Below are 57,671 nucleotides of genomic sequence, written 5' to 3'. Positions count from 1 at the left end.
GGCGGTCGCGAAATCGGCTACCTGTTCGGCCAGTACAAGCGGCTGACCAACACGTACGAGTCGGGCGTCCTCACCGGCAAGGGCATCACCTGGGGCGGATCGCAGGTTCGCACCGAGGCCACCGGCTACGGCGTCGCGTACTTCGTCGCCGAAATGCTCAAGGCGAAGGGTGAAGGCCTCGAAGGCAAGAACGTCGTGATCTCCGGATCCGGCAACGTCGCCATCTACGCCATCCAGAAGATCCACCAGCTCGGCGGCGTCGCAATCGCATGCTCGGATTCCTCGGGATACATCGTGGACAAGAAGGGCATCGACCTCGACCTCCTCAAGGAGATCAAGGAAGTTCGCCGCGGCCGCATCAGCGAGTACGCAGACGCCGTTCCGCACGCCGAGTTCATCGCCGACGGGTCCATCTGGGACGTGCCGTGCGACGTCGCACTCCCCTGCGCGACTCAGAACGAACTCGACGAAGATGCCGCAAAGACCTTGATCGCCAACGGCGTTCAGGCCGTTGCCGAAGGCGCGAACATGCCCACCACCCCCGGCGGCATCCAACTCTTCCGTGACGCGAACGTGGCCTTCGCCCCCGGCAAGGCAGCCAACGCCGGTGGCGTTGCAACCTCTGCTCTCGAAATGCAGCAGAACGCTTCGCGTGATTCCTGGAGCTTCGAGTACACCGACGAGCGCCTTGCCGGAATCATGCGCGGTATCCACAAGCGCACCATCAACACCGCTGCCGAGTACGGCAAGCCGGGCGACTACGTTCACGGCGCCAATATCGCCGGCTTCGTGAAGGTCGCCGACGCCATGATTTCGCTGGGCGTCATCTAGAGATTTCGCAACACAGACGGCAGCACAGAAAAGGGTGCCTCCACCCTGAACCGGTCCCCCTACGTCGGACTGGTCGAATCAACACCTAGGCCTCGAGGGCCCTGGGTCCGCGACAGCGTCGGACCCAGGGCCCTCGACCATGATCTGAGCAAATCGCCCGCGACGTACCCGCAGGCGACGGCAATGATCCCAGACGGAACTCGTGGTGTCCTCCGAATCCGTTTCCGCTCTGACGTCGGAAAACATCGTAAATGGACGATTGTTTAGTTCGGCGACGCGTGGGGCATATGGACTTATCTTCACATTTGTCCATTTCACAGTTGGACATTCGTTCATGTGGTAGAAATCACAACGCCTGGCGCAATTCGATCCGCAGATTTCAGCGGCGAGTATGCCCCCGAACAAGGCCTCAGCGTGTACCCCGCTTCGTAACGCGCCGAGCCTCCGGGTGCCTGTGCCGCGCGACGCATCTGTCTAGAGGAGGCCACCCATGTCCCCAGCGCTGCTGAACAACCCGGGACCGCTCATGCTGGGAGGCAAGCCCGCCTCCACAGCGGTCAATGACGTCATCCCACTGGCAAGCGATCTCGTAGATCACTTGTCCCGCGCCAACCCGACGTTGACTTCCCTCCAAACGGAGGCAGTACGTCGGGAGTTGATCGCGGTAATCGTGCAGGGGCTTCAAGTAGGGATCCAGCTATTGGATCACCGCAAACTCCCCACCGACCAAGACCTGGACGGCATTCACACCATGACCGTCCAACAAGCACTGAAAGGCGTGCCACTCAGCGCAATTCTCAGCCTGACGAACGAGGGCATCAGCACTTTTCGCACCCTCATCCTCAGTCGAGCCGACGCCGGGGACTCCGCCAATCTCGGCGATCTCAACGAGTTCTTGTTTGCACTGGCACAGCGGCTTCACTCGTTCATCTCGATCAGCTATCTCGCGGCTCTTCCGGCCGGTTCCCAACTCGGCGAATACTCCGCCGGCGCCCTCGTGAAAGCCATGCTCGACGGCGACGATCCCACCCAACTCGCGCTCCAGATGGGCATTGAACTCGCACCCCGCTATCTCGTCCTACGACTGATGGTGAACCTGCCGCCCACGCGAACAGGAGCCCGCAACGGCACGCACCAGCGCATACAGGCCTATCGCGATCTCACGGTGGTTCAGGCAAAGATCGCGGCCCACTTCGGCTCGGCACTGCTCGAAGCGCCTGCACCGCAACGCGGTCTGGTCCTGATCGAGGGCACTCCCGACTGGAAATCGGTGTGCGAGGTCATCCAAAATGCGCGCGCGACGGTCGGCGTGGAGATCACGGCCATCGGTGAGAGTGCCGCCGTCGGAGACATCGCCGCCGCCCAGGCAACAACACATGAATTGGCGCAACTCGTGCGGCGCCTGAGACTGCCGGCGCGGTCATACCGGATGGAGGACCTCGCGCTCGAGTACCAACTGACGCGGAGCGGCGCGGGCCGCGACAGCTTGATCAACCTACTCAAGCCACTCCACGGCAATCCGGAACTGTTGCAGACACTGTCCATACATCTCGCGAACGGCCAGCACCGCCAGCGCACCGCGTCGGCACTGGGCCTGCACACGAACACCGTCGACAACCGGATCAAGCGCATCGCCGCCCTGACTGGATTGGATCCGGCTCTACCCTCTGAGCTGCTCAAACTGCGCGCTGCGATGATCTCGCTTTCTTTCGCCAGCACTGATGTGGACAACCGTCCAGCGAAAGTGTGAACACTCACACCCTCGCTATTAGCTCTCCACGAATGGTGGCCTCGACCCCACTTTTCCGCACCGAGCCGGGCTATAAAAGTGTGGTGCGAATCACCGCGCAAACCAGTAACAATTAAGGGGAACCACATGATCAACGGCCAGGACAACGCTCTCCTCGGTGCCTTCTTCGACACCATCCTGCAGCTCTTCAACGCGGGCAGCACCGGCACGGGCTCGACGGATGGCGGCGGCGTCTCCTAGGACGAATCGCGGGCCCTGTGCGAGATTCTCTCGCACGGGGCCCGCTCCAAGCCGCCTGACACTGTGAGGGCGGTGACCACGGTGACCACCATGTCGCCATCGCTGAAACCAGGAGCCAGCACATGATCGCCGCACCAACCACAGGCGCTTTGGCCGTCGTCTTGAACACCGTCCTTCAGATGTTCAACGCGGGCAGCAGCTTCCTCTACACCGACAACTCTCCGATCGGCGGCGGCGGCGAAACTCCCACGACGCCTGCTCCCTGATCGACTTACCCGCTCGCACCACAAACGTCGCGGCGCAGACAGGAATCACCGTGATAAACCCGCACACCCAGGGCAGCCTGGTTATCGACTTCGGCTCACTCTCCAGGGCACTCGGCTTCGGCAACGGCTCGATCGTATCGCTCGGCAGCACCGGAAGTGCCTGAAAAAGCCGTCCTGACTACGTCGACGATCCCGTCGCCGCTCACATTCTCACCACATCTCGAAACAGAAAGCAGGTCTCCCTGTGCCTACAATCCCGCTCACCGGCGACCCCATCGTCATCAATATCATCGTCCAGCTACTGAGCGCGGGCAGCAGCAACGCGCTCGCTTTGGGCGGGGTCGGCAGCAGCGGGCTCGGTAGCACCGGGCTCGGCAGCTTCGACTCGGCGAGTCTCGGGAGCGCTGCATAGCATCTCCCACTGATGAGTGGCTGATTCACCGCCATTGATCGGTATGCAGTCCATGAAACCGACGTTGCCCTCCGCCACAAAGGACGGAGGGCAACGTCGTCGGTCACGCCGAACGGATACGGCGCAATCGGATCAACGCCAGTCTTCAGGCGGATCGGTGTCGTCGTGTTCGATAGTCACGGATTCCGAACGATCGTCAGCCGCAGCTTTTTTCGCCGCTTCTCGCATCTCGATACCGTCGGACACCCAGTCACCGATCTCGCGCGTCACGTCTCGAACTGCCCCGGCGATGATCATCGCGATGGAGCCGACGTGGTTGGCTGCACTTTCCGTCAACTCCTGGACGGTGTCCTTGCGGCGTTCGAATTTCCCGACCATCAAAGTGTGCCTCTCAGGCTGCTGTTCGCTGGCGCTCGACGATAACACCGGGAGGGGTCTTCGACTTGACCAAACCGGGCGGCAGAGCGAGCTTGAAGATCTTGCCCCACACCGAACCGATCTGCTTGAAGAACCCACCGGTGTTGTACGGCAAACCGTACTTCACACACAATTCTTTCACCTCGGGAGCCAGTTCCGGATAACGATGCGCAGGCAAGTCCGGGAACAGGTGGTGCTCGATCTGGTGCGAGAGGTTGCCGGACATGATGTGGAAGAGCGGGCTTCCCTCGATGTTGGCGCTGCCGAGCATCTGACGCACGTACCACTGCCCGCGAGTCTCGTCGGCCGTCTCGTCCTCGGTGAAGCTCTGGACGCCGGTGGGGAAATGGCCACAGAAGATGATCGAGTAGGTCCACACGTTTCGCACCAGGTTGGCGGTGACGTTGCCCGCCAGAGTGGTCACGAACAGCGGTCCCGTGAGAACCGGGAAGATGACGTAGTCCTTGAGGACCTGCTTGCCTGCCTTGTTCCACCAACCCTTGAGTAACGGCTTGACGTCGTGCCACTTGCGTTTACCTTGGATGACGTTCTCGATCTCGAGGTCGTGCATCATCACGCCCCACTCGAAGAGCACCATCAAGGCAAAAGCCCAGACCGGATTACCGAGGTAATAGGGGTTCCACTTCTGCGCGTCGTCGATACGCAGGATGCCGTATCCGATGTCGCGGTCTTTGCCGAGAATGTTGGTGTACGTGTGGTGCATGTAGTTGTGCGAGTGGCGCCACTGGTCGGCCGGGCACACCGTATCCCATTCGAAGACTTCGGAATTGAGCCCGGGTTCACGCATCCAGTCGTATTGACCGTGCATGACGTTGTGGCCGATCTCCATGTTGTCGAGAATCTTCGACACACTCAATGCACCGACGGCCGCGAGCCATACCGGGGGGAGGAAGCCGAGGTACATCAAGCCGCGACCCGCGACCTCGAAACCACGCTGCGCCTTGATGATCTTGTAGATGTACTCCCGATCCTCAGCACCGAGTGAGGCGACGGTGCGATCACGCAGTGCGTCCAACTCGCGGCCGATCTCCTCGACCTGCTCGTACGTCAGGACAACAGGAGCGTCGTTCTTCGCATCGGAACCGTTGCCGAGGAAAGGGAGGGTGGGAAGTGAAAGTCCAAACATGTCGGTCTCCAGACAGTCGTGAGGAAAATGGGACTTCAGATGTCGACGGTGACGTCGCCGACGGGAGCGCTGACGCAGAGCTGGATCTTCTTGTCCGGCTCGTCGTCGGTCTCACCGGTGCGCACGTTGCGGGTACGACCCGCCTTCTTGACGGAGGTGCAGGAGAAGCAGATTCCCATCCGGCATCCGTATTCGGGATTGAGGCCCGCAGCTTCTGCTTGTTCGAGCAGTGTTTCGCCGGAGTTCTCGGCCGCCACTCCACTTTTGGTGAATGACACCTCGCCGCCGGCCTCACCTGGCTCGGCCACCGCGGGTGCGAACTCCTCGGTATGGAGTAAGTGTTCGACGTCGACCTCACGGAACACCTCGCGCACTCCCCGCATCAGTCCGGGAGGCCCACAGAGATAAGCCTGGGCGTCGACCGTTTCCGGATCAGCGATCCACGGGGCCACCGCGTCGAGGTGCCCACGGTCGAAGAAACCTTCGAGATCACCTCCACCGCTTTCGGTGTACACGAGTACCAGTTTCACGTTCGAGTTCTGCTCTGCGATCGTTTTCAGGGCGCGCGTGTAAGCCACGTCAGCATCGGTGTTCGCGTAGTGCACGAACACGATCTCGCCCGAATGCTCCTCGTCCACGAGCGTCCGCAGCATCGACATCACCGGGGTGATTCCACTGCCACCACTGATCAACAACACCCGACGCGGGCGGTCGACCGGGAGGGAAAACACCCCGTCTGCCTGCGAAAGACTGACTACAAGTCCCGGCGCAGCGTTGGCGTACAGATACTGCGATACCAATCCACCCGGATGAGCCTTCACGGTCAGCTCGATCAGCCCGTTGCGCGTGGACGCGCCGCCGGCCGGCGAGTAGCACCGAGTGTGACGAATACCGTCGATCACCACGCCCAACTGCACGAACTGGCCCGCCTGAAATCCGCGCCACTGGCGAGTCGGACGCAGCGTCAGCGTGACGGAGTCTGCGGTCGGATAGTCGACGGAAACAACCTGTGCGCGAATGTCACGAACGGTCGCCATCGGGTTTATCAGCTCGAGGTAGCGATCGATCTGATGTGGAGCGGCCATGGCTTCGATCAGTCCCACCAAGGACAGTCCGCGCCGAGCTGTGGGCTTCGGTGTCGTGTTCTCAGGAGCAGATGCGATTGTCATGACCCTCCTCGTGTTTCGATTTTCGGGTAAATCGTTTGCCGGGCTAGCTTCCCTCGACTGCGTGAATTCAGTGTACAAATGTTCACCGAAGATAGTGTGACAGGTGCACACAAGTACATGTCAACAAGAATGTGACCCGAGTTACACGAGTTGCCGAAAGGGGCCGGGATGCCTGTACCTACACTCGACGTCGTGACGAAGGCCGGACCGGTGAGCCCAGAGAACAGGGAACCCGACAACAGGGAACCGGAAAGTCGTGCCGCCAAAAAGGAGCGCACGCGCCAATCCCTCTTGGACACGGCGATGGATCTCTCGGCCGACCGAGGCTTCGCCGGAATCAGCTTGCGAGAGGTCGCCAGGGAAGCCGGGATCGTTCCGACTGCGTTCTATCGCCACTTCGCTTCACTGGAAGATCTCGGCGTTGTCCTCGTCGAGGAAAGCATGCGCATGTTGCGTCAGATGCTGCGCGACGCCAGGCGCAACCCCAGTACGAAGGACGCCACTACGTCACTGGGTATCCTTGTGCGACAGGTGCATACACACGAACGACAGTTTCGGTTCCTCTGCCGTGAACGTTACAGCGGCGTCAGCGAGGTGCGACGCGCGATAGCCACCGAAATGCGGTTGTTCGTCAGCGAATTGACCCTCGATCTGTCCAGAATTCCCGGACTCGAAAGTTGGTCGTCGGACGATCTGGAAATGGCCGCCGATCTGATCGTCTCGACGATGTTCGGTGCCGTCGTCGAGCTCCTGGACGCCGGGACTGCCGGATATCGCGACGAAGCCGCCGTCATCACACGAGCAGAGAAGCAGCTGCGGATCATCATGCTCGGAATGGCCACCTGGAATCCACCTCGAAACTGACCTCGGGTTCACCTTTTCGACGTACGGTGAGAGCCATGTCTTCCACGAGTACATTCGAAATCCCCGTTGGCGACCTCACCTTCGACGTACTGATCTCGGGCCCGGACGACGGTATTCCGCTGGTAGCGCTGCACGGCTTCCCGGAGAGCGCCGCATCCTGGGGCAAGGTCACGCCGCTACTGACCGCTGCGGGATACCGCGTGATCGCACCGAATCAGCGCGGATACTCCGCCGGCGCACGCCCGGAAGGTGTGGACGCCTACCGCATTGAGCACCTGGTAGCCGACGTCGTCGGATTGCTCGACGCACTCGGTCTGCCAGACGCACATCTTGTCGGCCACGACTGGGGTTCGGCGGTGGCCTGGCAGGTCGCCGGCCGCCATCCGAACCGGATCCGCAGCCTTACCGCGATCTCGGTCCCCCACCCCACAGCTTTCGGCTGGGCATTACGCGAGGACGAGGACCAGAAGCAACGCTCGTCGTACATCGGCCTTCTCCGGCAGGAGGGCAAGGCCGAGGAAGTGTTGTCGGGGGACAACTTCCGCCGACTACGCGCTATGTTCGACGGACAGATCGATCCTGAATTCGCCGACGAGCACATTCGTGTCCTGAGCGGGGAGGGCGCGCTGACCGGCGCCTTGAACTGGTACCGCGCGATGACCCGCGACTTCGGCGACATCGATCGCACCACGGTGCCGACCACGTACGTCTGGAGCACCGGCGACTCGGCGCTCGGCCGCGCAGGCGCAGAACGCTGTGGTGAATTCGTCGACGCTCCCTACGAGTTCGTCATCCTCGACGGCGGAAGTCACTGGATTCCGGAAGAGCGGGCCGAAGAGTTGGCCGAGGCGATCCTCGCGCGTGCAGGATCCTGATCGTAGCGACGAATTCGGCTCTATGTATGTTGTCATACATAGAGCCGAATTGATTCCACCACCAGGAGTTCTGCGATGACCGAGACCGTTGCACCACCCCATCCTTTTGACGCTGCTGTCGGATTGACGTCGCTCACCGCCGGTTTGTCGACCGGCGAAACCAATGCGGCGTACAACAACATGGTCGGACCTTTCGGCGGCGTCACTGCTGCCACGTTGCTCGAATCTGTGCTGAAGCACCCCGAGCGACTGGGCGATCCGCTGTCGTTGACCGTCAACTTTGCCGGTCCGATCACCGAGGGCGCTTTCGAGATCTCCGCCCGCCCGGTGCGCACCAACCGCTCGACGCAGCACTGGTCGATCGAACTGTCTCAGGACGGCACCGTCGCCACGACCGCCACGGCAGTGTTCGGCACGAGGCGTGAGACGTGGTCGTCGACCGAGATCACGATGCCGGAGGTTCCGTCGGCCGAAGACGTTGCACTGCTGCCGTTCCCCGAGTTCATCGCCTGGGCGCAGAACTACGAGATGCGGTTTGTCGAAGGTGCAATCCCCGACCTGGAGTCGGGCGAGCACCCCGACTCGACTACGACGCTCTGGGTGCGCGATCAGCCGGCACGCGCTCTCGACTACACGTCATTGACCGCATTGTGCGATGTCTTCTTCCCACGAGTCTTCCTGCGCCGAGGCAAGATGGCACCGGCCGGAACGGTCTCGATGACCATCTACTTCCACGCCGACACTCAGGCACTGACCGAACAGGCAGACAATTCCGTCCTGGGCACCGCGCGGACTCAGCGGTTCGGCAACGGGTACTTCGATCAGTCGGCCGAAATCTGGGGCAGTGACGGCGCATTGCTCGCTACGACACACCAGTTGGTCTACTTCAAGGACTGACAACCACCGCACTGTCCCCTTCAGGTGCCTTGACCATCGACAGGGCGGCGAGGCCGACACCGAGCACTACCAGCAGTCCGATGATGCCGGCGCGGTCGGCGCCGAAGAGCCATGCGAACAGGCCGAACAGTGTCGGCGCGAGGAACGACACTGCTCGGCCTGTTGTCGCATACAGGCCGAACATCTGACCTTCACGCCCGGGCGGGGTGATGCGCGCCAAGAACGTTCGTGCCGACGACTGAGCAGGTCCGACGAACAGGCAGAGCGCGAGTCCGAAGATCCAGAACATGACCGGCCCTGACACCGCGATCAATATCGCGCCGACCACAATCATCGACGCGAGCGAGACCGTGATGACCTGCTTGGGTCCGATCCGATCGTCGAAGCGTCCGGCCACCAAGGCGCCGATCGCGGAAATCACGTTGGCGGCAACACCGAACAGCAGGACGTCTGCTGCGCTGATTCCGTAGACGTTGACGGCCAGCACGGCTCCGAAGGTGAACACACCCGCGAGTCCGTCGCGGAAGAGTGCGCTCGCGATCAGGTACCAGATCGTGCGCCTGTCGACGTTCCAGAGTTCACGCAGATCGCGCCACAACACCCGATAGGAGTCGAGGAATCCGGCCTTCGACGCGCCCGGATCGACCGCGGGGCTGGGCAACTCGGGAACCTTGAAGAATACCGGGATCGCAAAAATCGCGAACCATACTGCGGCCAGCAGTGCCACCATCCGGATGTTCATGCCGCCGTCGGTGGTCAATCCCAGGAATCCCCGAGTGTCGCCGTCGCCGACGATGAACCCGAAGTAACACAGCAACAGCAGCACGATTCCGCCGAAATATCCCATGGCCCAGCCGAAGCCGGAGACTCTACCCAGATTCTCCGGCGTCGACACCTGCCGCATCATGGCGTTGTACGGCACGCCGGCAAGCTCGAAGATCACCGAACCGATTGCGAGCAGTACCAATCCGAGCCATAGGTAGCGGTAGTTGTCTTCGACGAAGTAGAGGCCCGCCATCGAGAGCACGGTGATGCCGGTAAGTATCGCAAGCGAGAGTTTGCGTTTACCCGACGCATCGAAACGCTGTCCGGTGATCGGAGCGAGTATGGCGATGAAGAAGCCGGCAATTCCGAGAGCCCAACTGAGCCATGTAGTTGCCGAAATCGTGCCGGGCAGGTCGTCGCCGACCGCGTCGGTGAGATAGACCGAGAAGACGAACGTGAGGATCACGGCGTTGAATGCGGCCGATCCCCAATCCCACAGCCCCCACGCGAACACTTGACTCTTCGTGGCCGCACCACCGATGCCTGCGGGTGGCTCGGCCTGCGTGCTTGTGGACTCGGCGCTCATACGGCGAAGCCTAACTGTGCGCAGGCGACTCGGCGCCTCTCTCCGAGGTCGACATACAGGGCGTTCTATGCACCCGAGTTAGTACGCACTTAGTTGCATACGCACCTGAGTGCATAGATACTTTTGACATGGCACTCGAACATGCGTTGCTCGTCTCCCTTTCCGAACAGGATGCGTCGGGATACGACCTCACACGCCGGTTCGACAAGTCGATCGGCTTCTTCCACAGCGCGACCCACCAGCAGATCTACCGAGTCCTCAAGCGAATGGACGAGGCCGGCTGGGTGGAGGTGGAGGCCATTGCGCAGGACGGCCGCCCGGACAAGAAGATGTACCGCGTCAGCGACGCCGGCCGCGCCGAACTGACCCGATGGATCGCCGAGCCGTCCGAACCGAACCACCTGCGCAACGAGTTGGCCATCAAGATCAGGGCCGCAGCGCACGCCGATCTCCCCGCTCTACGGCGTGAAGTCGCTCGCCACCGCGACGGCCACGCCGCCCGCCTCGACGTCTACCGACTCATCGAGAAGCGTGACTTCCCCAATCCAGCAGCACTTTCCGGCTCTTCGCTGCATCAGTACCTCGTACTTCGCGGCGGCATCCGCGTCGAAGAAGGCTTCACCGACTGGTGCCAAGAAGTTCTGGACGCATTGCCCACTGGCGAGAACGCCACGGAAGGAAATTTCCAGCCATGACGGATACACAGTTCCCCCGCCTGCTCGAACCGCTCGACCTCGGATTCACGACGCTGAAGAACCGCGTCGTCATGGGATCGATCCACACCGGCCTCGAGGATCGCGCGAAGGACACCGACCGCTTGGCCGAGTACTTCGCCGAACGCGCACGTGGCGGTGTCGGTCTGATCATCACCGGCGGCTACGCACCGAACCGCACCGGTTGGCTGTTGCCGTTCGGCGCCAAGTTGACCAACCGCGTCGACGCGCGTCGTCACCGCCGGATCACCAAGGCGGTTCACGACGCGGGTGGAAAGATCGCTATGCAGATCCTGCACGCGGGCCGATACAGCTACCAGCCGTTCAGTGTGTCCGCGTCGTCGATCAAGGCGCCCATCAACCCGTTCCGACCGCGCAAGCTGACCGGCCGCGGGGTTCGTTGGCAGATTCGCAACTACATTCGCTGCGCGCGCCTGGCCAAGTCCGCGGGTTACGACGGCGTCGAAATCATGGGCGGTGAGGGCTACTTCATCAACCAGTTCCTCTGCGAGCGCACGAACAAGCGCACCGACCAGTGGGGCGGCAGTTCCGAGAACCGTCGACGCCTTGCTGTCGAGATCGTGCGACGCACACGCAAGGCCGTCGGCCCGAACTTCATCATCGTGTTCCGGTTGTCCATGGCAGACTTGGTCGAGGGTGGTCAGACCTGGGATGAAATCGTCTCATTGGCAAAGGAAGTCGAAGCTGCCGGCGCCACGATCATCAACACCGACATCGGGTGGCACGAGTCACGGGTGCCCACCATCGTCACCTCGGTTCCCCGAGCAGCCTTCGTGGACATCACCGGCAAGCTCGAGAAGCACGTCGACATTCCGGTAGCGGCCTCGAACCGGATCAACATGCCTGAGACTGCGGAAGAGATCCTCAACCGCGGTGACGCACAATTGATTTCCATGGCCCGGCCGATGCTCGCCGATCCCGACTGGGTGAACAAGGCCGAGCGCGGAGCCTCCGACGAGATCAACACATGCATCGCCTGCAACCAGGCCTGCCTCGACCACGCATTCGTGCACAAGCAGGTCTCCTGCCTGCTCAATCCGCGCGCGGGCCGTGAGACCACACTGATCCTCTCCCCCACTCGGCGGACCAAGAACCTCGCCGTGGTCGGCGCCGGCCCCGCCGGACTTTCCGCAGCGCTCAATCTTGCTCAGCGTGGTCATTCGGTCACGTTGTTCGAGGCTTCGGACAAGATCGGCGGACAGTTCGGGATCGCACAACTCATTCCCGGTAAAGAAGAGTTCGCCGAAACCATTCGCTACTACACGCGCATGCTGGACGTGGCCGGAGTGACGGTCAAGCTCGAAACCCGCGTCGCACCAGCAGATCTCATCGGATCCTTCGACGAAGTGGTGGTTGCCACCGGAGTGACACCGCGCGTTCCCAAGATCCCCGGCATCGAGAACCCGAAGGTGCTGACCTACGCCGAGGTCGTCCGAGAGGGCAAGCCGGTCGGTAAGTCCGTCGCCGTCATCGGTGCCGGCGGCATCGGCGTCGACGTCAGCGAATTCCTCACCCATCCGACCTCCCCCACCCTTCATCTGAAGGAGTGGAAGCAGGAATGGGGCGTTACCGAACCCGAGATGGCGCCGGGCGCGCTCACCACACCGGTACCTGAACTCTCCGAACGTGAGGTCTACCTCCTCCAGCGCAAGCCCGGACGCATCGGTGCCGGACTCGCGAAGACCACGGGCTGGGTCCACCGGGCAGCCCTCAAGAACAAGGGCGTGCACGAACTCTCGGGCGTCAACTACGAGCGCATCGACGACGCCGGTCTGCACATCACGTTCGGTGAGAAGCACGAGAAGCCCCGGCTCCTCGAGGTCGACACCATCGTCATCTGCGCCGGGCAGGAATCGGTTCGCGACCTCGTGGACGAACTGACCGTCGCGGGTGTGGCGACCCACATCATCGGCGGCGCCGACGTGGCAGGAGAACTCGACGCCAAGCGTGCCATCGAACAGGGCACACGACTGGCCGCGAAGATCTGACCGGCTACGCTGACTGATCGTGAGCCTGCCGACACCCACAACCACAGCCCGCGCCGTCGTGACCGGCGCCTCCTCCGGCATCGGAGAGGCACTGGCCGCTGATCTGGCATCACGCGGACACTCCCTGATCCTTGTCGCCCGTCGCGGCGAGGTCATGGAGGCCCTCGCCGAGAAGCTTCGCGCCGCGCACGGCGTCGAGGTGGAAGTCCGTGCATCGGACCTCTCCGACAGCACGGCGCGTGCCGTTCTCGTCGAGGAGCTCGGTGGCCGCGACATCAGCATCCTGTGCAACAACGCCGGGATCGCCACCTTCGGCCCGATCGCCGAACTGGACCCCGCATACGAGCGTGACCAGGTCGAGCTCAACGCCGTCGCGGTGCACGACCTCACCCTGGCCGTGCTGCCCGGCATGCTCGCCCGCAGGTCCGGAGCGATCCTGATGGTCGGTTCCGCGGCCGGCAACATGCCGATCCCCAACAACGCGACGTACGCCGCAACGAAGGCGTTCGTGAACACGTTCGCGGAATCGTTGCGTGGTGAACTCAAGGGCACCGGCGTGAACGTCACCCTCCTCGCTCCGGGCCCCGTACGCACCGAAACTCCGGACCCGGCCGAAGCGTCCATCGTCGACAAGCTCGTTCCGGACTTCTTCTGGATCTCGAGCGAGTACACCGCCAAGGTCTCGCTCGACGGCCTGGCCGAGAACAAGATGCGCGTCGTACCGGGCATCTTGAGCAAGGCGATGTCCGTCGCGGGCGGTTACAGCCCGCGTGCCGTCGTTGCGCCCATCGTGGGCACGTTCTACAAGAAGCTCGGCGGCTGATTCACTCAAACTTCTCAGAGCAGGCCATAGAAGACCATATAGTCGGTTAATGGCGATGCGAAGAACACTGGCAGTCGGGGCAATCCTTCTTTTGACCGGAGGGTTGCCCTTACTGCTGCCCACGGCAGCGAATGCATGTTCGTGCGCATCATCGGCTACCCCGGAAGAAGCCGTGAGCGTCTCCAGCACCGTTTTCCTCGGGACTCCGACGAAGAAAACTTCGGACGGGTTCGAGGACACCTACCTGTTCGACGTCAGCCGGGTCTACAAAGGCGATCTGGCATCGGTGACGTCGGTGGGGACACTCGCGAACGGGAACGGTTGTGGCACAAGCTACGTGCTCGGCACCGAGCAGCTGATGTTTGTTTCGGCGCCGTACGACGTCGACGCCGAGCACGAGGGGCACAGCTGCGGGCCGGCTACCGAAACCGGGTTCGACATCCAAGCGGCGGTCGAGTCCGTGTACGGCGCCGGTTACGCCCCACGCGCCGGCGGAGTTCAGTCCGTTGGCGTATCCGTCGACAGATCGGCGGTGATCGGCGGAACCGTGGCAGTGGCATTACTCGCGGTGCTCGGCTGGTTCGGATGGAAGCGGCGAGGGAAACAGTGAGTCGAGGCCGTCAGAGCCGCGTCAACCTCGTTCGACGGCGCGTCAAGTAAGCGTCAAGACTCCTCCCACCGGCGATCGTCGGGAGTAGATCTGAAAGTAGCCCGCAACACGGCGGGTCACCTTCAGGAGATCGACGTGACGCTACTCGAAATCTTCCCCTCCCTACGCGGCGCAATGACACCTCGTATGGATCCTGCGTTGTGGCCCATCAGCACTCGCCACGATCAAAGCGGGCGTGTCTGCATCGGCGACGTCTCCCTCGAAGAGATCGCAGACCAGTACGGCACACCGACGTACGTTGTCGACGAGGCGGACGTGCGGCACCGCTGCCGCACGTATCGAGAGATTTTCCCCGACTCGGAGATCGTGTACGCCGGCAAGGCACTGATGATCCGTGCGATGGCTAGCTGGGTCTCCGACGAGGGTCTCGGGGTAGACGTCTGTTCGGCCGGCGAACTTGCCATTGCTCTGGCCGCGGGCGTGGACCCGAAGCGAATCATCCTGCACGGCAATGCCAAATCGGTTGCCGAACTGAGAGCAGCAGTCAACGCCGGTGTCGGCCGAATTGTCCTCGACTCCCCCAGCGAAGCGGTACGCCTGGCGTCGGTGTGCACCCGCCCGCAGAAGGTGCTGATCAGAGTCACACCCGGCGTCGACATACACGGACACAAGGCAGTGTCCACCGGCATCTTGGACCAAAAGTTCGGTTTACCAGCATCTTCCGAAGAACTGGAACGTACGGTGTCCGTCGTCGCCACCGCGACGCACCTGCAACTCATCGGCCTGCATTGCCATCTCGGCTCCCAGATCACCGATCCCGAACACTTCCGCCCCGCGATCGAGACGATGATCGCGCAGATGGACGACATTCGACGCACACACCGAATCATCCTCACCGAACTCGATCTCGGCGGGGGGCACGGGATCGCGTACCTACCGGGAGATGCCCAACTGGATTTGACCCGCCTCGCTCACGTCATCGACGACAGTCTCGACGACGCCTGCACTCGAAATCGCTTCCCTCGCCCCGAAATCGTGCTCGAACCTGGCCGGGCGATCGCTGCGCGCGCCGGGGTCACGCTCTATCGCGTACAGAACATCAAGTCGATCAGCGGCGGACGGACTTTCGTTTCCGTCGACGGCGGGATGAGCGACAATCCGCGGGTGTCGTTGTACGACAGCCGTTACGACGTCGAACTGGTGAACCGACATTCGAGCGCACCGCTCCAGGAGGTCACGGTCGCCGGGCGGCACTGCGAATCGGGCGACGAAATCGTCGTTGGCGCCAGGCTTCCCGCCGACCTACACGAAGGCGACCTGCTGGCAGTGCCGTGTACAGGCGCCTACCACCACAGCATGGCGTCCACCTACAACAGCGTCGGCCGGCCGCCCGTCGTCGCTGTGCTCGGCGGTATTGCGCGGCCGTTGATCAGGCGCGAATCGATCAACGACCTGCTGGCCCGCGAGGTCGGTATCTGACCTCGCGGGCGTCGAACCCTCAGCGCTTGCGGCGGCTACCGGTCCCGAAAATGTTTCTCGAAATCTCCCGTCCCGCAGCCGAAGCCGCGGAGCGCAGGAAACTCTTGACGGCCGAGTTGCCCAAGATCTGCTCGGCGATATTGGGGCCCTCCGGTTCGGCCGGCGGCGGTGGCGGCAGGTCGGGTAGCGACGGCAGATCCAGGGACTGATCCGCCGTCGGAGCACCGGCCACCTTCGCCGTCAACTTCTCGTACGCCGATTCGCGGTCGATCGTCTGGCCGTACTTCTGATTGAGGGGACTCGACGACGCAGCCGCCTTGATCGCGTCGTTGCCGATGGTGTCCATCAGCGACCTCGGAGGACGAATCTTGGTCCAGGCCACCGGCGTCGGCGCACCCTTCTCCGAGAGCACGGTCACGATGGCTTCACCGATGCCGAGTGAAGTCAGCGCCTTCTCCAAGTCGTAGTGCTCGGTCTTCGGGTAGGTGCGGACAGTCTTGTTGAGTGCCTTCTGGTCGTCGGGCGTGAACGCACGAAGAGCATGCTGGACGCGCGCACCCAACTGCGACAGAACCGAATTGGGAATATCGGTCGGAAGCTGCGTGCAGAAGAACACGCCGACTCCCTTCGAGCGAATCAGCTTGACTGTCTGTTCGACCTGCTGCAGGAAGGCCTTCGACGCGTCCGCGAACAGAAGGTGCGCCTCGTCGAAGATGAACACCAGCTTCGGCTTGTCCAGATCTCCCTCTTCGGGCAGCGTCTGGAACAGATCCGCGAGCACCCACATCAGGAAGGTGGAGAACATCGCCGGGCGCGCCGCCTGGGCACCGAGTTCGAACAGCGTGATCACGCCGGCACCGCCGACGACCCGCAGCAGATCCTCGGTTTCGAGTTCCGGTTCGCCGAAGAAGGTGTCACCGCCATCGGCTTCGAGGTTGACCAACGCGCGCAGAATCACTCCTGCCGTAGCCGAGGAAACTCCGCCGATACCCTTCAGATCCGCCTTGCCCTCAGTACTCGTCAGGTGGGTGATGACCGAACGCAGATCCTTGAGGTCCAGCAGTGCGAGGCCCTGAGTGTCGGCCCAGTGGAAGATCAGTCCGAGAGTCGATTCCTGTGTCTCGTTGAGGCCCAACACTTTACTGAGTAGGATCGGCCCGAAGCTGGTGATCGTCGCGCGCACCGGGATACCGATTCCGTCAGTACCCAACGACAAGAACTCGACCGGCATCCCTGCGGGAGTCCACGAATCGTCGCCCGTCTCGACTGCGCGAGCCTTCATCTTTTCGCTTGGTTCCCCCGCCTTCGACAGCCCCGAGAGGTCGCCCTTGACGTCGGCCATCACGACCGGCACACCCGCGGCGGACAGCTGCTCGGCAATGCCCTGCAGCGTCTTGGTCTTGCCGGTACCCGTCGCACCGGCGATCAGGCCGTGACGGTTGATCGTCGCCAACGGAATCCGCACCCGCGCGGAGGGATCTGCCACTCCGTCGATCACCACCGAGCCGAGCTCGAGTGCCCGCCCCTCGGATGAGTAGCCCGCCGCGATTTCAGCTGCAGCACCCGACGGCGTCGCGGCAGCGGGGGTGTCGGGGGTGGCTCCTGCGGATGCTTCGGCCTCAGCGGCAGCAGCTTCCTTCTCCGCTTCCTCAGCAGCTGCCGCAGCTTCAGCGGCAATCCGAGCGGCTTCGGCAGCGGCGGCCTTTGCAGCTTTCGCCTTCTCCGCCGGCGTCAGCGGCGCGGCTCCGTCCTTCGGATCCACGGTCATCGAAAGCCCTCCTCGTTGCAATGCGGCGAAGTTCTTGTCATCACCCGAGCGCAGTCCTGCACGCACCCGAGTTTCCACCGCAGACCTTATCCCGCGCCCACGCGCACTACTGTGTTCCTGGTGCAGGACAAATTGGTATGGATCGATTGTGAAATGACCGGGCTGCGACTCGAGTCCGACAAACTCATCGAGATTGCGGCTCTGGTGACCGACAGCGACTTGAACATCTTGGGCGAAGGTGTGGACATCGTCATCCACGCCGACGACGACGCGTTGGCTGCCATGCCCGACGTCGTGAAGAAGATGCATGCAAAGTCGGGACTGACCGAAGAGGTCCGAAAGTCGACGGTCACCCTCGCCGAGGCGGAGAAAGAAGTGCTCGCGTACATCCGCAAACACGTTCCCGTCGCCGGTACGGCGCCCTTGGCAGGTAATTCCATCGCCACCGACCGCGGGTTCATCTCACGCGACATGACGGCGCTGGACACCTACCTGCACTACCGGATGATCGACGTCAGCTCCATCAAGGAACTCTCCCGCCGCTGGTACCCGCGAATCTACTTCGGTCAGCCCGAAAAAGGTCTCGCCCACCGAGCGCTCGCCGACATCAAGGAATCCATCCGCGAACTCAAGTACTACCGCGGCACTGCATTTGTCGCGGCGCCCGGACCGTCGAGCGCGGAGATCGCAGCCGTCGTAGAGGGCTTGGGTCCCGCCTGACCTGCCGATTGGCATCCTGACCGACTTTCGCGCTAGTATCTCTTTCGTCAAAGCAGCCGGGTCAAACCGGTGGCCGAGGCAATGGTGGGCGTAGTTCAGTTGGTAGAGCACCAGGTTGTGATCCTGGCTGTCGCGGGTTCGAGTCCCGTCGCTCACCCAAGCGGAACCCCCGAGAATGTCGAAAGACATTCTCGGGGGTTCTTTTGGTTTGTGCCCCCACCCCATCCCATCCCTAAACTCCCCCTCCACAGTCGGGTGAACGTATCGCTCCCCTTTTCTGACAGGGGCAGCGATACGTTCACCCGAAGTGGGTGGGGTGGCGACCGCGACAAATCGCGCGCACCCGAGCAACCCGTGCCCGGGCAGAGCGAACGCACCTCTCAGCGCCTCAGATAGACCGAGAGGCACTTTCGCTCGCAAAAGGTGTGCAGATGCAGAATGCCCCCAACCGGACGGTCGGGGGCATTCTGACGTTCAGTGCTTCAGCGGCGCGCTCAGACGTCCGCGTTGCCGGTCTTCCAGACGCTCCACGGGATGTTCCAGTCGCCGAGGCCGTCGGTGCCGGAGAGCGTGCCGCCGACGGTGTTCTTGACCACGACGATGTCTCCGCGCTTGGTGTTGTCGTAGACCCACTTGGCGTTGGACGGGCTCAGGTTGAGGCAGCCATGGCTGGTGTTGGAGTAGCCCTGCTGCCCGACCGACCACGGCGCCGAGTGGAAGAAGATGCCGCTGTAGGACATTCGGGTCGCCCAGTCGACGGGAGTCTTGTAACCCTGCGCCGAGGTGACCGGGACGCCGTACGTGGACGAGTCCATGATCATGTTCGCGAAGCGGTCACCGATGATGTAGACGCCGTTGTCGGTGGGAGTGCTGTCCTTGCCCATGGAGGTGGGCATGGTCATGACAGTCTCACCGTTGACCTGGAAAGTGACCTGCTTGGTGTTGTCGTCCGCCGTGGCGATGACGGCGTCACCGATGGTGAAGGAACTCTTCGCGTCTTCCTGCCCGAAGACTCCCTTTCCGAGATTGCGTCCGTACACGTTGACGCTCACGTCGACCTTGGTGCCCGGTGCCCAGTAGTTCTCCGGACGCCAGCGGACCTCACGATTGTTGACCCAGTAGAACGCACCTTCGACGGCCGGAGTCGTGGTGACGGTGATCGCCGCCTCGGCAGCCTTGCGATCGGGGATGTTCTCGTCGAACTGCACGGCGATGGGCTGACCGATGCCGACAACGTCGCCCTCGTTCGGCAGGACGTACGGCTTGGTGACGTTGCCGGGCGCGCTGGTGGTGAAGGATGTGACCGTCGTACTGGCGCCGCCCAATCCGAATGCGCGGGCCTCGATTTTGTACTTGCGGTTGTAGCCGAGTGGCTCGGTAGTGGTCCACGACGCACCGTCGGCAGCAATCGCGCCGGCAACTGCCTTGCCGTCCTGATTGACCATCGTCACGTCGGACAGAGCGCCGTCAGCGACGTTGATCTTGACCGGGTCGCCCGGCGAGAAGCCGACAGCGCCGTCGGCAGCGGTCGAGGTGAGCTTCGGCTTGATGAGTTCGGTGAGCGGATTGGAATCGATCGGCGCCGACCCTTCGGTACTGACGTCCTTGCCGCCCGACGTGCACGCGGTCATCAGAACGAGAGCACCGAGAGACGCCGCGATCATCGCCGCGCCCTTCGACGCTCGACCGTTCCCCCCGCGCACGGACAGACCCCACCTTTGACGACTCATCGTTCGACTCCGCTTCACAATTTCTCCGACTAACTTCCGCGTCACATGCGAATCCCACTTACCGGAAGGCAAGTGGGACTTGCGGTATGACTGCGCTGCACCAATGATGCCAGGCGCGCTCGTTACCAACGGTCATGAAAGGCCACGCCGTCAGTAACGTTCAAGTATCAATCGCTCCGAACCGTCCGTTTTGTTACCGCTTTCAGCGGATTTCCTCCGATCGGACTACAGCGGTGACGCCTCCACCTGGCGATTTGCTCCCGAACCGGCGATTCGGCTAATGTTCTGTCTCGCAAGAGCGAGCGCCTATAGCTCAGTTGGTAGAGCAAGTGACTCTTAATCACTGGGTCCGGGGTTCGAGTCCCTGTGGGCGCACTTGCAAAGGTCCCCACCTTCTTCGGAAGGTGGGGATTTTTCTTTGTGTCGTGGTGAACAGGTTGTGGTGAATAGACTTCACAGTTATCGGAACCACGGCCTGGAGGATTGATGACCGAGCGCGAAACCACACCGGGCAGCGAGCTGGCATTTGCCGGTGTGGCGGGTCAGACCGCTCTGATCCGGTCCGGAGAAATATCGGCCCGCGAGCTCACCGAGAACACACTTCGCCGTATCGAACGCCTCGATTCGACGCTCAATGCTTTTGTGCGAGTTCTCGCAGACGAAGCGCTCGACGAAGCGACACGTCTCGATCAGCGCCAGGCCGACGGCCACAGCCTGGGCCCACTGCACGGAGTTCCGATCGCGATCAAAGACGAGAACGACGTCGCCGGAACGCCGACGACGTACGGCGGTGCGGCAGCAACTCGCATCGCCTCCGCTGACTCGGAGGTCGTGCGCCGTTTGCGCGAGGCCGGCGCGGTGATCGTCGGCAAGACGACGATGCCCGAGTTCGGCATCTGGCCCTTCACCGAGACCGCCGCAAACGGCTACACCAGAAACCCTTGGGACACTGGCGCATCCACCGGCGGATCGAGCGGAGGATCTGCGTCGGCCGTCGCCTCGGGAATGGTCGCGGCGGCGATAGGCGGCGACGGCGGCGGTTCCATTCGATTGCCTTCGGCTTTCTGCGGCCTGTTCGGACTGAAAGCGCAGCGTGGCCGGGTAAGTACCGCGCCGAACCGAAACCTCTGGCGCGGACTCGGCACGCTCGGCCCTCTCACTCGTTCCGTGGAGGACAGCGCACTCGTGTACGACGCGATCACCGGCACCACCGGGACCGACGACTACACAGCCGAAACGCTCGGCACCAGCTTTGCCGAGTCGGCCGCGTCGGCTCCCGGGCCGCTTCGCATCGCGGTGTCCACCCGGAGTCCGGTCCGGGGAGTCCGCCCGTCACCGGAGGTTATTGCCGCGGTGCGCTCGATCGCAGAGATGTTGAGCGCGTTGGGACATCACGTCGAAGAACACGACCCCGAGTACCCGGATGCAACTGCGGCATTTCTCCCCCAGGTGCTCGGCGGCGTCCGCGACGAGGCACTGCGCGTCGATCATCCGGCGCTCCTCGAGAAGCGCACGCGCGCACTCGCAACCATCGGCCGGATTGCCGCCCCCGAGCGCGTCGGGAAATTCGCGTACCGCAAAGGTAAGCGAATTGCAGCGACGGTCAACCAGGTCTTCGACACCTTCGACCTGGTCCTGATGCCGACGACGCCCGCCTTGCCGCGCCCGATCGGACAGCTCGAAGGAACCGGCCTTCTGTCCGCAGTCCGTAAGGCGTTGCCGATCGCCGCCTACTGTTCGATCTGGAATGTCTGCGGTAATCCGGCAGCCGCCGTACCCGCCGGCTTCTCCGAACGCGGGCTCCCCCTGAGCGTTCAACTGGTTGCGCGCAGCGGTGGTGAACCGACGATTCTCGCAGTCGCACAGCAGTTGGAAAGCACCGTCCGCTGGCCGCATTCGCGCCCGCCACACTCGTGAATTACAGAGGCGATGTAACCATCGTCACCACGATGAACACGCGTTTTGCAAACTCCCGAGCCTGTCGGCTAATGTTCTGTCTCGCAAGAGCGAGCGCCTATAGCTCAGTTGGTAGAGCAAGTGACTCTTAATCACTGGGTCCGGGGTTCGAGTCCCTGTGGGCGCACTTGCAAGAAGGCCCCCACCTCACGAGGTGGGGGCCTTCTTCATGTACTGCCTACGAAAACTCGGGTCAGCGAATGATCTTCCGGACCACGAGTAGTCCCACCACCGAACCGACTGCGATCAGCGCGTACTTCACTGCCGGCTCGTTGAGCTTGGCGAGCACCGTCTTCTTGGTGTTCTCGACCAGCCGCTTCGGGTTGGTGCGGACCGTCAGTTCGTCGAGTGTGCTCGCGAGCTGGTTACGCGCCTTCTCGATCTCGCGCTCGATGCTCTCGGTGTCCCTGGGCACGTGTCCTCCAACTTGTCTGTGTTCTGCTGCTCTGTGTGCGGGTCTGCTGTGCGGACGCAGCGCGCCGACACTTCGCTCTACCGTAGAGGAGCAGAATGCCCTCGCGCCCACCTGCCGCGCAATTTCTCGACTAACCTCGATTCCCGTGACCGAGAACAGTAGATTGTCCGCCGGCGACGTCGCGCCGGATTTCACGCTCCCCGACGCCGACGGCAACGAGGTTTCGCTCCACGATTACCGCGGCCGCAAGGTCATCGTGTACTTCTACCCCGCGGCCAGCACCCCGGGGTGTACCAAGCAGGCCTGCGACTTCCGTGACAGCCTCGCCGAACTCAACGGCGCCGGCCTCGAAGTCATCGGAATCTCACCGGACAAGCCCGCCAAACTCGCGAAGTTCCGCGATACCGAAGAGCTGACCTTCCCGCTTCTCTCCGATCCCGAGAAGGCGACGCTCGAAGCCTGGGGCGCGTTCGGTGAGAAGAAGATGTACGGCAAGACGGTCCAGGGCGTCATCCGCTCGACGTTCCTCGTCGACGAGGAAGGCAAGATCGAGGTGGCCCAGTACAACGTCCGGGCCACCGGCCACGTCGCCAAGCTACGACGCGATCTGTCGGTCTAACTCCCGTACCTGGTCAAGAACAGCGCTTCCGCGAAAGCGAGATTCTCGATCTCCGACGGGTCGACGCTTTCGTCAGGTGCATGAATGCGGCACTGCGGTTCCTCGACGCCGATCAACGCGATCTCCGCGTCGGGGAACTGCTCGGCCAGTGCACTGCACAGCGGTATCGATCCCCCTTGTCCGGCAAATCCCACTTCCCGGCCGTAGGCATCGGTGAGCGCGGACTTCAGCTGCGCGAAACCTGCCCCCTCCGTCGAGGACGAGAACGGCGATCCCGTCGATTCCGGTACGACCTCGATGTGGACGCCCCACGGCGCCGCTGCCAGGAGGTGGTCTGTCAACAACTTCTGTGCCTGCGCCGGATCCGTGCCGGGCGGGACGCGAAGATTCAGGCGTGCGGACGCGCGTGGCGTGATCGCCGCCGCCGAGCCCACGACCGGCGGGCAGTCGATACCCAGAATGGTCAACGCCGGACGAGCCCACACCTGCTCGGCGACCGAACCGGAACCCGTCAGCTGCACACCGTTGAGTACTCCCGCATCGGAGCGGAACTGATCGTCGTCGTAGCCGACCCCGGCCCATTCCTGGTCGTTGGTCAAGCCTTCGACGGTGGTGTTTCCGTCGCTGTCGTGCAACGTCGACAGAATGTGCACCAGCGCGGTGATCGCATCGGGCGCCGGCCCACCGAAGACACCGGAGTGAATCTCACCCTCGAGCGTCGACACGTGGACCACCACGTTGGCGATCCCGCGTAGTGACGTCGTGATCGTCGGCTCCCCGACCTCCGTGTTGCCGGTATCGGCGATCAGGATCATGTCTGCCGCGAAGAGTTCCGGCCGCTCGCGCACCAGATCCTCGAGACCGCCGGTCCCCATCTCCTCCGAACCTTCGGCGACGATCGTCAGATGCGCGCTCGGATCCACACCGGCAGCGGAAAGCGCTCGCAGCGCCGTCAAATGCATGACGACGTTGCCCTTGCAGTCGGAAGCACCGCGTCCGTACCACCGTCCGTCTCGCTCCGTGAGCGTGAAAGGCGGCGAGCCCCAGAGCTCTTCGTTTCCGGGCGGCTGAACGTCGTAGTGGCAGTACAGCAGAACGGTCGGGGCACCGGCCGGGCCTGGTCGACGCCCGACGACCGCGGCCGAACCGTCGGAGGTCTCGATCGCCTCGATATCGGCGAAACCCTGATCACGGAATGCCTCCAGCACCCAATGTGCCGCGGCTGCGCATTCTTCCGGCGGGTACTGCCGTGCATCGGCGACGGACTTCATCGCCACAAGTGCACTCATATCTTCACGGGCACGCGCCATGAGTTCACGTACCGCGGTTCGCAGTTCTTCCGTCATCGTCTCCCTCTCCTCGGCATCGAATCTCGGTGTGCCCGAAGAATCTCAGTCTGCCCGAATCAGACGAACGGAGTCGGCAGGATCGCCGCTGCGCCACACCGCGCAGCAACCTCTTCGGCTACTGGACAGGTGGTCACCTAGTATCGAGGTGTGGCAACAGCATCGGGACTCGTGTGCGCGCACCTGCGCGGTGCGTTTCGACCGATCACGACCGCCGAAGTAGGTGGCCGATGACACCGGATAACGCACAAGTCCCAAATTCGACAGAAAACACCGATAGCCTGGAAGACGTGCAGCCCACGACTCGTCACCGCGCGCGGCGGCGAGTCGACCCTGCACTGGAGAATCCCCAAAGCCTCGAAGAACCGCAGGAACTGCTGCCGCGCAAGCGTCCGACGCAAGAACGCAGCCAGCGTAAATTCGACGCCCTCCTGGCGGCGTCACGTGAACTCCTCACCGATGTCGGATTCGAATCGTTCACCTGTGAAGAAGTCGCGGCGCGTGCTGACGTCCCGATTGGGACGCTCTACCAGTTCTTCGCGAACAAATACGTCATCGTCTGTGAATTGAACCGCCAGGACCTCGTCGGGGTCCAGCACGAGCTTGCCCAGTTCGGCGGCGAAGTGCCCTCGCTCGACTGGCTGCGGTTCCTGAACAGTTTCGTCGATCACATGGCCGGGCTGTGGACGTCTGATCCGTCGCGCCGCGAGGTCTGGCTGGCGATGCAGTCGACACCGTCCACGCGGGCCACCGGCGTCATTCACGAGAAGCAGTTCGCCGAGACGGTCGCGAAAATGTTGGGCCCGTTGACGCCGCGTACGCGGCGAGATCGTCGCCTGATGATGGCGGAAGTCCTTGTCCACGTAGTGTATTCGATGCTCAATTTCTCGGTTCAGGACGGTCAGTCACATGCCGACGCGGTCGCCGAACTGAAGAGGCTCATGATCGCGTATCTCCTTGTTGCCGAGAAGGAATCGCGCACGAAGGACTAGTCGAACGACAAAGAGCCGGTCTCCCTTTGGGAGACCGGCTCTTTCGTGTCCAGTGGTGTTACCCAGGTTCGGATTCGATGACCGCGAAGGCGCCGGCCATGTCTCCGTCGTGAGTGAGTGAGATGTGGATCTTCACTCCGGTGAGGTGTTTGGCCACGTCACCGCGAAGCCGGATGCCGGGGCGACCCCAGGCGTCCGAGACGACTTCGATCTGATTGTGGATCATCTCCCCCAGCACCGGCGGGCTGGCGAAGAGAGCAGTCGACCAAGCCTTGATCACTGCTTCCTTCGCTGCCCACCGCGCCGCGAAGTGTCGTGCCGGTTCGGAGCTCCGGGTAGCGGCGTCTCGACGCTCGCCCGGTGTGAAGTTGTCGAGCATTGCCGTTCCCGGCCTGTTCAATTGCTCGGCGAACTCCGACACCGTCACGAGGTCGAAGCCGATACCCAGAACTCCCATACCGTGATTATTACTTGCAGCCGGGCAGATTCGAGCGGTACACCTGATCTGCGCCGAGTCGTGCGTCCTCGCTCAGCAGCATGTCCGCTTCGAGCTGACGCGACGCCTTGGCCGGCGTTCCGTCGGCGCCGAGGCGACGATCCGCCGGACGCTCGTAGAGGCTGTCGCCGCCGCACATCGCCTTGGTGAGGCGACGCTGACCGTCGATCGTCCGCTGCTGCGCCGCCGCAACATAATCCGCGCGCTTGTCGGCCGGAACCGACTCGACGAATGCCTGCGGGTGCACGACTGCGATCAGTCCGGAAACGTGACCGAAGCCGAGGCTGGTCAGCAGGCCGGCGCGCAGCGGAAGCTGCTCACCGAACTTGAGCGGCTGACGCGCCCACACGAGGTGCTCGAACTCGGCCATCTTGTCGTCGACGCAGTCGAGGCTGCGGTTCGGCGGGACGATGCCCTGGCTCAGTACCTGGCAGAGTCCGATCAGCTGGAAGGCTGCGGCACCACCCTTCGCGTGACCGGTCAGGCTCTTCTGCGAAACCACGAACATCGGCGCGCCTTCACTGCGTCCCAATGCCCCGGCGAGGCGCTCGTGCAGCTCTGCCTCGTTGGGATCGTTGGCGGCAGTGGAGGTGTCGTGCTTGGAGATCACGGCGATGTCGTCGGCGCTCACTCCGAGAGCGTTGAGCGAGAGTGCGAGCTGTGAATCCGCTCCCCCACGTCCGGCGCCCAGTGCTCCGAGTCCCGGTGCCGGGATCGAGGTGTGGACACCGTCGGCGAACGACCCGGCCCAGGCGACCACACCGAGGACGGGCAGACCCATCTCGAGTGCCAGGTCACCGCGAGCGAGCAGAATCGTTCCGCCACCGGCCGACTCGACGAATCCGCCGCGGCGACGATCGTTTGCCCGCGAGAAGCGGCGATCTTCGATGCCCTTAGCGTGCATGTCCTCGGTCTTCGCAGTGGCCGACATGTCACCGAAGCCGATGATGCCTTCCGTGCTCAGATCGTCGAACCCGCCGGCAACAACCAACTGCGCCTTGCCGAGTCGGATCTTGTCGACGCCTTCTTCGACGGATACCGCTGCCGTGGCGCAGGCGGCGACGGGGTGAACCATCGCACCGTAGCCGCCGACGTACGACTGAACGACGTGCGCGGCAATGACGTTCGGCAGCGCTTCCTGCAGGATGTCGTTCGGGCGGTTCTCGCCGAGCAGCGTGTCGATGTACAGGCTCCTCATGGAGGTCATGCCGCCCATGCCGGTGCCCTGCGTGTTGGCGACCAGGCTCGGGTGTACCCAGCGGAGCAGTTCGCTCGGGGTGAAGCCGCCGGTGAGGAAGGCGTCCACCGTTGCGACGATGTTCCAGAGACCGACGCGGTCGACCGAATCTGCCATGTCGGCGGGGATGCCCCACTTGGTGACGTCGAAGTTGGTCGGGATCTGGCCGCCGACGCTACGAGTCAGCTTCATCTTGCGCGGGACGCGGATCTCGGTGCCTGCGCGGCGGGTGACCGTCCAGTCTCCGGACTCGGCGGAAACCGTCGCCGTCGTGTTCTCCGGATCGGACTCGACGAAGGCCTGAGCTTCGGCCTCACTGCCGACCACAAAGCTCAGATCCTTGTCCAGGAACACGGAGGTGAGCAGCGGAGCGGTGTTGTCGATCATCGCGCCCTCGTCGACGTAGCGGCGGATGCCGCAACGCTCGACGACTGCGTCGTGGTACTTGTCGGCGATTTCCGCCTCGGGTACCAGGTCACCGGATTCGACGTCGTACCAACCCGGCTTGGGGTCGTTCTCCCAGACGATGAGTCCGGTGTTCCACGCCAATTCGAGAACGCCTGCGGCAGAAAGCTGCTCGTCGACCTCCATCTCGAAGCGGGTACGCGAGGAACCGTAGGGTCCGAGCTCTCCGGCGCCCACGATGACCACGAGGTCCGCGGGGGTGACGTCCAGTTCGGGCCAGCTCGGAGCCTTGACCGAGTCGTCGATGCGAGCCGGCGCGGGCAGTGCCAGGATGCTGGACTCGTCCACTGCCTCGTCGACAGCTTCGGCGATCTCGGCAACCTCGGCAGCCTCCTTGGCCAAAGCACCCAGATCCAGGTTGGCCTCGGACAGTCCGCCGGTCAGGTCGACCTCGAGCGGAGCCTCTGCAGCAGCGCGACGCGACTCACGCGTTGCCGTCTTCAGCAGTTGGGTCGCCATTTCCTGCGTGGACCAGGTGCGGACGCCCGCTGCTTCGACAGCGTCGACGATCGGATCGTTGTGCCCCATGAGTCCGGTTCCGCGAACCCAACCGATGACGGCGTGTGCCAACGTGACCCGCTCGGCCCAGTTGCGCTCGGCCTTCCAACGGTTCACCACGGCGATCAGCGAAGCCTTGGCCTCACCGTAAGCACCGTCGCCACCGAATGTTCCGCGGTTCGGCGAACCTGGCAGCACCACGTGCAGGTGCGTGTCGACGTCGCTGTCGTAACCGATCTTCGAGAGACCGCCGATGAGGCGCTCCACAGACCAGAGCAACACGCGCATTTCCATTTCGGCGCGAGCGCCGGCGTCGGAAAGTTCACCGCCGACACGGGGAGCTGCGAACGGGAAGAGCATCGTCGGCGTCATGGCCGGCTTGATGAGCTTCTTTGCGCCGCCTGCGTTCTCGGTGGCCTCGTTGCCGATCCAGTCGATCAGTGCGTCGACGTCGGTGTACGACGCCATGTTCGCGGGAACCACCCAGAGGGCGGCACCGGCGCGAGCGTTCTCGCGGTACAGGTCGCGGTAGAAGCCGAGACGCTGACCGTCCAGTCGCGAAGTGGTCACGAATACCGTTGCGCCACCGGCAAGGAGCTTGCCTGTGACCGCTGCCGCGATGGAGCCCTTGCTGGCGCCGGTCACGACTGCGACCTCGCCTGCCCATTCGGGTGCGTCGGATTCTGCCGCCGTAGCCGCATCAGCGATGCGGGTGTAGACCTCGGCGAGCGCCGTGCGGCCTTCGCCGGTTGCACGGGCAGCCCACCACTTCGCCTGGGCGGCAACGGTGTTACCGGCTCCAATGAAGTTCTCGACCGAGAGGGTCTCACTGCCCAGCCAGATACGCGCAAGATCCTCACGCGCACTTGCCCAGCGGTCGTCGAGCAGCACAGCCTTCTGCGCGTCGAATGCCGGAGCAACCAAACGCGGCCAGTCGGAGCCGAGTTCAGCCGAGACCAGGTCGACCAGTTCGGTGTCCTCGACCGTCGCGACTGCTGTTTCTTCGTTCAGTCCGAGCTGCTCGAGCACCAGGCGTGCGGCCGAGGCCAGAACGCCGTTGCGACCGGTGATGTTCTCGGTGAACTCACCCAGAGCGGCTGCGTCGACGGTTCCGCCGCTTCCGCCGCCGGTAGCCGGCAACGAGACGCTGACTCCGCGAGCAGACCCGACCGAGGCAACTGCGCTGTCGATGACTGCGTCCACTGCTACAGCGTCGGCCAGTGCGCCGGAGCTCAGGCCACCGAGGTCGCCGCCGCGGATGCTGGCGCCGTCACGGGTACCGAGAGCCACTGCTGCGGTGACGTGGTGTGCCCAGCCGTCGCCCAGTTCCCAGACCTTCTTGACGCGGTCGGCGATGTAGCCGGGGCGCTTGCCCGAGGGGCCGAAGACCTTGCGCAGGTGATCGTTGATCGAATCGGAGAGCACCGGTCCGAACGGCTTGTACGTGCGGGCGAGCTTGTCGACGGTTGCTCCCAAGGAGCCCATGTCGGCGTCTGCGGCACCGTCGATGGCGCCGAGAGACAGCTCGGAGCCGAGGTCGACCAAGAGCTGGTTACGACGCGAGGAGACGCCGTCGCAGAGTGCTTCGATCGTGTCGGCGGGGCCGACCTGATCGGGACGGAGCTTGGTCCACAGGCTGATCAGGACCTTCGTGGCGTCGGGCGCCTTGAAGGTGAGGTCGTCCGGACGCGGTCCGCCCGAAGGTGCAGCGGGAGCAGCAGCGACCGGAGCGGCAGCTGCGGCAACCGGAGCAGCCTGCGCGGCAGGGGCTTCGATCTCGTCGTCGTCATCGACGGCCGGATCGACGTCGGTGCCGTAGACGATCGCAGCTTCACGCTCGACGTTGAGAACCTCGACCGGGTAGCCGAAGCGGCCCGGCAGCTTGAGGGTCTGCGACGCCAGGTTCGCGACGGTCGGGGCAGCGCCGAGACCGATCTCGACGAAGCGCTCGACCCCGAGTCCACCTTCGGACTCGTCGCCGAACAGCAGGTCCTGCGTCTCGATCCAGCGAACCGGGCTGGCGAACTGCCACGCCAGTAACTCGATCAGGATGATGCGGGACAACTCGTGAGTGCGCGTTGCGTAGCGCTCGAAGTCTGCGAGGACTTCCTGCAGCGGCTCGGACGGCACCAAGTCGGCGATTTCCTGAACGAAGTCACGACGCAGCGAGAACGGCTTCGGAACCAGGTTCGGGATGTAGCGGCCGATCAGGATGTCCGGGTCGATGTCGTGCGGGAGCAAGTCCTGCAGGCATACGCGGAAGTCCGCGACGCCGCCGCGAAGCACGGTGGAGTGGAACGGAACGTCGATGCCGGGGACCTGGATGTATGCCCGCTTGCCACCGAATTCTGCGCGGCGACGGTCGATTTCGATCTCGAGTGCGTCGAGACCGGCTACCGAACCGGCGATGGCGTACTGGCTGCCACGCAGGTTCAGGTTGACGATTTCGAGGAACTCACCGGAAGCCTCGGCGACACCGGCAACGAAGCCCTGCACGTCGTCGTCGGAAACACCGATCTGCGACGGGCGAATAGCGGCCATGCGGTAGTCGGAGCGTCCGGCTTCGTCACGGGGAACGAGCTGGTGCATCGCAGAGCCACGCTGGAAGACGACCTCGAGAAGTGCTTCGAGCGGGAAGACCTCGGCAACAGCGGCGAGTGCGTTGTACTCACCGACCGAGTGACCGGCCAGAAGCGAATCCTCGATGAAGGTTCCGGACTCGCGCAGCTCGGCAACCTGAGCAACACCGAGAACGGCCATGGCCACCTGGGTGAACTGCGTCAGGTGAAGGACGCCGTCGGGATGCTTGTGCTCGACACCGCGCGCCTTGACGGTCACCGGGTTGTCGCGCACGACAGCGAGGATCGAGAATCCGAGTGCCTTGCGGGTGTGCTTGTCGGCACGCTCCCAGACGTCGCGCGCGGCCTTGGAGCGGGCGCGGGCGTCGAGGCCCATGCCCGGGCGCTGGATGCCCTGGCCGGGGAAGGCGTAGACGGTCTTGGGTGCGGCGGTGCGACCGGTGGCGACCATGACCAGTTCGCCGTCGATGCGGCAGCCTACCTCGACGATTTCAGCGCCCTGGTCGATACCGACACGGTCGACGCGGACGTCGATCTCGGCACCGGGGCGAACCATCCCGAGGAAGCGGGCGGTCCAGGCGGTCAGGCGGCGCGGCGGAACGCGGGTCTCGGCCGGGTCGACTGCGGTGACAACCTGCTGCGCTGCGGCGGAGAGCCACATGCCATGCACGATCGGGGTTCCGAGTCCGGCCAGCAGAGCGGCGTTGTCGGAGGTGTGAATCGGGTTGTGGTCACCGGAAACCTGAGCGAAGGCGCCCATGCTGACCGGCGCGAGGATCTTCGCGTCACGGCGACGACGACGTGAGGTGTCGACAGCCGCATCGCTGATCGATCCACCGGCGCGAGCCGGGTCGGCGAGTTCTCCGGCACCGGTGCGGCCGCGGATCGCGAAACGCTCGGTCATGGTGACGACTGCGGGGGCGTCGAGGCCCTCGCCGAGCATGGCACCGACCTCGACCTTGACCTCGACGACGCGACCGAGGTCGGTGTCGAGAACCGAGGCGACCTCGGCGTTGACGACGAGAATGCTTGTCTCGGAGGGAAGCTCACCGACGAAGTCGACGGTGTGGTCGAGGTGGACCAGGTCGAGCATGCCTTCGATGACGGAAAGACTGTCGAGCTTGGCTGCGCCGAGGACGGCGAAGACCGCGGGCCAGCATGCTCCGACGACGACGTCCGGAACAGCCTTGCCGCTGACACTGAGCGTGGCGGGCAGGCCGGAACCGGTGACACCGGCGTGATCGGCGATGCGATCGGGAACCCACGCGACGTTGAGTCGGGCCTTGCCGTTCTTGACTGTCGGAAGTTCCTGTCCGGCAGCAACTGCCAGCAGCGCGGACATCGCACCTTCGGCGTCTGCCTCGGTGACAACCGGAGCGCCGCCGTCGATCACGGACTCGGGGATGGTGATCGTGATGTCGACGGACTTGTCCGCCACCAACGGAACCGAGAGCAGCACGTGCGAGGAATCGACGACGGTCAGGCTGGACCCGGTGGTGCCGTGTACTGCCTTGTCGGCAGACTCCGCACTCCACTCCTCGAGGTCGCCGAGACGACGGACGGGGTTCTGGGTCAGGCGGCCGGCCCACTGGAGGTCAGGAGCCGAGAGGACGGCGTCGAGAAGTCCGGGTGCGGAATCCTGGTGGCGACGGCTCGCAAGTGCAACCGGAGTGGTTCCGGCAGCAACCAATTCGTCGTAGGTGGCCTTCTCGAAACGATCGAGCAGGTCGCCGACCGGCTCGTCGACACGGGTGATGCCGGCGACGGCAACGGTGCCGGGGATGACGCAAACCTGATCGGCGGTGTAGCGGGGATCGTGTGCCTGCCACAGGGAGTCGCTGCGCCACCAGCGACGCACGTCACCGTCGACAACGGGAACGAAGTTGACCGGCTTGCCCGGTGTCTTGCAGAGCGAGATGAAGAACGAGACGTCTGCGGGATGCAGAACGGTCGTCGAGTAGTCCGGGTACGACGCCTGCAGTGCGCAGATCGCAGCCTCGGGACGCTCGAGGGTCTCGGCATCGCCGAACAGTGTGGGGATGGGACCGCGGTCGACCGGGTGCAGTCGCGCCTCGGCGCGCTGGAGCATCTCGCCGAAGCGAGCACGCCAGGTGATGTCGAGCCACGGGCTCGAGGTCGCCTCGACGATGGCGTCCTGAATATCTGCGCCGCAGTCGAATTCCTTGGCGGCGTCGATCCCGACGGTCAGCTCGAGGTAACGACGCAGCCACTGGGCGTACGTCATGGTCTCGACGTCGCCGAAGTACGGCTTGGCGGTGACGTCGAGGGCGGCGATGATCTCGTCGCGGCGCTCGGCCACTGCCTCGGAATCGCCGGCAACCTCGTCGAGGAGGCGTCCGGTACGCGAAGCCGCGTTGTCGATCTCGTGGATGTCGGCACCGAGCTGGCTACGGCCAGAGGCCATTCCGCCTTCGGCAGTACCGGCACCGACCCAGTCCGGCGTACCGGGTGTGTCGACGAGAAGCTGCTTGACCTCGGGAGAGGTGGTGGCCTCGAGAGTCGCCATGGCTGCAGTGCCGACCAGGATGCCGTCGACGGGCATGGCCGGGAAACCGGCTGCGGCAGACCAGCGTCCGGTCAGGTAATCGGCTGCGCGCTCGGGTGTTCCGATGCCGCCGCCGACGCAGATGACCAGGTTCGGACGCGTGCGCAGTTCGGCGTACGTGTCGAGGAGCAGGTCGTCGAGGTCTTCCCACGAGTGGTGTCCGCCGGCGCGGCCGCCTTCGATGTGGACGATGACCGGGAAGTTCGGAACCTCGTTGGCAATGCGGATCACGGAGCGGATCTGCGCCACGGTGCCGGGCTTGAACGCGATGTTGGTGATGCCGATCTCGGACAGCTCGTCGATGAGGGCAACAGCCTCTTCGAGTTCCGGGATACCGGCGGTGACGATGACGCCGTCGATGGGAGCACCGGCAGTACGGGCACGCTGCACGAGGCGCTTGCCACCGAGCTGCAGCTTCCACAGGTACGGGTCGAGGAACAGGGAGTTGAACTGGACCGCGCGGCCCGGCTCGAGCAGCATCTTCAGTTCTGCGACACGGTCTTCGAAGATCTCTTCGGTGACCTGTCCGCCACCGGCGAGCTCGGCCCAGTGACCGGCATTGGCTGCCGAGGCAACGATCTTGGCGTCGACCGTCGTCGGCGTCATGCCTGCGAGCAGGATCGGCGAACGACCGGTGAGCTTCGTGAACGCGGTCTCGACGCCGATGCGGCCGCCGGGGAGCGCAACGGGCTTCGGCGCGAATTCGGACCACGAACGTGAGACCTCAGGCGCAGCACCGGGAGTGAGCAGATTGCGGTGTCCACCGCGGGTGGCTGCGGCGATGATGCCGACGCCCTGTCCACGCAGCGAAGAGGACGTCATGCGGGTCAGCTGATCGCTGGGTCCGAGATCGAGAATCCACTTGGCGCCGGCGGAAATTGCACCGTCGACAGCCTCGACCCAGTCGACCGGATCGACGAGGACACCCTGCGCGAGTTCGCGCGCACGGTCCGCGTCGAGACCGCAACGTGTTGCCCAGCTGCCGACCAGTTCGACGGCCTCGGCCAACGCGGGGTGATGGAAGCCGATTTCGGTGTCGAGCGGATCGAAGGACGGAGCGAAGACGGAACCGCCGCGCTTCTTGCCCTCACGCTCGCGGGCTTCTTCGGCTTCGATCTGCTCGCAGCGCTCTTGCACACGTGCCAACTGAGCGGGCGGTCCGGCAAGGACGACACGGCGACGGCCGTTGCGGATGGCGAGAACAGCTGCACGCTCGGGCGCAACACCCTCGGCAAGCTCGGCGACGATGGCAGCGAGACGCTCGGGATCGACACCCGAGACCGCAACCATCGGTTTCGCGGACGCGCCGGCGATGACGCCGCGGCGACGGCCGACCAAGCTGGCAGCAGCACCGACGAGTTGTGCGACGGCGAGGAGCTCACCGTCGTCGTTGCCCTGGGCGGCTACGGCAGCCGTGGCAAGAAGGCCCTGCGAGTGGCCGATGACGGCAGCAGGCGGGTTGCCGGCTACATCCAGACCCTGAGCGGAGAGGGCACGCAACGCCGCAAGCTGCGTGAGGAAGACACCGGGTAGCGACACCGGAGCTGCGGTGAGCGCTGCAGCGGAAGGTCCCGCCGACTTCTCACCTTCTTCTTCGTCGACGATCTCGGCTTCGAGCATCCACGCGATCGGATCGAATCCGACCGGGCGAACCACGAGGAGATCCTGTGCGACCGGTGCAAGGCGTGCGGCTGCGTCATTGACCAGATCGGTCAGAACGGGTTCCAGGCCGTTGTCACGGCTAAGCTCCTCGAGCGAGGTGAGCCAGGGAGCGCCCTGTCCACCGAAAGCGATTGCGTAGGAAACGCCGTTGTTCAGCGAATCGACGAGGGCACCTTTGCTGGTCGTGCGGGACTGTCCCCCATCGACGCCGAAACGGCGTCCACCCTTCGAGTCGCGTCCGTTTCCTGTAGGTGTCGTGTCATCGATCGTCACGCGTACGTCCTCTCCTGGTCACCTCTGCGGCGAGGTGGGATTTGCGGTGTGCCGCCCGGCTGAAGTGCTCGCGAATTCGTCGAGAGAATCGACGGAGTCAGGGCGTTCGTGCAAGACAAGGTTTACACAGAATCATGAGGATTTCCTCACGTTTGTCGACGCCCTCGAAATCTGGACTTTCAGGGCCGTGATCTTCCTCACGAGAGTTCGAGAAAGTGACTCGCGAGTAGGTCGCGAACGCCCTGCCTGGGACTGTTACCGGGATTTTCAGAAACCTGAGGAACCCCTCATATTTATTGTTACCAATTCGTGACCTCCTTGACGGACGGTCGATCCCGTGCGTTTGCGGCCACAATCTGTCGGACCCCCTCGCTACGTTCAGCGCGTCCACACAGGACAACTTCTCGGGGGGAGAAATCATGGAAGACACAGACATAGTCAGAGCCGTCGAATTCATCGGCGCCGAACTTCCGCGCGAGGCGTGGCCGCACTGGAATCAAGGCTGGCCGCTCGAGTCCGAAGCGGCCCTTCTCGACGCGATCTTCTCGTCACGCGCCGCGTACGGAACGCCGAAGACCGGAGTCCGCGCTGTCGTCGACCGTTGGCGCACGCACCGGTCGGTGGAGGCCGGCGAACATCTCGACAACTTGTCCGCTCTCGCCGCCTTCACCGACCGTGGCGACGAACTCGCAACGGTTCTCGGCAATCGCCAGCGCGTGCCGGGCAACTACTCCACCAAGGCCGAAGGTGTAGCTCGCGCAGCCAAGGCGCTCGTCGAAGCCGGTTGCCGGTCCAGTGCCGACGTCGAGGACACCGAAATCCTCCGCTCGGCAGTCGTCTCCGTTCCGGGCCTCGGTCCGAGGACCTTCGAGACGCTGGTGTTCCTGTCCGGGAAGTTGACCGCAACCTCGATAGAACTGCTTGCACGGTTCGCCACCGAGGCGAGCAGCAGCGAGGAATTGTTGTCGAGCACCGACGCAGCCGAATTGCTTGTTGCGGTGTCGGAACACCTCGACGTCGATGTTCGGACACTCACCCACGCTGCGTGGCGGTATCAACGCACGGCCGAGCAACCGCGCCGGTCGAAGAAAACCACCACCCCGCCGGCAGCGGATCCACTCGCCGAATCGGCCTGAGAGCAGGCGGGCGCATCCCGACCAGGGTGGTGTTCCCGCGAGCGATTCCACTCGCGTATCCTTTGAATTCCGCGCGCGAGTGGCGGAATTGGCAGACGCGCTGGATTTAGGTTCCAGTGTCTCAGGACGTGGGGGTTCAAGTCCCCCCTCGCGCACAACGAAGAGCCCCGCCGGATCTGATCCGGCGGGGCCTTTCCAGTTCTCAGCGCTTTCGATCCTTGTCCGGTGGAGTCATGTACGTCGTCCGACTAGGCGTCAGCCCCAGACGGACCGAGCTCTCCAACCACGTGATCGCCGCTGCCGTCGGATCCACCACCGGAACATGAATCCCTTTGCCATGCAGCCTGTCTCGGACCGCGCCGGTTACACCGAGCATGCCGGTGCAACCGAGAACGACGGAGTCGGCCTCGCCGTTCTCCACTGCTGCAGACGCCTGATCGGCCAGTCGATCGATCAGCACCTCGCGATCGGTTAGTCCGAGCACCGGCATGTCCACGACTCGAATACTGCCCAGCCGATTGTCCAGTCCGTATCGCCGAGTGAGCGATCGGAGCATCGGCACGACGTTCGGCAAGATGGTCACGACACCGACCCGATCGCCCAGACTCATCGCTGTCAGAAATGACGGCTCGAAGCCGCCGACCACCGGTGCGTCGATGATCTCGCGGGCGGCATGCACTCCGGGATCGGCGAAACATGTGATGAACACACCGTCCACGCCGTCGACTGCCGCTTCTTCGACCCTCTGCACGATCCCGGGACCGGCAAGGGCCTCGTCGTACTCACTCTCGATGCTCGCCGTACCCGAGCGCAGCGAAACGACGTCGACCGTCGTACCGGGCGCTGCCCAGTGCTCCACCTCGGCTGTCACAGCAGGCGTGAGTGTGGTGTCGATGACCGGACGAATCACTCTGATGTGCATGAACACTCCCCTGTTGTCGGATCTGCCCGAGGTTATCGATGCAGTACGGCTGCGAGAATGTGGTCAGTGCCTGGCGTCGCAGGTGAGGATGGGCATAGCGCACATGCTGCTTCCGCGACACGCCGTGGCACGGCTCCTACGACACGCCGTGGCACGGCCTCTACGACACGCCGTGGCACGGCTTCTACGACACCGTGTCGGAGATCGCAGGGCGAGGCACTATAGCTCTCAGGTACCGTCTTAGTGTGTCCAAGAACGCTACTAAACGCCGACCTGCGCTGATTCTGCTGGTCATCGTGTCAGCCGCCGGCTGCCTCGCGCTCGGCTGGTGGCAGTGGGAGCGCTTCGAAGCCGTCGGAGGCTCGGGACAGAATCTCGGGTACGCGTTCCAGTGGCCGCTGTTCGCGGCGTTTGTGGTGTACGCGTATCGCAAGTTCGTTCAGCTCGAAGACGTGGACCCCGAAGAGGCCGAAGCCGAGGAAGCCGCCGCGGAGCCGCGTGAAATTCCCGCCGACCTCTTGCCGCAACGCCCGCAGGCCGAGTTCGACGATGTGAACCTCGACGTCGACGATCCCGAAGCCCGCCAAATGCTCGAATACAACGACTACCTTGCGCAGCTCGCCGCTCGCGAGTCCGATAGGAGCACGACGTGAGTACCGGTTCGGAAGCGAGCATCGCTACCCCCGCAGTCAACGCAGAAAAGCAGAAGAAGGTTGCGTCGGCGCTCGTCCGATACCGCGTTCTCGCCTGGATCACCGGCCTGTGGCTGCTGTTCCTGACCGGTGAGATGGTCTACAAGTACCTGATTCTCGACAATTCGGCGGACGCACCGTCGTGGTTGTTCTACATCGGCCAGATCCACGGTCTGTTCTACATGCTCTACCTGGTCTTCACGATCGACCTCGCGATCAAGGCCCGGTGGAAGCCCGGTACGACGGTTGCCACCGCGCTCGCCGGCACGATCCCGTTCCTGTCGTTCGTGTTCGAGCACAAGCGGACTGCCCAGGTGAAGCAGGCTTACCAGCTCTGAGAGTTTCGACAAAGTACAGCCCTGAACGCAGATGCGTTCAGGGCTGTACTTTTCGGATTCGGTTCAGCCGGCCAGTGCGGCCAACGCCGGAACGAGCTGCACGAGCGCTCTCCCCCGATGTGACGCCGCGTCCTTCTCGGCCGGGGTGAGTTCTGCGGCAGAGCGGGTGTCACCGTCCGGACGGAAGATGGGGTCGTATCCGAAACCGCCGTCTCCGGCCGGTTCGCGGCCGATCACCCCGCGCCATTCGCCGCGCACCACGATCTCGTTGCCGCCAGGAATCACCAGCGCACAGGCGGAGACGAAGGCCGCACCGCGCCGCTCGTCCGGCACGTCTCCCAGCTGAGCCAGCACCAGGGCGGTATTCGCGCCGTCGTTTCCGTGAGTGCCCGACCACCGCGCGGACAGCACACCCGGCATACCGTTCAGCGCATCTATCTCGACACCGGAATCGTCTGCAATGCACGGCATTCCGGTTGCCGCAGCGCCGTCACGCGCCTTGGCGAGCGCATTCTCCTCGAACGTCGCGCCGGTCTCGGGAGCCTCGGGGAACGGCGGAACCTCGTCGAGGCCGACCAGCTCGATTCCGTTCACTCCGGCTGCGTCGAGAACTCGGTGAAGTTCTTTCAGCTTCTTGGCGTTTCGGCTTGCAACCAATACTCGTACGCTCACAGCTCAAGCACCGAACTTCTTCTTGGGTTCCGGATTCTTCGGTTCGGGGAGCACCCCGGGATACGGCTCGGCCAACGCCTGACGCTGGATCTCGAAAAGTTGCTCGCAACCTGCGAGCGCGGAGTCGAGCAGCTTGTCCAGCGTCGAGCGTGGGAACGTGGCGCCCTCACCGGTTCCCTGGATTTCCACCAGAGTGCCGGTATCGGTGGCCACGACGTTCATGTCGACCTCGGCACGCGAATCCTCTTCGTACGGAAGATCGAGACGCACTCGTCCGTCCACGACGCCGACGCTGACGGCCGCTATGCCACACGAGATGGGCTGCGGGTCGGAGAGCAGGTCGGCAGCGCGCAGGTACGTCACAGCGTCGACCAGGGCCACGTACGCCCCCGTCACTGCCGCGGTGCGAGTGCCGCCGTCGGCTTGGAGGACATCGCAGTCGAGGGCGATGGTGTTCTCGCCGATTGCCGCGAGGTCGATGCAGGCCCGAAGTGATCGGCCGATGAGTCGACTGATCTCCTGAGTGCGGCCGCCGACCTTGCCCTTGACCGATTCGCGGCCACTACGTGTGTGCGTGGCGGCGGGAAGCATCGCGTATTCGGCTGTCAGCCAACCCAAACCGGAACCCTTGCGCCAGCGGGGAACACCCTCTTCGACGCTGGCCGTGCACATGACGCGCGTGTTCCCGAACTCGACCAGAACGGATCCGGCCGGATGACTGGTGAACCCGCGGGTGATCTTGACCGTGCGGAGCTCGTCGTCCGCCCTACCGTCTTCTCGTGTAGTCACCTTCGTGAGCCTAGCGGTCGCCCGCTCGGCGCTGCATCGAATGTGAGGGGAATCAGATGTCGTAGACGCTTCCGGCGGAGACTGCATGGACCGGTCCGGAGAATTCGGATTTCGCTTCGGCGATCACGTCTTCACGGGATGTCCACGGCGGGATGTGCGTGAGGAGAAGCTCCTTGACGCCGGCGAGAGCGGCCACTCGGCCGGCTTCCTTGCCGGAGAGATGAACCCCCTCGGGGCGATCGGGACTGTCGGTCCACGACGCTTCGGAGAGCAACACGTCCGCATCGCGCGCGAGTTCGACGACGTTGTCACACATGCCGGTGTCGCCGGTATAGACGAGCACGCGGCCGTCGGCGCCGGTGATCCGGAAACCGTAAGCCTCGGGCGGGTGATTCATCCGACGCGCGACGACGCTCAGTTCTCCGAACGTCACCGGCTCGTTCTCGGCCCAGAGTCGGACGTCGATGGTGTCGGAGATGTCGTCCATCTCGCCGGCACACTCGGCGGAGGACACTCCGATGCGGCAGGCGGTGTCGGTGGGGCCGTAGACCAGAGCGCGGCCAACCGGCGGGTTGGGGTGATAGCGACGCCAGACGAGCAGGCCGGGCATGTCGAGACAGTGGTCCGCATGAAGGTGCGAGAGCAGGATCGTCACTTCGCCCGGATCGGCGTATCGCTGCAACGCTCCCAGAACGCCCGGGCCGAAGTCGATCACGAGCGGCGGAGTTCCCGGTGCCGTGAGCAGGTATCCCGAAGCCGGTGAATCCGGACCCGTGACGCTGCCGGAACACCCCAGGACGGTCATGCGCATACCGGTCATGCTGCCACGTCTACCCGTCTGGGAAAAAGCTCTTGGTCGTTTTGGCGCGTCGAAGTCACACCGCAGTGTGGGTGTGACCCACGTCCGTTCAGAAACTGGGTGGTCGAACGGCCGGTGTCGAACCTGAGCGCTTGGCCCTCTCCCCCGACGTCAGTGCCCACGCGGCCACCACGCCGCCGATCGCTCCGAACAGATGTCCCTGCCAGGAAACTCGAGGATCGCTCGGCAGAACGCCCCACAGCACTCCGCCGTACACGACGAAGACAGCAACACCGATCAGGATCTGCGTGAAACTTCGCGTGAAGAATCCGCGCACCAACAGGTAGGTCACCCAGCCGAAGATCAGCACGGACGCACCGACGTGATTCGAGTTCGAACCGGCGAACAACCAGGTTCCGACACCGCCGATCACCCAGATGATGCCGGTAGCCGCGAGTCCGCGCGCGATTCCCGACACCAGCACGAGGTATCCGAGGATCAGCACCGGAATGGTGTTGGCGATCAGGTGACCCCAGTCGTCGTGAAGCACTGGGGCGAACAGGATTCCCCACAGTCCGTCGAGCGTGCGCGGGGTGACGCCGGCATTCTGGACGTTCTGACCGGAGATGACATCCACGATCTCGATCACGTAGAGCATGATCGCGAAGCCGCCCACCAACACGGCCGACTGTTTCCACACCGAAGGCGGACCGGATTTCGGTGCCGGCGTTCGGGTGCCGAAATCCGGACTGTTGAAATCCATCGTCATCGTGTGCGTCCTCCACCGTCGATCCGGTTTTCTGATCGGTCACTTGCAACCAGGCTCAATTCGAGGTTACCGCCGATTCCAGGAGCGATGCCTAGAGAAATGCGGACGGAAAGAGTTCGCGATAACTCGGGATTCCGGCAACCGACGTGGCGTCCAGAATCGCCTTCACGATCGCCCGTTCGACCACCTGCGCCGAAGCCGCGCACACCGCGTCGAGTATCGGCAGATCGCTCGGGAAAGCGGCCGGAACCGCGATCTCCGAATTCGGAGTGTGATCACCGGTGGCGAGCGCGAAGATCGTGTCGCCGTCGAGCGGCGAATGTGCGGGCCGAATCGCTCGCGCCAGACCGTCGTGACCGGCGACAGCGACGCGTCGGCACCCGGCTTTGGTCAGGGCGGCGTCGGTGGCGACGACGCCGATCGTGGTGTTGAGGACGGTGCCTTTGGCAGCGACGGCATTGGCCGCCGCAAGTTCGGACGCGTCGGGAACCCTGAGGCCGAACGACTCCGGCCCGTCCGAGCCGACGCCCCACGGCAAACCTGTTCGAGGGTCGAAGACCGAACCCACCGGGTTCGCCACGATCACAGCGGAGACCGTCGTGCCCTCGGCGGGGCCGTCGGCGATCACGACGCTCGCCGTTCCCACCCCACCCTTGAGCGCTCCGGCTCTCGCGCCTACTCCGGCACCGACCGTGCCCGTGGCGAATTCGCGCGAAGCGGTGTCGGCAGCGAGGAATCCGAAGTCTCCAGTCGGACGAACGGTCCAGTCCCCCACCGGCAGATCGAAGATCACGGCGCCAGGGACGATCGGTACCACCTGACCGGGAGCCCCCATCGCGATCCCGTGATCGTGTTCCTCGAGCCAGCGCATCACGCCGTCGGCCGCGGCCAATCCGTAGGCACTACCGCCGGTCAACAGCACTGCGTTGACCTGCTGAACCGAATGGCTCGGGTCGAGAAGGTCGGTCTCTCGGGTACCAGGCCCGCCGCCCCGGACGTCGACTCCGGCAACCACACCGGCCGACGCGAGCACGACTGTGCACCCGGTGGCTGCGCCGCTTCCGAGGGTGACGCCATCGTCGAGCTTGTGGTGATGGCCGACTGCGAGGCCGGCGACATCTGTCAGTGAATCAGTGGGCCCGGTCCGCGTCGTAGTCATGGCATAAGCGCCTGGACGAGGGAGTCCTGCATCCACGTCAACCAGTGATAGACGTCGAGATGCGGGGCACGCGGGTCGTCGGGTTCGAGGCTCTCCGGGGTGTCGGCGTCGATGCCGAGATTGGTTCCGAGCGCGAGACGGACGTCGTTGAGCGAGGACAACCAGGCATCGGCCTGTTCCTGCGTGAGAACGACCTTGCCGCCGGCCTCGGGAAGCGAAGCCAACAGCGTACGGGCGGACTCGCGTTTGGCGTCGATGATCTCGGGCTCGTGCAAACTGCGCAGCGCACCATTGACATTGGCACCCGCGTCGTCGAGATCGTCACTGTTCGGGGTGACCTTGTCCGGGTCGGCGCGCTGGAAGTCGGGAAGCAGCCGCGCCAACACCGGATTGTCGGGTGTCTCGGAATTGCCGGTCCGAAGGCCGGTCAGCGCGGCGAGCTCGTCTTGCGGCGCCGAAGACGCACGCTCGTCGAGAAGCCCGGTCACCGACTCCACGAGGGAGCGTAGAACCGCCGCTTCGTGACCGTCCATCTCGGACTTGAACTTCACTCCGCCGAGTGAACTCTTCCTACTCCACGTCCGCACGCGTCGGACTCCCGTCTACGAGTTGGGCGAACAATTCGGTCGAAATAATGGTTCTCAGGTGTCGTCGCGTTGCATGGTGGCCCAGAGACCGGCCGCGTGGAGGCGACGCACATCGGCCTCCATCTTGTCTCGCGAACCGCTCGAGACCACGGCCTTGCCCTCCGAATGAACCTGCATCATCAGATCCGTGGCCTTGGCTTTGCTGTAGCCGAACAGCTTCTGGAACACGTAAGTCACGTAGTGCATGAGATTGACCGGGTCGTCCCAGACGATGGTCACCCAGGGCCGATCGGCGGCTTCGATGGTCGCCACAGCCTCCGACTGCTCGGGCGTGGCTTGAGGAGAGGAAGCCGTAGCGCCTCTCATCGTTACGTTCGCCGAGTAAGTGTCGGACACGGTCGCGCCGCCGAAAACCATGTATCCAGGGTACGGCGCGGCGAGAGGCGACAACACCCACCCACGTCGTCTCGCGCCTAGAGTTGTGTGCGTGCCTACGCAAATTTCCGACATCCGCGACGCCGGTGCCAGCACCGCACTGCTCACCGATCAGTACGAACTCACCATGCTCTCGGCGGCTCTCGCCGACGGATCTGCCTTCCGCAACTGCAGTTTCGAGGTCTTCGCACGGCGGCTGCCCGACGGCCGCCGCTACGGCGTCGTCGCCGGTACCGAGCGCCTACTCGACGCGCTCGAGCAGTTCCGATTCGGTGAACCGGAACTGGCGATCGTTGCGAAATTCCTCGACGACACGACCGTCGAGTGGCTGCGCAACTACCGATTCTCCGGTGACATCGACGGCTACCGTGAGGGCGACTTCTACTTCCCCGGATCACCGATCCTCTCGGTCCGCGGAACGTTCGCCGAGTGCGTCATCCTCGAAACCTTGATTCTCTCGATCCTCAACCACGACAGCGCGATCGCTTCGGCCGCAGCCCGGATGGTCAGTGCAGCGGGCGGTCGACGAATGATCGAGATGGGCTCGCGTCGTACACACGAACAGGCAGCGGTTGCCGCTTCACGTGCCGCGTATATTGCCGGTTTCGACGCCACCTCCAACCTCGAAGCCGCGCGGCGTCACGACGTGCCCAGCGCGGGAACGAGTGCGCACGCCTTCACCCTGCTGCACACCACCGAAGACGGTCCGGACGAGGCGGCGGCATTCCGCGGTCAGGTCGCCGCTCTCGGCGTGTCCACCACGTTGTTGGTCGACACCTACGACATCACCGAGGGTGTGAAAACGGCTGTCGCCGTTGCCGGTCCCGAACTGGGCGGAGTGCGCATCGATTCCGGCGACCTCGGCGTCCTTGCTCGCCAGGTACGCCAACAACTCGACGACCTCGGGGCCACCAAGACTCGCATCGTCGTCTCCGGCGACCTGGACGAGTACGCAATCGCAGCCCTGCGCGCCGAACCCGTCGACTCGTACGGCGTCGGTACTTCACTGGTCACCGGATCAGGAGCCCCCACCGCTGGCATGGTCTACAAACTTGTCGAAGTCGACGGGATTGCGGTCGAGAAGAGAAGTACCAACAAGGCATCTCGCGGCGGCGCCAAGAAAGCACTGCGCGTAGTGCGCCCGACCGGAACGATCGTCGAAGAAGTCATCTATCCCGCCGGATCACCGTCACCTGTTTCCGAAGCGGACGGCGCGACCGAACTGTTGATCCCGTTGGTTCGTGAAGGCAAGGTCGTCGAGAGCGCACCGACGCTCGAAGAGAGCCGTGCAGTTCTGAAAGCCGGGCTCGTGAGCCTGCCGTGGGAAGGGCTCAAGCTTTCACGCGGAGACTCGGCTGTGCCCGTTCGATTCTCCGGAGGTGAGCACCAGTGAGTGCCAAAGCACTGATCGTCGTCGACGTTCAGAACGATTTCTGTGAAGGTGGCGCTCTCGCAGTCGACGGCGGTGCTGCGGTTGCGGCGGCCGTCAACGATTTCGTGAACTCGCACGAGTACGACGCTGTAGTCGCGACCCGCGATTTCCACATCGACCCTGGGGCACATTTCTCCGAAACTCCCGACTTCGTCGACAGTTGGCCGGTTCACTGCGTCGTCGGGACGGCCGGCGCCGAGTTCCATCCGGCATTCGACGCCTCCGTCGCCGGTTCGGCGATCTTTTCCAAGGGCGCCTACAGCGCGGCCTACTCCGGTTTCGAAGGAGCAGCCGAGGACGGCACGACGCTCGAGGACTGGCTCCGCGCCCACGAGATCACCGACGTCGACGTGATCGGCATTGCCACCGATCACTGCGTCAAGGCCACAGCCATCGATGCGGCGCGCGCAGGATTCGGCACGACAGTCCTTCTCCCCTTCACCGCTGGTGTGTCGACCGCCACGATCGAGTCGGCATTGGTGCAGATGCGGGAGGCGGGAGTGCAGCTGATCGGGCGAGACGAGGCCGCGTCGGAAGAAGACTCGATTGCCGGGGAACTACCCCGGGAATCATCCGTGGACGTTTCTGACGTAGGGATCCATTAACCTTCGTGGGTGGCCGATCAACTCCCGAACGTTCCCGAACTGCTCCAGACAGCGGTGCGGTCGCTCGGCGGTGCCGAACGAACCAGCCAGCTGACGATGGCGTCGGCCGTGGCGCACTCGATCGACACGGGCGAGCATCTGGCCGTTCAGGCCGGCACCGGTACCGGTAAGTCACTCGCCTACCTCGTTCCGAGCCTGCGCCACGCGGTCGAATCGGGGCGCACCGTCGTCGTGTCCACCGCTACCATCGCGCTTCAGCGTCAGCTCGTCGATCGAGACCTGCCACGGCTCGCCGATGCCCTGAAGAAGCCACTCGGCCGACGCGCAGAGTTCGCAATCCTCAAGGGCCGCAACAACTACCTGTGCATGAACAAGATTCACACGGGTGCGTCCGAGCAGCCACCCGAGGACGAGCTGTTCGATCCGTTCACGGTCTCGCGTCTCGGCCGGGAGGTTGTCCGCCTCACCGAATGGTCCTCCGACACCGAAACCGGTGATCGTGACGAATTGGTGCCAGGTGTGTCCGATCAGGCGTGGCGGCAGGTCAGCGTCACCTCCCGCGAATGCATCGGCAAGAACCAGTGCCCCGTCGGTGAGGACTGCTTCGCCGAGCGCGCCCGCGTCGAGGCGTCGAAGGCCGACGTAGTCGTCACCAACCACGCACTGCTCGCCATCGACGCCATCACCGGCATTCAGATTCTGCCCGACCATGACGTCGTGGTGATCGACGAAGCCCACGAGTTGGTCGACCGCGTCACCGGCGTGGCGACGGCGGATCTCACGGCCTCTTCGATCAGTGCCGCGGCCAGGCGTTGCGGCAAGATCGCCGAAGAACAGGACGCCGACCGACTCGAAGCTGCCGGCGAGGGTTGGGCGGGACTCCTCGAGGAATTGCGTCCAGGTCGATGGGAAGGCCTCCCGGACGGGGCGGCGCCCGCACTGGCCGCAATCCGCGACGCGGCCTGGTCGCTGCGCACCGCTATCGGCCCGGCCAAACCTGGCATGGCAGCAGCAGACCCCGAAGCTGCGGCCGCCCGCAACGCCGCGCTCTCGTCCGTCGACGACGTCCACGACAGCGCAGTACGCATCCTCACAGCTTTCGACGAACCCGACCCGGCCAAACGGAAGGACGTCGTCTGGCTGTCCTCGGACGAATTCCGCGGATCGGTGCGGCGCTCGGTCCGGATGGCTCCGCTCTCGGTCGGCGGATTGCTGCGCTCGAGACTGTTCGCCGAATCCACCGTCGTTCTCACCTCCGCGACACTGACCGTCGGCGGATCGTTCGACGGGCTCGCCGTCAACTGGGGTCTGCCCGCGGAATCGTCGGTGCGCCCCGACTCGGGTACCGCCATCGGCACCGAAGCTCCTTCTGACGCTTCGGCTTTCCGCTGGAACTCACTCGACGTCGGGTCACCGTTCGACCACGCCAAGGCCGGCATCATCTACATTGCCCGGCACCTGCCCACCCCCGGCCGCGACGGCCTCTCTCCGGTCTATCTCGACGAGATCGCCGAACTTGTCGAGGCTGCGGGCGGACGCACCCTCGGCTTGTTCTCGTCGATGCGCGCCGCGAAAGCGGCATCCGAGGCGATGCGGGAACGCCTCGACACCCCCATCCTGTGCCAGGGCGACGACGCCACCGGCACCCTCGTCAAGGCATTTGCCAAGGACGAACCCACGTCGCTGTTCGGCACACTGTCCCTGTGGCAGGGCGTCGACGTCCCGGGGCCCTCGCTGAGCCTCGTCATCTTGGACCGTATTCCGTTCCCGCGCCCGGACGATCCACTGCTGATGGCTCGTCAGCAAGCTATCGAATCCCATGGCGGTAACGGCTTTCTCAGCGTCTCGGCCAATCACGCCGCACTGCTCCTGGCACAGGGGGTGGGCCGTCTGCTTCGCAGCACCGACGACAAGGGCGTGGTGGCCGTGCTCGATCCACGTCTGGCAACGGCCAGATACGCGGGTTACCTTCGCGCATCACTGCCTCCGTTCTGGGAGACGACCAACCCCGAAGTCGTCCGCAAGGCGCTCACCCGCATCCGCGACTCACGTCCCTGACCCGGTTTTCACCCGGGCACAGTTCTGCCCCGGTACCGACCGAACGGACCGGGGCAGAATGTATTACGTCAGGCGTTCGGAGTGGTCACCAATCCGAGTTCGGACGCATTGACCAACAACCGGTGATGCGGCAGCACCCGCACGGTGTAGCCCACGGAACCGGAAACCGGAAGCGCAACCTCGGCCTCGAAGATCTCGGTTCCGTCCTCATCGCCGAAGTGCGTCATCGGGAACGTCACCACGTCGGTGAGTTCCTCGCCCGGGCTCACGCGCCCGAGGACCGCCTGGACCTCGACATCCGAGACCGACAAGCCACCGAGGCGGACCTTCGCCTTCAACGAGATGGTCGCACCGATCTCCGGGGTGTCCGGCAAACCGGAACCGTCCACCTGCTCGACCGCAACCGACGGCCACTGCGATTCGATACGGCGACGGAACTCGGCCACCTCACGGGCGCCGGCAAAATCGTCGGCCACCACAGCGCGAGCAGATTTCGCCGAAGGCGCGTAGTAGTCGACCGCATAGTCACGAACCATGCGTGATGCCAACACCTTCGGGCCCAGATTCTCGAGGGTATGACGAACCCTCTCGACCCAGCGCGTCGGCAGGTCGGCAGCATCACGGTCGTAGAACGTCGGCAGTACCGCATGCTCGAGAAGTTCGTAGAGCGCGCTGGCTTCCAGATCGTCACGCCGAACATCGTCGAGGACACCGTCAGCCGTCGGAATGGCCCACCCGTTCTCTCCGTCGTACATCTCGTCCCACCATCCGTCGCGAATGGAGAGGTTGAGGCCGCCGTTGAGCGCGGACTTCATGCCGGAAGTACCGCACGCCTCGAGTGGTCGAAGCGGGTTGTTGAGCCACACGTCGCAGCCCCAGTAGAGGTAGCGCGCCATCGACATGTCGTAGTCGGGCAAGAAGACGATGCGATGACGCACATCCGCTTCGTCGGCGAATCGCACGACCTGCTGGATGAGCGCCTTGCCACCGTCGTCGGCGGGGTGCGACTTACCGGCCACCACCAACTGCACCGGACGCTTCTCGTCGAGCAACATCGCACGCAGACGCTCGGGATCACGCAGCATCAGCGTCAACCGCTTGTACGTCGGAACGCGTCTGGCGAAGCCGACGGTCAAGACGTTCGGATCGAATACTCCAGCGGTCCAGCCGAGTTCGGCTTCGGTGGCGCCCCGCTCGAGCCACGACGCGCGGACACGACGACGCACCTCGTCGACCAACTTGCCGCGCAACGCATTACGTGTTTCCCACAGTTCGGTGGCCGACAACTCGTGCAGGCGCTCCCACCCGCGTGCTTCTTCGAGTTGCTCCTGACCGACGATCCGCCTGGCCACGTCCATCCACTCCGGCGCCGCCCACGTCGGCGCGTGAACACCGTTGGTGACCGAACCGATCGGCACCTCGTCGGCGTCGAAGCCCGGCCAGAGTCCGTTGAACATGTCGCGGCTGACGATGCCGTGCAACTTCGAGACGCCGTTGGCGCGCTGACCCAGGCGAAGGCCCATGTGCGCCATGTTGAAGATCGACGGATCGGATTCGCGCCCCATCCCGACGATGCGGTCGACGGTCAGACCGGGAAGCAGGGTCGATTCGTTCTCGCCGTTCGCGCCACCGAAGTAGTGACGGACCAGATCCGCCGGGAAGCGGTCGATTCCGGCGGGAACGGGCGTGTGCGTCGTGAAGACGGTTCCGGCGCGAACCGCAGCCAGAGCCGAATCGAAGTCCAGACCGCTGGTGGTGACAAGTTCCCGAATCCGTTCGATGCCGAGGAATCCGGCGTGCCCCTCGTTCATGTGGAACACCTCGGGATCGGGCAATCCGTAGGCCGCGGTGTAGGCACGCACCGCGCGGACGCCGCCGATACCCGCAAGGATCTCCTGCTTGATGCGGTGATCCTGGTCCCCGCCGTAGAGACGGTCCGTGACGCCGCGCAGGTCCGCGTCGTTCTCGGCGATGTCGGAATCGAGCAGCAGCAACGGCACTCGTCCGACCTGAGCGATCCACACGCGCGCACGCAGGACTCGTCCACCGGGCATCGCGACGTGAATGACGACCGGCGATCCGTCGTCGGAAGCCGGACCTGCGTCCGTCAGCAAACGAAGAGGCAACCCTTGAGGATCATGGGGCGGGTAGTGCTCGGCCTGCCAACCGTCGGCAGTCAGGGACTGGCGGAAGTAACCGGATCGGTAGAGCAATCCGACGCCGATGAGCGGCAGACCCAGGTCGGACGCGGCCTTGAGATGATCGCCGGCAAGGATGCCCAATCCGCCCGAGTAGTTGGGCAGAACTTCACTGACGCCGAACTCCATGGAGAAGTACGCAATTCCACCGGCCAGCGACGTGCCCTTGGCCTGCTGGGACTGATACCAGCGCGGCGTGCTCAGGTAGGCGTCGAGATCGGCTGCTGCAGTGTCGAGGTCACCGAGGAATGCCTCGTCACTGCTGAGTTCGTCGAGCCGGGCGGGGTCGACTTCCCCGAGCATGCGGACCGGATCGAACTGGACTGCTTGCCAGAGTTCGGGGTCGAGTCGCGAGAACAAATCCTGTGTCTCGGGATGCCACGACCACCGAAGGTTGGTGGACAGGGGGCCGAGCGCGGCAAGGCGCTCCGGAAGGTGGGCTCGGACAGTGAACCGACGCAAGGCTTTCACCCCGCGAACCCTAGTCGAGTTCGTCGGACTCTGTCTGGTGGAACTTGATGCCCGACCCGACCTGACCACCGACAGACCCGAATTCGTCGTTATCAGCACTCCGGCGCCACACCCACTACGGTTGAACGCGGCGAAAGAAAGTTTTACCGCGATCCATCATCAGAAATGGAGCTTCCCGTGTCAGGACGCCTCGGTATCGACGACGTGGTACCCGAGATCTCGGGTAACTATCCGGCAAAGGCCGTGGTCGGTGAAGTCTTCCCGGTGCACGCCACCGTGTGGCGAGAGGGCCACGACGCCATTTCCGCCACTCTTGTCGTGCGTGGTCCGCGCGGTACCAAGCCGCTGCGCATTCCGATGGATCCCGGCACCGAACCGGACACCGTCGATGCAGTCTTCACGCCGTCCGCCGAAGGCATGTGGTCGTTCCGGATCGAGGCGTGGAGCGATCCCATCGCCACCTGGAAGCACGCGGTGGAAGCAAAGCTGGCTGTCGGACAAGGCGCCGCCGAGTTGGCCAACGACTTGGAAATCGGTGCGCGCCTGTTCGAACAGGCGGCGCACGAGGTGCCGCGGGCCAACCGGTCCAGGCTCGAAGCCGTCACCGCGTCGCTGCGCAGCGATCAGGCACTGACTGCTCGCGTCGCTCCGGCCTTCGCCTCCGACGTGGCCGAACTGCTCCGCGCCACACCGCTCCGTGAACTGGTCACCAAGGGCGAGTCTCACCCCGTCGTCGTCGATCGCAGCCGCGCACTGTTCGGATCCTGGTACGAGTTCTTCCCCCGCTCGACCGGTGGATGGGACGAGAACGGGGTGCCTCAACACGGGACGTTCCGCACGTCGGCCGAGGATCTGCCTCGCATCGCCGCAATGGGTTTCGACGTCGTCTACCTTCCACCGATCCATCCCATCGGCGAGATCAACCGCAAGGGACGCAACAACACCCTCACCCCCGAACCCGGTGACGTCGGTTCGCCGTGGGCCATCGGCTCGGTCGACGGCGGGCACGACGCAGTCCATCCGCAACTCGGCACGCTCAAGGATTTCAAGGCCTTCGTCGCCACGGCACGCAAGCTCGATCTCGAAGTGGCACTGGATCTCGCGCTGCAGTGCGCCCCGGATCATCCGTGGGCCAAGAAGCATCCGGAGTGGTTCAACGTCCTTCCCGACGGCACCATCGCCTACGCCGAGAACCCACCCAAGAAGTATCAGGACATCTACCCGATCAACTTCGACACCGATCCTCGCGGCCTGGACAAGGAAATTCTGCGAGTCGTCCGACACTGGATCAGCGCCGGCGTCAAGATCTTTCGGGTCGACAACCCGCACACCAAGCCGCCCAACTTCTGGGAGACGCTCATCTCGGAGGTCAAGAAGACCGACCCCGACGTTCTGTTCCTCGCTGAGGCATTCACTCGTCCGGCGCGCATGTACGGTCTGGCTCGACGCGGATTCACCCAGTCGTACACGTACTTCACCTGGCGAGTGGCGAAGTGGGAACTCACCGAATTCGGTAACGAGCTGGCGGCAAAGGCCGACGAAGCCCGACCGAACCTCTTCGTGAACACACCGGACATCCTGCACGAGTCCCTCCAGCACGGTGGGCCCGGAATGTTCGCGCTACGAGCAGCTCTCGCCGCCACCCTGGCGCCGACCTGGGGCGTCTACTCCGGTTACGAACTCTACGAGCATCAAGCGGTCCGCCCCGGCAGCGAGGAGTACCTCGACTCCGAGAAGTACGAACTTCGTCCGCGCCGCTTCGCCGAAGCCGCAGCGCGAGGCGAATCTCTCGAGCCGTGGATCACCGCGCTCAACCGCATCCGGCGTGCGCATCCTGCTCTGCAGCAGTTGCGGAACCTGCACTTTCACCACATCGACAACGACGCTTTGATCGCCTACTCGAAGTTCGACGCCGCGACCGGCGACGCCGTCTTGACGGTGATCAACCTCAACCCGTTCGCGGCAGAAGAGGGCACAGTCTGGTTGGACATGCCGGCACTCGGACGTGAATGGCACGACCACATGACCGTGCTCGACGAGGTGACGGGTGAGCAGTTCAACTGGGGCCAAGCCAATTTCGTCCGCCTCGAGCCCTGGCGTTCGGTGGCGCACATCCTCGCACTCCCACCCGTTCCGTATCCGGCCCGGATCTCTCTGGCCTACCAAGCACGCAACGCGCACCGCGCAGGTGGAGGCAAGTGATGTCAACCGAGAAGTCCACTTCCGGTATCGCACCGGACAATCACGATCTGGAACTGTTGGCGCGCGGTGAACATCACGATCCGCACAGTGTCCTCGGCGCCCATCCCCACGCCGACGGCACCGTTCTTCGCGCGTTGCGTCCCAACGCCGAGTCCGTCAGCGCCGTCATCGGCGGCAAAACCTTTCCTCTCGAACATGTTTCGAACGGGATCTTCGCGGCTCTGGTCCCCTACCCCGACCTGATCGACTATCGCTATTCCGTGACGTACCCGGGTGGCCACACGGTTCTCGCAGCCGATCCTTACCGATTCCTGCCGACTCTCGGTGAACTCGACCTTCACCTGTTCGGCGAAGGTCGGCACGAACGACTGTGGGACATCCTCGGCGCACATCCGCGTTCTTACGAGACACCGGACGGACCCGTCGACGGCACCTCGTTCGCCGTCTGGGCTCCGGCCGCCCGCGGCGTGACCGTCGTCGGCGACTTCGACGGGTGGAGTGGGCAATTCGCCCCCATGCGAGTCCTCGGTTCCACCGGAGTCTGGGAAATCTTCCTGCCCGACATCGCAGTCGGTTCGCTGTACAAGTTCCGGGTCCACGGTCACGACGGCTCGGTGCGCGACAAGGCCGATCCCATGGCGTTCGGTACCGAGGTCCCGCCGGCGACGGCGTCGCGGGTGACCACCAGTTCCCATGTGTGGAACGACGCGGCCTGGCTGGAAACCCGCGCCGGTGTCGATCCTTCGCAGTCCCCGATGAGCGTGTACGAGGTGCACCTCGGATCGTGGCGTCCGGGACTCGACTATCGGCAGATGGCCGAGCAACTCGCCGTCTACGTCACCGAGACCGGATTCACCCACGTCGAACTGCTACCCGTCTCCGAGCATCCGTTCGGTGGATCGTGGGGATACCAGGTCACCTCGTACTACGCACCGACCTCCCGCTTCGGCACCCCGGATGACTTCCGCTGGTTCGTCGACCACTTGCACGCCGCAGGGATAGGCGTCATCGTCGACTGGGTGCCTGCACACTTCCCCAAAGACGAATGGGCCCTGGCTCGTTTCGACGGAACTCCCCTGTACGAGCACGCCGATCCGCGTCGCGGCGAGCAGTTGGACTGGGGCACATACGTATTCGACTTCGGACGTCGCGAGGTCCGGAACTTCCTCGTCGCCAACGCATTGTTCTGGCTCGAGGAGTTCCATATCGACGGACTGCGCGTCGACGCCGTCGCATCCATGTTGTACCTGGACTACTCACGTCCGGAAGGTGGATGGACTCCCAACATTCACGGTGGCCGCGAGAATCTCGAAGCCGTTGCGTTCCTGCAGGAGATGAACGCAACTGTCCACAAGAATCATCGAGGAGTCGTTACCGTCGCCGAGGAGTCGACGGCGTGGCCTGGAGTCACACGGGCAACCAATGTCGGCGGCCTCGGCTTCAACATGAAGTGGAACATGGGGTGGATGCACGACACCCTCGGGTTCCTCGGTCACGACCCGGTGCACCGGACCTACCACCATCACGAGATCACTTTCTCGCTGATGTACGCGTGGAGTGAGAACTACCTGCTACCGATCAGCCATGACGAAGTGGTGCACGGCAAGGGAACTCTGTGGACCCGGATGCCCGGCAACGACTTCGCCAAGGCGGCCGGCCTGCGCTCACTGCTCGCGTACATGTGGGCGCATCCTGGCAAGCAACTGCTGTTCATGGGACAGGAGTTCGGCCAGAGCGCGGAATGGTCCGAAGAACGCGGCCTCGACTGGTGGCAGCTCGACGATCAGTACACAGGCACTCTCCATCGCGGCGTCCAGCGACTGGTCGGCGATCTCAACTCAGCGTACCGACGCCATCCGGCTATGTGGACCCTCGACACCTCCCCCGGTGGATACTCCTGGATCGACGCCAACGACACCGAGAACAACGTCCTCAGTTTTCTGCGTTACGGTACTGACGGTTCGATTGTCGCCTGCCTGTTCAACTTCTCGGGCAGCGAACACTCGAGCTACCGCGTCGGGCTACCAGAGCCCGGCCGATGGGTGGAAATTCTCAACACCGATGCCGAGGTGTACGGCGGCTCCGGAGTCGGGAACCTCGGCGCGGTCACGGCAACGTCGCGTTCGTGGCACGGTCGGCCAGCCTCCGCACAGGTGGCGCTGCCAGCTGCTGGAGCGATTTGGATAAGTCTGGAGCGTTGATGGTCGGCCGGCGAGTAGTCATTGTCACGTCGTCACTGTTGGCAGTGGCCGCACTGCTCGCCGGTTGTGCCCAGGGAACGAGTGGCCATGCCGTCTCGATCTATCACGATCCGTTCCGCGTCGCCGGACTCGACGCAACGGCAGGACCGAGTGGGTTGCGCCCGGGAGCCCCCAATGCCGACCGGGCGATCACCGGCACCGACGGCGGGGACATCGACGCCCTGGCAGCCAACGCCATCACCGACATCGAAACCTACTGGGCCGCCGAGTACCCGGCTCTGTTCGACAAGCCCTTCGAACCGGTGGACGAGCTGATCTCGTGGGACCCCACCGAATCGAACGGCCCGGACTTCTGTGAAGAGACCACCGAAGAACTCATCAACGCCGGGTATTGCAGCATCGATCACACCATCGGTTGGGATCGCGAACTGCTGCTGCCCGAGGTACGCGAGAAGTTCGGTGAAGTGGCCGTTGCCTTCATCTTCGCGCACGAGTACGGCCACGCCGTTCAGCGCAAAGCCGGGATCGTCGGCGGTAAACGAGATGCCGCCCTGGTGCGCGAACAACAAGCCGACTGTTTCGGTGGGGCGTTCTTGCGGCACGTCGCCGAGGACAAGGCCGCACACTTCACCATGAACACCTCCGACGGTCTCAACAAGGTGTTGGCCTCGGCGGTCGCCATCCGCGACGAAGACCCCAATGATCCTGAAAGCCACCATGGTTCGGCTTTCGAGCGCGTCACCGCCACTCAGATCGGATTCACCGACGGCGCCGGCGCCTGCGCGAAGATGGACGCCGACGAGATCGAGTCACGACGCGCAGACCTCCCGCAGCAGTTCGCCGAAGGCAACGATTCCGGAGAACTGCCCGTCACCGAGGCAACCCTCGACGAGTTCGTGAAGACCTTCCAAGCGATCTTCGACCTACCCGAGCCGCCGAAGGTCGTATTCACCGGCGCGGACACCGGGTGCAGCGACGCCGTTGCAACCGAACCCGTCTCGTACTGCCCGTCGACGAACACCATCGGAATCAGCGTCGACGAACTGGCCGAGCGCGGCACGCCGGGCCGCGTCGGACGACGCGAGTTGATCCAGACCAACATCACCGGCGACTACAACGCCTACGTCCTCCTCGCGTCGCGATACACCCTCGCGATGCAGAAGGAGAACGGCCAATCACTCGACACCCCGCAGACTGCCTTGCGCGCCGCGTGCCTGTCCGGCGTCATCACCGCAGCGCTCAGCCCCACCAACGCCGCGGCGTCCGGAGCTCAGGTCACGCTCTCCCCTGGCGACCTCGACGAAGCCGTGTCGGGACTGCTGACCGACGGCCTCGCCGCCAGTGACGTCAACGGCGAGACGGTTCCGAGCGGGTTTGCGCGCGTCGACGCGTTCCGGACCGGCGTGCTCGGTGGCCGGGAAGTGTGCGACAGCCGCTACACGGAGTAGCGGCCGCCGGTTCACACGTCAGTAGAGAGCGGAAGCCAACTTACGGCGGGCCGCGATGACGATCGGTTCTGCCGGGTCGAACAGTTCGAACAGTTCGAGTAGGTGCGTGCGAGCTGCGGCCTTGTCATCGCCGGCAGTTCGCGAGACCACCGAGATCAAGCGGGCGAACGACGCCTCGGGTTGCTGCGCAAACATTTCCAGATCGGCCGCTGCGAACTGCAGTTCGAGATTGGACGGATCAGCATCCGCGGCCGCAATCGACTCGGGATCGATGCCCTGAACCCGAGCCATGAACTTCACTTGGCGGACAGCGCTTTTGGCCTCCGCATTGTTGGGTTCGGCGTCGAGAATCACCTGGTACGCGGCGATGGCACCGTCGAGATCACCCTCGTCGAGCGCGGTTTCAGCGGCCACGAATCGAGGATCTTCGACCTCCTCCACCGGTTCGTCACCCTCGGGGACAGGACCGCTCAACTTGCCCTCGACAGCTTGGAGCACTGCGTCGAACCACTGGCTCAGCTGCGCCTCCGGTTGAGCGCCCTGGAAATCGGCCAACGGCTGACCGGCCGCGACGGCAACAACCGTCGGCACCGACTGGACGCCGAAAGCCTGCGCGATGCGAGGACTCACGTCGACGTCGACGTTGGCAAGAATCCACTTGCCGCCGGCACGCGCTGCAAACGATTCGAGAACTTCGGTGAAGACAACCGAGGGCTCGTATGCGCGGCCACCGATGTTGACGATGACCGGGACCTGGCTCGACTTGAGCAGGACTTCGCTTTCGAAGTTCTCCTCGGTCACCTCGATCACTGCCCCGGAGACAGCAGAAACGGCCCCGTCGCCGCTGGTGTTACGCGGCGGTGGTGGGCCCGTGGCCCGCTCTTTGAAGGCGGACAAGTCGACTGCGCCGCTCATGGCGGCAGCAACTGCGGACGAACGCGCGGGGGGCCTGGAACCTGGTCGAGTCACGACTCCCAGTTTGTCACGAGTTGCGCGAAGCTACGTAGAGGGATGCAGCACTCAGACGAGCGCCGCGTTGCCCTTGGCAGCCTCGAACTCCGTGGACAGCTCACCGAGCTTGCCGTTTCGCACTGCCCAGCGTTCGAAGATGACGGTGCCGAACGGCGGAACGCTCGAGATCAGAGCAAGGATCGTCGTCTTGATGTCCCACTTGAGCGACCACGCGGTCAGCAACGCAACAACGATGAACACCAGGAAGCCAGCGGTGCCGTGGACCATTCCGGGGATGCGAATCGCTTCTTCGTGTCCGAGAACCCACTTGAAGAACATGGCAACCAGCAAGGCCGCCCAGGTCACAGCTTCCCACCACGCCACCAGACGGAAGCGTTTCGCGGGAGTGGATACGTCAAAGATGTTCGCCATGAGGCCATTGTGCCCGAACAACTACGACGCCCCGTAGTTGTGTGAGGAAAACCACGGGGCGTCGCAGAGCGAGAGCGCTGGTTCAGGTGTATTTAGACATTCAGGCCTTGGGGACGCGGATGATGAGTGCGTCGCCTTGTCCGCCGCCGCCGCAGAGTGCGGCTGCGCCGATGCCGCCGCCGCGGCGTTGCAGTTCGAGG

Annotated in this window: 46 protein-coding genes and 4 tRNA genes (1 of these 50 running past the window's edge); 29 read left to right on the top strand and 21 right to left on the bottom strand. The window is 63.9% G+C overall.

All coding sequences use genetic code 11. The annotated features are described in order from the left end of the window. The 4 genes from gdhA to ACFQ6H_RS19570 form a co-directional block, all read left to right on the top strand. Positions 1–831 carry the 3' portion of an NADP-specific glutamate dehydrogenase gene (gdhA, locus tag ACFQ6H_RS19585; protein ID WP_378648014.1) on the top strand. Its footprint begins 513 nt before the window's first position, so 831 of the gene's 1,344 nt are visible here — the last part of the coding sequence; the start codon falls outside the window, past its left edge; it ends in the stop codon at positions 829–831. A 490-nt stretch (positions 832–1,321) separates the two neighbouring features. After that, complete coding sequence (locus tag ACFQ6H_RS19580) at positions 1,322–2,581, top strand: PucR family transcriptional regulator (RefSeq protein ID WP_378637546.1); 1,260 nt, start codon at positions 1,322–1,324, stop codon at positions 2,579–2,581. A gap of 362 nt (positions 2,582–2,943) precedes the next feature. Further along, positions 2,944–3,087, top strand: coding sequence for a hypothetical protein (locus ACFQ6H_RS19575; RefSeq protein WP_003945326.1), 144 nt, complete (start codon positions 2,944–2,946; stop codon positions 3,085–3,087). A 244-nt stretch (positions 3,088–3,331) separates the two neighbouring features. Then, complete coding sequence (locus ACFQ6H_RS19570; RefSeq protein ID WP_003945367.1) at positions 3,332–3,499, top strand: hypothetical protein; 168 nt, start codon at positions 3,332–3,334, stop codon at positions 3,497–3,499. Positions 3,500–3,631: 132 nt separating this feature from the next. Here the strand turns inward: ACFQ6H_RS19570 and ACFQ6H_RS19565 are convergent, their stop codons facing one another. Genes ACFQ6H_RS19565 through ACFQ6H_RS19555 form a run of 3 tightly spaced genes read right to left on the bottom strand, consistent with a single transcriptional unit; the run spans position 3,632 to position 6,232 of the window. After that, complete coding sequence (locus ACFQ6H_RS19565; RefSeq protein ID WP_283304040.1) at positions 3,632–3,877, bottom strand: hypothetical protein; 246 nt, start codon at positions 3,875–3,877, stop codon at positions 3,632–3,634. A 13-nt stretch (positions 3,878–3,890) separates the two neighbouring features. Further along, a complete protein-coding gene (locus ACFQ6H_RS19560; RefSeq protein WP_378449692.1) occupies positions 3,891–5,063 on the bottom strand; it encodes a fatty acid desaturase family protein in 1,173 nt (390 codons plus the stop codon). 35 nt (positions 5,064–5,098) lie between these two features. Beyond that, positions 5,099–6,232, bottom strand: coding sequence for a ferredoxin reductase (locus tag ACFQ6H_RS19555; RefSeq protein WP_378648012.1), 1,134 nt, complete (start codon positions 6,230–6,232; stop codon positions 5,099–5,101). Between the two features lie 168 nt (positions 6,233–6,400). Here ACFQ6H_RS19555 and ACFQ6H_RS19550 point away from each other — a divergent pair, with 168 nt between their 5' ends. The 3 genes from ACFQ6H_RS19550 to ACFQ6H_RS19540 all read left to right on the top strand — a co-directional run bounded on the left by ACFQ6H_RS19550 (position 6,401) and on the right by ACFQ6H_RS19540 (position 8,868). After that, entirely contained in the window at positions 6,401–7,096 is a 696-nt protein-coding gene (locus tag ACFQ6H_RS19550) for a TetR family transcriptional regulator (RefSeq protein WP_378637553.1), read from the top strand. Between the two features lie 35 nt (positions 7,097–7,131). Further along, positions 7,132–7,971: an alpha/beta fold hydrolase gene (locus ACFQ6H_RS19545; protein ID WP_378648010.1), complete on the top strand. Its 840-nt coding sequence runs from the start codon at positions 7,132–7,134 to the stop codon at positions 7,969–7,971. Between the two features lie 75 nt (positions 7,972–8,046). Next, on the top strand, positions 8,047–8,868 hold the full coding sequence (locus ACFQ6H_RS19540) for an acyl-CoA thioesterase (protein ID WP_378648008.1): 822 nt from the start codon (positions 8,047–8,049) through the stop codon (positions 8,866–8,868). Here ACFQ6H_RS19540 and ACFQ6H_RS19535 read toward each other — a convergent pair. Then, on the bottom strand, positions 8,858–10,219 hold the full coding sequence (locus ACFQ6H_RS19535) for an MFS transporter (RefSeq protein WP_378537894.1): 1,362 nt from the start codon (positions 10,217–10,219) through the stop codon (positions 8,858–8,860). The two genes, ACFQ6H_RS19540 and ACFQ6H_RS19535, sit on opposite strands and share 11 nt — an antisense overlap. Positions 10,220–10,347: 128 nt before the next feature. Between ACFQ6H_RS19535 and ACFQ6H_RS19530 the strand changes: the two genes are divergently transcribed. The 5 genes from ACFQ6H_RS19530 to lysA all read left to right on the top strand — a co-directional run bounded on the left by ACFQ6H_RS19530 (position 10,348) and on the right by lysA (position 15,853). Further along, on the top strand, positions 10,348–10,914 hold the full coding sequence (locus tag ACFQ6H_RS19530) for a PadR family transcriptional regulator (protein WP_378648006.1): 567 nt from the start codon (positions 10,348–10,350) through the stop codon (positions 10,912–10,914). Beyond that, positions 10,911–12,941, top strand: coding sequence for an FAD-dependent oxidoreductase (locus ACFQ6H_RS19525; RefSeq protein WP_378648004.1), 2,031 nt, complete (start codon positions 10,911–10,913; stop codon positions 12,939–12,941). Before ACFQ6H_RS19530 ends, ACFQ6H_RS19525 begins: the two co-directional genes overlap by 4 nt. A gap of 19 nt (positions 12,942–12,960) precedes the next feature. Then, complete coding sequence (cmrA, locus tag ACFQ6H_RS19520) at positions 12,961–13,764, top strand: mycolate reductase (RefSeq protein WP_378648002.1); 804 nt, start codon at positions 12,961–12,963, stop codon at positions 13,762–13,764. A gap of 172 nt (positions 13,765–13,936) precedes the next feature. Then, positions 13,937–14,374 (top strand): hypothetical protein, encoded by a 438-nt coding sequence (locus ACFQ6H_RS19515; RefSeq protein ID WP_378648000.1) that lies wholly within the window; start codon positions 13,937–13,939, stop codon positions 14,372–14,374. Between the two features lie 135 nt (positions 14,375–14,509). Next, positions 14,510–15,853 (top strand): diaminopimelate decarboxylase, encoded by a 1,344-nt coding sequence (gene lysA / locus ACFQ6H_RS19510; RefSeq protein WP_378647998.1) that lies wholly within the window; start codon positions 14,510–14,512, stop codon positions 15,851–15,853. A 19-nt stretch (positions 15,854–15,872) separates the two neighbouring features. Here the strand turns inward: lysA and ACFQ6H_RS19505 are convergent, their stop codons facing one another. Then, positions 15,873–17,621, bottom strand: a complete 1,749-nt coding sequence (locus ACFQ6H_RS19505) for a helicase HerA-like domain-containing protein (RefSeq protein ID WP_378647996.1) — start codon at positions 17,619–17,621, stop codon at positions 15,873–15,875. 120 nt (positions 17,622–17,741) lie between these two features. On the opposite strand from ACFQ6H_RS19505, the gene orn reads away from it, so the two are divergent. Then, complete coding sequence (orn, locus tag ACFQ6H_RS19500) at positions 17,742–18,341, top strand: oligoribonuclease (RefSeq protein ID WP_024487359.1); 600 nt, start codon at positions 17,742–17,744, stop codon at positions 18,339–18,341. An 84-nt stretch (positions 18,342–18,425) separates the two neighbouring features. Next, positions 18,426–18,498 (top strand) — tRNA-His (locus tag ACFQ6H_RS19495). Between the two features lie 337 nt (positions 18,499–18,835). Here ACFQ6H_RS19495 and ACFQ6H_RS19490 read toward each other — a convergent pair. Then, positions 18,836–20,005 carry an Ig-like domain-containing protein gene (locus ACFQ6H_RS19490; RefSeq protein ID WP_125052658.1) on the bottom strand — a complete coding sequence of 390 codons (1,170 nt, stop codon included), beginning with the start codon at positions 20,003–20,005 and terminating at the stop codon, positions 18,836–18,838. A gap of 368 nt (positions 20,006–20,373) precedes the next feature. On the opposite strand from ACFQ6H_RS19490, the gene ACFQ6H_RS19485 reads away from it, so the two are divergent. From ACFQ6H_RS19485 to ACFQ6H_RS19475, 3 genes are all read left to right on the top strand, one after another. After that, positions 20,374–20,446, top strand: a tRNA-Lys gene (locus tag ACFQ6H_RS19485). Between the two features lie 111 nt (positions 20,447–20,557). Then, complete coding sequence (locus ACFQ6H_RS19480) at positions 20,558–21,988, top strand: amidase (RefSeq protein WP_378647994.1); 1,431 nt, start codon at positions 20,558–20,560, stop codon at positions 21,986–21,988. 93 nt (positions 21,989–22,081) lie between these two features. Then, positions 22,082–22,154: transfer RNA gene (locus ACFQ6H_RS19475), tRNA-Lys, on the top strand. A gap of 66 nt (positions 22,155–22,220) precedes the next feature. Here the strand turns inward: ACFQ6H_RS19475 and ACFQ6H_RS19470 are convergent. Then, positions 22,221–22,442 (bottom strand): DUF3618 domain-containing protein, encoded by a 222-nt coding sequence (locus ACFQ6H_RS19470; protein ID WP_003945299.1) that lies wholly within the window; start codon positions 22,440–22,442, stop codon positions 22,221–22,223. A gap of 145 nt (positions 22,443–22,587) precedes the next feature. On the opposite strand from ACFQ6H_RS19470, the gene bcp reads away from it, so the two are divergent. Then, positions 22,588–23,061, top strand: a complete 474-nt coding sequence (bcp, locus tag ACFQ6H_RS19465; RefSeq protein WP_007733290.1) for a thioredoxin-dependent thiol peroxidase — start codon at positions 22,588–22,590, stop codon at positions 23,059–23,061. Here bcp and ACFQ6H_RS19460 read toward each other — a convergent pair. Further along, entirely contained in the window at positions 23,058–24,407 is a 1,350-nt protein-coding gene (locus tag ACFQ6H_RS19460) for a dipeptidase (RefSeq protein WP_378647992.1), read from the bottom strand. The two genes, bcp and ACFQ6H_RS19460, sit on opposite strands and share 4 nt — an antisense overlap. A gap of 290 nt (positions 24,408–24,697) precedes the next feature. On the opposite strand from ACFQ6H_RS19460, the gene ACFQ6H_RS19455 reads away from it, so the two are divergent. Beyond that, positions 24,698–25,399, top strand: a complete 702-nt coding sequence (locus ACFQ6H_RS19455; protein ID WP_003945379.1) for a TetR family transcriptional regulator — start codon at positions 24,698–24,700, stop codon at positions 25,397–25,399. Positions 25,400–25,457: 58 nt separating this feature from the next. Here ACFQ6H_RS19455 and ACFQ6H_RS19450 read toward each other — a convergent pair whose 3' ends face one another. Further along, positions 25,458–25,856, bottom strand: coding sequence for a holo-ACP synthase (locus ACFQ6H_RS19450; protein ID WP_378647990.1), 399 nt, complete (start codon positions 25,854–25,856; stop codon positions 25,458–25,460). Between the two features lie 10 nt (positions 25,857–25,866). Beyond that, entirely contained in the window at positions 25,867–35,175 is a 9,309-nt protein-coding gene (locus tag ACFQ6H_RS19445; RefSeq protein ID WP_378647988.1) for a fatty acid synthase subunit beta domain-containing protein, read from the bottom strand. A 419-nt stretch (positions 35,176–35,594) separates the two neighbouring features. Here ACFQ6H_RS19445 and ACFQ6H_RS19440 point away from each other — a divergent pair, with 419 nt between their 5' ends. Both ACFQ6H_RS19440 and ACFQ6H_RS19435 read left to right on the top strand, forming a co-directional pair. Continuing rightward, positions 35,595–36,311, top strand: a complete 717-nt coding sequence (locus ACFQ6H_RS19440; protein WP_378647986.1) for a hypothetical protein — start codon at positions 35,595–35,597, stop codon at positions 36,309–36,311. A gap of 73 nt (positions 36,312–36,384) precedes the next feature. Then, a tRNA-Leu gene (locus ACFQ6H_RS19435) sits at positions 36,385–36,466 on the top strand. Between the two features lie 47 nt (positions 36,467–36,513). Here ACFQ6H_RS19435 and ACFQ6H_RS19430 read toward each other — a convergent pair. Next, on the bottom strand, positions 36,514–37,233 hold the full coding sequence (locus ACFQ6H_RS19430) for an aspartate/glutamate racemase family protein (protein ID WP_378647984.1): 720 nt from the start codon (positions 37,231–37,233) through the stop codon (positions 36,514–36,516). Positions 37,234–37,478: 245 nt separating this feature from the next. Here ACFQ6H_RS19430 and ACFQ6H_RS19425 point away from each other — a divergent pair, with 245 nt between their 5' ends. Together ACFQ6H_RS19425 and ACFQ6H_RS19420 are read left to right on the top strand one after the other, a co-directional pair. Further along, complete coding sequence (locus tag ACFQ6H_RS19425; RefSeq protein ID WP_021333455.1) at positions 37,479–37,886, top strand: hypothetical protein; 408 nt, start codon at positions 37,479–37,481, stop codon at positions 37,884–37,886. Next, a complete protein-coding gene (locus ACFQ6H_RS19420; RefSeq protein WP_003945334.1) occupies positions 37,883–38,263 on the top strand; it encodes a DUF3817 domain-containing protein in 381 nt (126 codons plus the stop codon). Before ACFQ6H_RS19425 ends, ACFQ6H_RS19420 begins: the two co-directional genes overlap by 4 nt. Positions 38,264–38,326: 63 nt before the next feature. Here the strand turns inward: ACFQ6H_RS19420 and rdgB are convergent, their stop codons facing one another. The 7 genes from rdgB to clpS all read right to left on the bottom strand — a co-directional run bounded on the left by rdgB (position 38,327) and on the right by clpS (position 43,404). Continuing rightward, positions 38,327–38,935 (bottom strand): RdgB/HAM1 family non-canonical purine NTP pyrophosphatase, encoded by a 609-nt coding sequence (gene rdgB, locus ACFQ6H_RS19415; protein ID WP_378647982.1) that lies wholly within the window; start codon positions 38,933–38,935, stop codon positions 38,327–38,329. A gap of 3 nt (positions 38,936–38,938) precedes the next feature. Then, positions 38,939–39,724, bottom strand: a complete 786-nt coding sequence (rph, locus tag ACFQ6H_RS19410) for a ribonuclease PH (protein ID WP_003945332.1) — start codon at positions 39,722–39,724, stop codon at positions 38,939–38,941. A gap of 52 nt (positions 39,725–39,776) precedes the next feature. Beyond that, entirely contained in the window at positions 39,777–40,535 is a 759-nt protein-coding gene (locus ACFQ6H_RS19405; protein ID WP_047270275.1) for a cyclic nucleotide-degrading phosphodiesterase, read from the bottom strand. A 97-nt stretch (positions 40,536–40,632) separates the two neighbouring features. Next, positions 40,633–41,292: a rhomboid family intramembrane serine protease gene (locus ACFQ6H_RS19400; protein ID WP_378647980.1), complete on the bottom strand. Its 660-nt coding sequence runs from the start codon at positions 41,290–41,292 to the stop codon at positions 40,633–40,635. 91 nt (positions 41,293–41,383) lie between these two features. Continuing rightward, positions 41,384–42,451, bottom strand: a complete 1,068-nt coding sequence (locus tag ACFQ6H_RS19395) for a P1 family peptidase (protein WP_378647978.1) — start codon at positions 42,449–42,451, stop codon at positions 41,384–41,386. Further along, on the bottom strand, positions 42,448–43,038 hold the full coding sequence (locus ACFQ6H_RS19390) for a DUF2017 domain-containing protein (protein ID WP_378550210.1): 591 nt from the start codon (positions 43,036–43,038) through the stop codon (positions 42,448–42,450). The genes ACFQ6H_RS19395 and ACFQ6H_RS19390 overlap by 4 nt, the downstream gene beginning before the upstream one ends. Positions 43,039–43,092: 54 nt before the next feature. Continuing rightward, positions 43,093–43,404 (bottom strand): ATP-dependent Clp protease adapter ClpS, encoded by a 312-nt coding sequence (gene clpS / locus ACFQ6H_RS19385; protein WP_029255695.1) that lies wholly within the window; start codon positions 43,402–43,404, stop codon positions 43,093–43,095. A gap of 121 nt (positions 43,405–43,525) precedes the next feature. On the opposite strand from clpS, the gene ACFQ6H_RS19380 reads away from it, so the two are divergent. From ACFQ6H_RS19380 to ACFQ6H_RS19370, 3 genes are read left to right on the top strand one after another with little or no spacing between them, the layout of a single operon-like run. Next, positions 43,526–44,866 carry a nicotinate phosphoribosyltransferase gene (locus ACFQ6H_RS19380; protein WP_378647976.1) on the top strand — a complete coding sequence of 447 codons (1,341 nt, stop codon included), beginning with the start codon at positions 43,526–43,528 and terminating at the stop codon, positions 44,864–44,866. Beyond that, positions 44,863–45,510 carry an isochorismatase family protein gene (locus tag ACFQ6H_RS19375; protein ID WP_378647974.1) on the top strand — a complete coding sequence of 216 codons (648 nt, stop codon included), beginning with the start codon at positions 44,863–44,865 and terminating at the stop codon, positions 45,508–45,510. The genes ACFQ6H_RS19380 and ACFQ6H_RS19375 overlap by 4 nt, the downstream gene beginning before the upstream one ends. 9 nt (positions 45,511–45,519) lie before the next feature. Continuing rightward, complete coding sequence (locus ACFQ6H_RS19370) at positions 45,520–47,568, top strand: ATP-dependent DNA helicase (protein WP_019749155.1); 2,049 nt, start codon at positions 45,520–45,522, stop codon at positions 47,566–47,568. A 68-nt stretch (positions 47,569–47,636) separates the two neighbouring features. Here the strand turns inward: ACFQ6H_RS19370 and glgP are convergent, their stop codons facing one another. Beyond that, positions 47,637–50,237: an alpha-glucan family phosphorylase gene (gene glgP / locus ACFQ6H_RS19365; RefSeq protein WP_378647962.1), complete on the bottom strand. Its 2,601-nt coding sequence runs from the start codon at positions 50,235–50,237 to the stop codon at positions 47,637–47,639. A 177-nt stretch (positions 50,238–50,414) separates the two neighbouring features. On the opposite strand from glgP, the gene ACFQ6H_RS19360 reads away from it, so the two are divergent. Genes ACFQ6H_RS19360 through ACFQ6H_RS19350 form a run of 3 tightly spaced genes read left to right on the top strand, consistent with a single transcriptional unit; the run spans position 50,415 to position 56,088 of the window. Further along, positions 50,415–52,439, top strand: coding sequence for an alpha-1,4-glucan--maltose-1-phosphate maltosyltransferase (locus ACFQ6H_RS19360; protein WP_378537849.1), 2,025 nt, complete (start codon positions 50,415–50,417; stop codon positions 52,437–52,439). Further along, complete coding sequence (glgB, locus tag ACFQ6H_RS19355; protein ID WP_378647960.1) at positions 52,439–54,640, top strand: 1,4-alpha-glucan branching protein GlgB; 2,202 nt, start codon at positions 52,439–52,441, stop codon at positions 54,638–54,640. Before ACFQ6H_RS19360 ends, glgB begins: the two co-directional genes overlap by 1 nt. Next, entirely contained in the window at positions 54,640–56,088 is a 1,449-nt protein-coding gene (locus ACFQ6H_RS19350; RefSeq protein WP_378648038.1) for a neutral zinc metallopeptidase, read from the top strand. The genes glgB and ACFQ6H_RS19350 overlap by 1 nt, the downstream gene beginning before the upstream one ends. A gap of 18 nt (positions 56,089–56,106) precedes the next feature. Here the strand turns inward: ACFQ6H_RS19350 and ACFQ6H_RS19345 are convergent, their stop codons facing one another. Next, entirely contained in the window at positions 56,107–57,003 is an 897-nt protein-coding gene (locus tag ACFQ6H_RS19345) for a co-chaperone YbbN (protein ID WP_378648036.1), read from the bottom strand. Positions 57,004–57,108: 105 nt separating this feature from the next. After that, a complete protein-coding gene (locus ACFQ6H_RS19340) occupies positions 57,109–57,471 on the bottom strand; it encodes a DUF3817 domain-containing protein (RefSeq protein WP_230814089.1) in 363 nt (120 codons plus the stop codon). Positions 57,472–57,671: the final 200 nt, after the last annotated feature.

This window comes from Rhodococcus sp. NPDC056506 (assembly GCF_042794945.1).
GTDB lineage: Bacteria > Actinomycetota > Actinomycetes > Mycobacteriales > Mycobacteriaceae > Rhodococcus_F.
This window is presented reverse-complemented; position numbering and strand designations above follow the sequence as displayed.

Bases quoted from the DNA above. Each gene is read 5' to 3' on its own strand.
- ACFQ6H_RS19580 (WP_378637546.1), top strand. From the start codon at position 1,322: ATGTCCCCAGCGCTGCTGAACAACCCGGGACCGCTCATGCTGGGAGGC.
- ACFQ6H_RS19575 (WP_003945326.1), top strand. From the start codon at position 2,944: ATGATCGCCGCACCAACCACAGGCGCTTTGGCCGTCGTCTTGAACACC.
- ACFQ6H_RS19565 (WP_283304040.1), bottom strand. From the start codon at position 3,877: ATGGTCGGGAAATTCGAACGCCGCAAGGACACCGTCCAGGAGTTGACG.
- ACFQ6H_RS19560 (WP_378449692.1), bottom strand. From the start codon at position 5,063: ATGTTTGGACTTTCACTTCCCACCCTCCCTTTCCTCGGCAACGGTTCC.
- ACFQ6H_RS19555 (WP_378648012.1), bottom strand. From the start codon at position 6,232: ATGACAATCGCATCTGCTCCTGAGAACACGACACCGAAGCCCACAGCT.
- ACFQ6H_RS19550 (WP_378637553.1), top strand. From the start codon at position 6,401: ATGCCTGTACCTACACTCGACGTCGTGACGAAGGCCGGACCGGTGAGC.
- ACFQ6H_RS19545 (WP_378648010.1), top strand. From the start codon at position 7,132: ATGTCTTCCACGAGTACATTCGAAATCCCCGTTGGCGACCTCACCTTC.
- ACFQ6H_RS19540 (WP_378648008.1), top strand. From the start codon at position 8,047: ATGACCGAGACCGTTGCACCACCCCATCCTTTTGACGCTGCTGTCGGA.
- ACFQ6H_RS19535 (WP_378537894.1), bottom strand. From the start codon at position 10,219: ATGAGCGCCGAGTCCACAAGCACGCAGGCCGAGCCACCCGCAGGCATC.
- ACFQ6H_RS19530 (WP_378648006.1), top strand. From the start codon at position 10,348: ATGGCACTCGAACATGCGTTGCTCGTCTCCCTTTCCGAACAGGATGCG.
- ACFQ6H_RS19525 (WP_378648004.1), top strand. From the start codon at position 10,911: ATGACGGATACACAGTTCCCCCGCCTGCTCGAACCGCTCGACCTCGGA.
- ACFQ6H_RS19505 (WP_378647996.1), bottom strand. From the start codon at position 17,621: ATGACCGTGGATCCGAAGGACGGAGCCGCGCCGCTGACGCCGGCGGAG.
- ACFQ6H_RS19490 (WP_125052658.1), bottom strand. From the start codon at position 20,005: ATGATCGCGGCGTCTCTCGGTGCTCTCGTTCTGATGACCGCGTGCACG.
- ACFQ6H_RS19480 (WP_378647994.1), top strand. From the start codon at position 20,558: ATGACCGAGCGCGAAACCACACCGGGCAGCGAGCTGGCATTTGCCGGT.
- ACFQ6H_RS19460 (WP_378647992.1), bottom strand. From the start codon at position 24,407: ATGACGGAAGAACTGCGAACCGCGGTACGTGAACTCATGGCGCGTGCC.
- ACFQ6H_RS19450 (WP_378647990.1), bottom strand. From the start codon at position 25,856: ATGGGAGTTCTGGGTATCGGCTTCGACCTCGTGACGGTGTCGGAGTTC.
- ACFQ6H_RS19440 (WP_378647986.1), top strand. From the start codon at position 35,595: ATGGAAGACACAGACATAGTCAGAGCCGTCGAATTCATCGGCGCCGAA.
- ACFQ6H_RS19430 (WP_378647984.1), bottom strand. From the start codon at position 37,233: ATGCACATCAGAGTGATTCGTCCGGTCATCGACACCACACTCACGCCT.
- ACFQ6H_RS19405 (WP_047270275.1), bottom strand. From the start codon at position 40,535: ATGCGCATGACCGTCCTGGGGTGTTCCGGCAGCGTCACGGGTCCGGAT.
- ACFQ6H_RS19400 (WP_378647980.1), bottom strand. From the start codon at position 41,292: ATGACGATGGATTTCAACAGTCCGGATTTCGGCACCCGAACGCCGGCA.
- ACFQ6H_RS19395 (WP_378647978.1), bottom strand. From the start codon at position 42,451: ATGACTACGACGCGGACCGGGCCCACTGATTCACTGACAGATGTCGCC.
- clpS (WP_029255695.1), bottom strand. From the start codon at position 43,404: ATGAGAGGCGCTACGGCTTCCTCTCCTCAAGCCACGCCCGAGCAGTCG.
- glgB (WP_378647960.1), top strand. From the start codon at position 52,439: ATGTCAACCGAGAAGTCCACTTCCGGTATCGCACCGGACAATCACGAT.
- ACFQ6H_RS19350 (WP_378648038.1), top strand. From the start codon at position 54,640: ATGGTCGGCCGGCGAGTAGTCATTGTCACGTCGTCACTGTTGGCAGTG.
- ACFQ6H_RS19345 (WP_378648036.1), bottom strand. From the start codon at position 57,003: ATGAGCGGCGCAGTCGACTTGTCCGCCTTCAAAGAGCGGGCCACGGGC.
- ACFQ6H_RS19340 (WP_230814089.1), bottom strand. From the start codon at position 57,471: ATGGCGAACATCTTTGACGTATCCACTCCCGCGAAACGCTTCCGTCTG.